Annotated in this window: 41 protein-coding genes (1 of these 41 running past the window's edge); 14 read left to right on the top strand and 27 right to left on the bottom strand. The window is 63.7% G+C overall.

The features are described 5' to 3' along the window. Positions 1 to 96: 96 nt before the first annotated feature. The 4 genes from M9978_RS06380 to M9978_RS06365 all read right to left on the bottom strand — a co-directional run bounded on the left by M9978_RS06380 (position 97) and on the right by M9978_RS06365 (position 5,028). Positions 97 to 594, bottom strand: coding sequence for a DUF3489 domain-containing protein (locus M9978_RS06380; protein ID WP_254292160.1), 498 nt, complete (start codon positions 592 to 594; stop codon positions 97 to 99). Positions 595 to 760: 166 nt separating this feature from the next. Further along, entirely contained in the window at positions 761 to 1,978 is a 1,218-nt protein-coding gene (locus M9978_RS06375; protein ID WP_302053838.1) for an NAD(P)/FAD-dependent oxidoreductase, read from the bottom strand. Between the two features lie 53 nt (positions 1,979 to 2,031). Next, entirely contained in the window at positions 2,032 to 4,176 is a 2,145-nt protein-coding gene (locus M9978_RS06370) for a CoA transferase (RefSeq protein ID WP_254292158.1), read from the bottom strand. Positions 4,177 to 4,203: 27 nt separating this feature from the next. Continuing rightward, positions 4,204 to 5,028, bottom strand: a complete 825-nt coding sequence (locus M9978_RS06365) for an enoyl-CoA hydratase (protein WP_254292157.1) — start codon at positions 5,026 to 5,028, stop codon at positions 4,204 to 4,206. 335 nt (positions 5,029 to 5,363) lie between these two features. Here M9978_RS06365 and M9978_RS23280 point away from each other — a divergent pair, with 335 nt between their 5' ends. From M9978_RS23280 to M9978_RS06345, 4 genes are read left to right on the top strand one after another with little or no spacing between them, the layout of a single operon-like run. Next, on the top strand, positions 5,364 to 6,473 hold the full coding sequence (locus M9978_RS23280) for a thiolase family protein (RefSeq protein ID WP_254292156.1): 1,110 nt from the start codon (positions 5,364 to 5,366) through the stop codon (positions 6,471 to 6,473). Further along, entirely contained in the window at positions 6,470 to 7,663 is a 1,194-nt protein-coding gene (locus M9978_RS06355) for a thiolase family protein (protein WP_367305048.1), read from the top strand. The genes M9978_RS23280 and M9978_RS06355 overlap by 4 nt, the downstream gene beginning before the upstream one ends. Positions 7,664 to 7,671: 8 nt before the next feature. Next, positions 7,672 to 8,145 carry a Zn-ribbon domain-containing OB-fold protein gene (locus tag M9978_RS06350; RefSeq protein ID WP_254292155.1) on the top strand — a complete coding sequence of 158 codons (474 nt, stop codon included), beginning with the start codon at positions 7,672 to 7,674 and terminating at the stop codon, positions 8,143 to 8,145. Between the two features lies 1 nt (position 8,146). After that, on the top strand, positions 8,147 to 8,935 hold the full coding sequence (locus tag M9978_RS06345; RefSeq protein WP_254292154.1) for an enoyl-CoA hydratase/isomerase family protein: 789 nt from the start codon (positions 8,147 to 8,149) through the stop codon (positions 8,933 to 8,935). 57 nt (positions 8,936 to 8,992) lie between these two features. Here M9978_RS06345 and M9978_RS06340 read toward each other — a convergent pair whose 3' ends face one another. The 3 genes from M9978_RS06340 to M9978_RS06330 all read right to left on the bottom strand — a co-directional run bounded on the left by M9978_RS06340 (position 8,993) and on the right by M9978_RS06330 (position 11,004). Next, positions 8,993 to 9,847 carry an IclR family transcriptional regulator gene (locus M9978_RS06340; RefSeq protein ID WP_302053814.1) on the bottom strand — a complete coding sequence of 285 codons (855 nt, stop codon included), beginning with the start codon at positions 9,845 to 9,847 and terminating at the stop codon, positions 8,993 to 8,995. Positions 9,848 to 9,936: 89 nt separating this feature from the next. Further along, complete coding sequence (locus M9978_RS06335; protein ID WP_254292152.1) at positions 9,937 to 10,257, bottom strand: 2Fe-2S iron-sulfur cluster-binding protein; 321 nt, start codon at positions 10,255 to 10,257, stop codon at positions 9,937 to 9,939. 21 nt (positions 10,258 to 10,278) lie between these two features. Then, on the bottom strand, positions 10,279 to 11,004 hold the full coding sequence (locus M9978_RS06330) for a cytochrome P450 (RefSeq protein WP_254292151.1): 726 nt from the start codon (positions 11,002 to 11,004) through the stop codon (positions 10,279 to 10,281). 171 nt (positions 11,005 to 11,175) lie between these two features. On the opposite strand from M9978_RS06330, the gene M9978_RS06325 reads away from it, so the two are divergent. Next, positions 11,176 to 11,478: a hypothetical protein gene (locus tag M9978_RS06325; RefSeq protein WP_254292150.1), complete on the top strand. Its 303-nt coding sequence runs from the start codon at positions 11,176 to 11,178 to the stop codon at positions 11,476 to 11,478. A gap of 47 nt (positions 11,479 to 11,525) precedes the next feature. Here the strand turns inward: M9978_RS06325 and M9978_RS06320 are convergent, their stop codons facing one another. The 11 genes from M9978_RS06320 to M9978_RS06270 all read right to left on the bottom strand — a co-directional run bounded on the left by M9978_RS06320 (position 11,526) and on the right by M9978_RS06270 (position 24,101). Continuing rightward, positions 11,526 to 12,179 carry an RraA family protein gene (locus tag M9978_RS06320; protein WP_254292149.1) on the bottom strand — a complete coding sequence of 218 codons (654 nt, stop codon included), beginning with the start codon at positions 12,177 to 12,179 and terminating at the stop codon, positions 11,526 to 11,528. Continuing rightward, a complete protein-coding gene (locus tag M9978_RS06315; RefSeq protein WP_254292148.1) occupies positions 12,179 to 12,829 on the bottom strand; it encodes an RraA family protein in 651 nt (216 codons plus the stop codon). The genes M9978_RS06320 and M9978_RS06315 overlap by 1 nt, the downstream gene beginning before the upstream one ends. An 8-nt stretch (positions 12,830 to 12,837) precedes the next feature. Then, positions 12,838 to 13,242, bottom strand: coding sequence for a RidA family protein (locus tag M9978_RS06310; protein ID WP_254292147.1), 405 nt, complete (start codon positions 13,240 to 13,242; stop codon positions 12,838 to 12,840). A 1-nt stretch (position 13,243) separates the two neighbouring features. Next, positions 13,244 to 13,882 carry an RraA family protein gene (locus M9978_RS06305; protein ID WP_254292146.1) on the bottom strand — a complete coding sequence of 213 codons (639 nt, stop codon included), beginning with the start codon at positions 13,880 to 13,882 and terminating at the stop codon, positions 13,244 to 13,246. After that, positions 13,879 to 14,958 (bottom strand): amidohydrolase family protein, encoded by a 1,080-nt coding sequence (locus M9978_RS06300; RefSeq protein ID WP_254292145.1) that lies wholly within the window; start codon positions 14,956 to 14,958, stop codon positions 13,879 to 13,881. Before M9978_RS06300 ends, M9978_RS06305 begins: the two co-directional genes overlap by 4 nt. Further along, on the bottom strand, positions 14,955 to 15,983 hold the full coding sequence (locus M9978_RS06295) for a DODA-type extradiol aromatic ring-opening family dioxygenase (RefSeq protein ID WP_254292144.1): 1,029 nt from the start codon (positions 15,981 to 15,983) through the stop codon (positions 14,955 to 14,957). The genes M9978_RS06300 and M9978_RS06295 overlap by 4 nt, the downstream gene beginning before the upstream one ends. Next, the gene (locus M9978_RS06290) at positions 15,980 to 17,170 is read right to left on the bottom strand and encodes a Gfo/Idh/MocA family protein (RefSeq protein ID WP_254292143.1); all 1,191 of its coding nucleotides are present in this window, start codon (positions 17,168 to 17,170) and stop codon (positions 15,980 to 15,982) included. Before M9978_RS06290 ends, M9978_RS06295 begins: the two co-directional genes overlap by 4 nt. Positions 17,171 to 17,198: 28 nt before the next feature. Then, complete coding sequence (locus M9978_RS06285; protein WP_254292142.1) at positions 17,199 to 18,548, bottom strand: Rieske 2Fe-2S domain-containing protein; 1,350 nt, start codon at positions 18,546 to 18,548, stop codon at positions 17,199 to 17,201. Positions 18,549 to 18,585: 37 nt separating this feature from the next. Beyond that, positions 18,586 to 20,739 carry an acetate--CoA ligase family protein gene (locus M9978_RS06280; protein ID WP_254292141.1) on the bottom strand — a complete coding sequence of 718 codons (2,154 nt, stop codon included), beginning with the start codon at positions 20,737 to 20,739 and terminating at the stop codon, positions 18,586 to 18,588. 196 nt (positions 20,740 to 20,935) lie between these two features. Continuing rightward, positions 20,936 to 21,769 carry an enoyl-CoA hydratase/isomerase family protein gene (locus M9978_RS06275; protein WP_254292140.1) on the bottom strand — a complete coding sequence of 278 codons (834 nt, stop codon included), beginning with the start codon at positions 21,767 to 21,769 and terminating at the stop codon, positions 20,936 to 20,938. Between the two features lie 109 nt (positions 21,770 to 21,878). Beyond that, complete coding sequence (locus tag M9978_RS06270) at positions 21,879 to 24,101, bottom strand: TonB-dependent receptor (protein WP_254292139.1); 2,223 nt, start codon at positions 24,099 to 24,101, stop codon at positions 21,879 to 21,881. Positions 24,102 to 24,290: 189 nt separating this feature from the next. Here M9978_RS06270 and M9978_RS06265 point away from each other — a divergent pair, with 189 nt between their 5' ends. From M9978_RS06265 to M9978_RS06250, 4 genes are read left to right on the top strand one after another with little or no spacing between them, the layout of a single operon-like run. After that, positions 24,291 to 26,018: a GMC family oxidoreductase gene (locus tag M9978_RS06265; RefSeq protein ID WP_254292138.1), complete on the top strand. Its 1,728-nt coding sequence runs from the start codon at positions 24,291 to 24,293 to the stop codon at positions 26,016 to 26,018. Then, on the top strand, positions 26,018 to 27,499 hold the full coding sequence (locus M9978_RS06260) for an aldehyde dehydrogenase (protein WP_254292137.1): 1,482 nt from the start codon (positions 26,018 to 26,020) through the stop codon (positions 27,497 to 27,499). Before M9978_RS06265 ends, M9978_RS06260 begins: the two co-directional genes overlap by 1 nt. Positions 27,500 to 27,558: 59 nt before the next feature. Next, the gene (locus M9978_RS06255) at positions 27,559 to 28,689 is read left to right on the top strand and encodes an acyl-CoA dehydrogenase family protein (protein WP_302053836.1); all 1,131 of its coding nucleotides are present in this window, start codon (positions 27,559 to 27,561) and stop codon (positions 28,687 to 28,689) included. A gap of 35 nt (positions 28,690 to 28,724) precedes the next feature. Then, positions 28,725 to 29,909 (top strand): acetyl-CoA C-acetyltransferase, encoded by a 1,185-nt coding sequence (locus tag M9978_RS06250; RefSeq protein WP_254292176.1) that lies wholly within the window; start codon positions 28,725 to 28,727, stop codon positions 29,907 to 29,909. Between the two features lie 21 nt (positions 29,910 to 29,930). Here the strand turns inward: M9978_RS06250 and M9978_RS06245 are convergent, their stop codons facing one another. Together M9978_RS06245 and M9978_RS06240 are read right to left on the bottom strand one after the other, a co-directional pair. Next, positions 29,931 to 31,199: an MFS transporter gene (locus M9978_RS06245; RefSeq protein ID WP_254292135.1), complete on the bottom strand. Its 1,269-nt coding sequence runs from the start codon at positions 31,197 to 31,199 to the stop codon at positions 29,931 to 29,933. A gap of 101 nt (positions 31,200 to 31,300) precedes the next feature. Beyond that, positions 31,301 to 32,536, bottom strand: coding sequence for a Rieske 2Fe-2S domain-containing protein (locus tag M9978_RS06240; RefSeq protein WP_254292134.1), 1,236 nt, complete (start codon positions 32,534 to 32,536; stop codon positions 31,301 to 31,303). Positions 32,537 to 32,732: 196 nt separating this feature from the next. Here M9978_RS06240 and M9978_RS06235 point away from each other — a divergent pair, with 196 nt between their 5' ends. Continuing rightward, entirely contained in the window at positions 32,733 to 33,455 is a 723-nt protein-coding gene (locus tag M9978_RS06235; protein WP_302053812.1) for an IS6 family transposase, read from the top strand. Here the strand turns inward: M9978_RS06235 and M9978_RS06230 are convergent. Together M9978_RS06230 and M9978_RS06225 are read right to left on the bottom strand one after the other, a co-directional pair. After that, positions 33,384 to 34,037, bottom strand: a complete 654-nt coding sequence (locus M9978_RS06230; protein WP_254292133.1) for a PAS domain-containing protein — start codon at positions 34,035 to 34,037, stop codon at positions 33,384 to 33,386. The two genes, M9978_RS06235 and M9978_RS06230, sit on opposite strands and share 72 nt — an antisense overlap. Next, on the bottom strand, positions 34,027 to 35,409 hold the full coding sequence (locus tag M9978_RS06225; RefSeq protein ID WP_254292132.1) for a sigma-54-dependent transcriptional regulator: 1,383 nt from the start codon (positions 35,407 to 35,409) through the stop codon (positions 34,027 to 34,029). Before M9978_RS06225 ends, M9978_RS06230 begins: the two co-directional genes overlap by 11 nt. Before the next feature lie 131 nt (positions 35,410 to 35,540). Between M9978_RS06225 and M9978_RS06220 the strand changes: the two genes are divergently transcribed. From M9978_RS06220 to M9978_RS06205, 4 genes are read left to right on the top strand one after another with little or no spacing between them, the layout of a single operon-like run. Then, positions 35,541 to 35,792, top strand: coding sequence for a hypothetical protein (locus M9978_RS06220; protein WP_254292131.1), 252 nt, complete (start codon positions 35,541 to 35,543; stop codon positions 35,790 to 35,792). Further along, on the top strand, positions 35,792 to 37,114 hold the full coding sequence (locus tag M9978_RS06215; RefSeq protein WP_254292130.1) for an efflux RND transporter periplasmic adaptor subunit: 1,323 nt from the start codon (positions 35,792 to 35,794) through the stop codon (positions 37,112 to 37,114). The genes M9978_RS06220 and M9978_RS06215 overlap by 1 nt, the downstream gene beginning before the upstream one ends. 2 nt (positions 37,115 to 37,116) lie before the next feature. Next, positions 37,117 to 37,797, top strand: coding sequence for an ABC transporter ATP-binding protein (locus tag M9978_RS06210; protein WP_254292174.1), 681 nt, complete (start codon positions 37,117 to 37,119; stop codon positions 37,795 to 37,797). 24 nt (positions 37,798 to 37,821) lie between these two features. Continuing rightward, entirely contained in the window at positions 37,822 to 40,338 is a 2,517-nt protein-coding gene (locus M9978_RS06205; protein ID WP_254292129.1) for an ABC transporter permease, read from the top strand. A 122-nt stretch (positions 40,339 to 40,460) separates the two neighbouring features. Here M9978_RS06205 and M9978_RS06200 read toward each other — a convergent pair whose 3' ends face one another. The 5 genes in view from M9978_RS06200 to M9978_RS06180 are tightly spaced (at most 55 nt apart) and all read right to left on the bottom strand, a layout consistent with a single transcriptional unit that may run on beyond the window. Beyond that, positions 40,461 to 41,549: an aromatic ring-hydroxylating dioxygenase subunit alpha gene (locus M9978_RS06200; RefSeq protein WP_254292128.1), complete on the bottom strand. Its 1,089-nt coding sequence runs from the start codon at positions 41,547 to 41,549 to the stop codon at positions 40,461 to 40,463. Between the two features lie 44 nt (positions 41,550 to 41,593). Beyond that, positions 41,594 to 42,082: a VOC family protein gene (locus M9978_RS06195; protein WP_254292127.1), complete on the bottom strand. Its 489-nt coding sequence runs from the start codon at positions 42,080 to 42,082 to the stop codon at positions 41,594 to 41,596. After that, positions 42,079 to 43,149: a 2Fe-2S iron-sulfur cluster-binding protein gene (locus tag M9978_RS06190; protein ID WP_254292126.1), complete on the bottom strand. Its 1,071-nt coding sequence runs from the start codon at positions 43,147 to 43,149 to the stop codon at positions 42,079 to 42,081. Before M9978_RS06190 ends, M9978_RS06195 begins: the two co-directional genes overlap by 4 nt. A 55-nt stretch (positions 43,150 to 43,204) precedes the next feature. Further along, positions 43,205 to 43,561: a fumarylacetoacetate hydrolase family protein gene (locus M9978_RS06185; protein ID WP_436977167.1), complete on the bottom strand. Its 357-nt coding sequence runs from the start codon at positions 43,559 to 43,561 to the stop codon at positions 43,205 to 43,207. Next, positions 43,542 to 43,594, bottom strand: the 3' end of a protein-coding gene (locus M9978_RS06180; RefSeq protein WP_254292125.1) for an MFS transporter. Its footprint extends 1,135 nt past the window's final position; 53 of the gene's 1,188 nt are visible here — the last part of the coding sequence; the start codon falls outside the window, past its right edge; it ends in the stop codon at positions 43,542 to 43,544. The genes M9978_RS06185 and M9978_RS06180 overlap by 20 nt, the downstream gene beginning before the upstream one ends.

Genomic DNA, 43,594 nt, shown 5'->3' with positions numbered 1-43,594 from the left:
TGGGCACTGGCGTGCCGGTCAGGGCACGCCAGCGGGACTTGAGCTCGTCCGATGCCATCTCGTCCAGCTGGCCAAGCTGGCGCTCCAGCTCCGCGCTCACGCGGCAATCGTGTAGCAGGTGTCTGACCCGCGCCTGGTGCGCTCGATCGCGTGGCCCTTCTTGCGCAGCCCGGTGAGCGCGGCACGCGTGGTGTGCGGCAGCCAGCCGGTCGCCTCGATCAGCTCGGGCAGCGTTGCACCATCCTCGCGGCGGAGCAGGTCGATTACCATGCTCGACTTGCTGACGCGCGGGGTGGGCGCGGTCGCTGGCTGCGAGGCATCGCCCGGGTCATCGGCATCGCCGCTATCGATCGCGGCGCGGCCGGCTTCGGTCAGGAACATGCCGAAACCCACGCCGTCATCGCTGCGACAGATGCTGGGTTTGTCGCTGGTCTCGCGTTCCTCGGCGAGGCCGCGCTTGCGCAGCGCGTCGATCACCTTGGCGGTGCGCTTGTCGTCGCCGGTGATCGTGTCGGGCAGTGGATAGAAGCTGCCGCTCTCCCGCTGCGCGGCGGTCGAGAGCAGGATCAGCTGGGTGTCGTTGAGCTTGGGCATGGTGGTCTCCTCATCGGATGAGCGGCACCGCGCCGCTCCCACCAGCTACAGCCCCGCGCGCGCCACCGGCGGGGTCGGCGGCCTTGCTTCACGCAGGCCGCTGCGACTCAGTCTGTGATCTGCTGTTCGCTCTGTTGGGACGGGAAGTCGAGCGAGTTCTGTCAGGTCAAATTAGCTCCTTGAGCAGCATTTCGGCGTCGGCGAGTTTCGCGGGGTCGGGCGATAGCCGGTCGACCACCAGCTTGCGGCCCTGAACATAGTCCCTTGTCGCGTTGACGCAGTCGAGCGCGATCACGCGGCCTTCCTTGAGATAGATGACCGAGAAGCTGCGGTTCGCCGGATCGCCGCGCAGCACCGTCGCGTCATGACCGGTCGACAGCCCCACGGTCTGGAGCTTGAGGTCGTACTGGTTCGACCAGAACCACGGAACCGCGTCGTAGGCCAGTTCCTGACCCATGATCGTCTTGGCCACCAGCGTCGCCTGATCATTGGCGTTCTGCACCGATTCGAGCCGGATCGGCATGTCGTCGGCAAAGCCGTTCGAATGAAGCGCGCAATCGCCGATCGCGAAGATATTGGGCAGCGAGGTGCGGCACTGGTGATCGACCGCGACACCGTTGCCACCCTCCGCGCCCGCCGCAATCAGCGGCTCCACGGCGGGGATGATGCCGATGCCGACGATCACCATTTGCGCCGGAATGACCTCGCCGTCCTTCATGCGGACGCCACTGACCTTGCCGTCGCCTTCGATCGAGTCGATCGCGGCGCCAAGCCGGACCTCGACGCCGTGCGCGCGATGCTCCGCCTCATAGAAGCGCGACAGATCCTCACCCGCGACGCGCGCCAGCACGCGGTCGAGCGCCTCGAGCAGCACCACTTTCTTGCCGAACTTGGCGAGCACCGCGGCCGCTTCGAGCCCGATATAGCCGCCGCCGATCACCACCGCCTGGGTCAGGCCGTCGAGCTCGGCGGTCATGCGGTCGGCATCGGCGCGGGTGCGGACCGTGTGGACACCGGTAAGGTCGTTGCCGGCACAGGGAATCTTGCGCGGGCTGCCGCCGGTCGCCCAGATCAACTGGCCATAGCCGATGGTCGCGCCATCGGCGGTGGTGACGCTGTGCGCTTCGGGATCGACCGAGACAACGCGGCGGTTGAGCAGCATCTCGACATTGCGCTCGGCCCAGAAGGCGGCGGGGCGGATCATGATCCGCTCGAACGTCTTCTCGCCCTGGAAATATTCCTTCGACAGCGGCGGACGTTCGTAAGGCAACTCCGGCTCGTCGCCGATCACCGCGATGCTGCCCTCGAACTTGTTCTGCCGCAGCGCGACCGCCGCCTGCGCGCCGCCATGCCCCGCGCCCACGATCACGATGTCGAATTGCAAATCCACCCCACTGACCTTTGCACCGTTTTGAAGGAATCACCCTCGCCCGTGCGTCAGGCAAGCTCCATTCGAATTTGAGTGCCATGTTCGTTCAGCGCGGGGCTCGCTCCGCGCGAATATTCGAGTTCCGACCGCGACATATGAAAAAGCGGGCCAAACCAGCCGGTCACCACGCATTCGCCAGGCACTGCAATCTCGCGCAGCATCGGCTGACCTTGCTGCGCCGCGGCCTCCGCCAGATCCCGCCAGCCGTCTTCCGCGCACGCGACCGACCAGATGTCCGCCGCGTGCAGTCGATCGAGCAACTCGTGCGTCCTCAAGCTGGCGAAACAGGCGGCAACCGCAGCGCTGCTCAACGGGGCTGTCAACGCCCCATCAATTTCGCGAAGAAAATTCAGCAGGCGTGTCTGCATGGCCGCTCCTCGCGCGGCGATGGCGATCCAGCCGTCTGAGGTTTCATAGATGCGTTCATGGGGATCGAAACCAGCCTGCTCGTGATCGAGCGGTGGCGCCCCCTTGAAACGCCCGTCAGTCTGGATCAGTTCGGCTACAAGAAACAATCCTGCCTCAAGCAAGCTGGTGCCGAAATCCCCTCCACGGCCACGGCTACGCTGTTCAAATAGACCACGGACCATCGCAATGGCGCCAGCGCCAGCCGCGACGTAATCGACGAAGAATGAACGGCCACAAAGCGGCGGATTCCCTTCGCCACCCGAGCGATGTTCATGCCCGCAATAGGCTTGGATCACCATATCCAGACCAGGAAACGTCGCCTTGGGTCCCACTTCTCCATAAGCGGAAGAGTGAAGTGTCACCAGCTTCGGGTTGCCATCACGCAACGACTGGCGATCAAGCTTCAGTCGCTCGGCAACGCCGACGCGGAAGTTGTGATGCACGATATTCGCCGAGCGACATAGCGACTGGATCGTTCGAGCGTCGCTTTCATCTTTAGCATCGAGCGCGATGCTCCGTTTTCCGTGATTGGCGATGATGGTCGTGCGCAGACGCTCTCGCGTGAAATCGCCTGCGAGCGGCTCGACTTTGATGACATCGGCACCAAGATCGGCGAGCAGCGCCGAAGCATAGGGGCCGGCCACGACCGCGCCGAAATCGACAATGCGCACGCCGCTCAACGGTCCGACGCCGGCGCATTGCGCGCCGGGGTCGTTATCTCCTTCGCCCTCGGAGTCTGGTCTGATCGTCATGCGGATTAGCGGCCCCACGTACCGCGTGCCTTCGGCATCGGACTGGAGATATAACCCCGACTGAGCCTGCGGCTCGTCCCAGCACTCTCCCGGCTTCAGGACGGCGTCCGCTGCAAAGCCCTGCGCCCACAGACGGCGAAGCAGATCATCGCGCTGGAATCGCGCAATGTGCTTTTCGAGCAGTGCAGTGTCGCCAAAGTAGTTGGCCAGGCCGCCGCGCACATCGGGGGTGCCGCGCGCCGCAGGATCGACGGCGACGGGGATTTCGAGGACGGCGTACAGCTTCGCAAGCGATCCGGCTGCGCCTGGCGCGAGTTGGACATAACCGCCATCGGCGCATTGGAAGGTAAGGTGGCGTGCTCCGCGCGGCTGGAACTTCATGATCTCAGGCGTGGGCGTGTGGGGTATCATCCAATAGGGTCCCCAGAACATCGCACCGCCCTGAAACATCGAAGATTGAACGAGCTGCCCAAGACCGCTATCGAGCCGCTCTACCAACGCGGTCCAGATGCCGAGCACGGTGAGTAAAACTGAACCGTAGGTAGGCAACAGACATCCGAGCGCGATCGGTCGATCAGGCCGATGCTCCCATACCATGCCCGAGCGCGCCTGCACTAGCAGATCGACAGCGGGCAGATCGGGAGCGGCCGCCCCGAAGCCAGTCATCCGTGCGATGACCAACTGCGGATAGCGTGCCGGCAGATCCGCACCGTCATGGAGCAGGCTCACCGCGTCGGGATGGTCCTCTCCGCCGATAATGCAGACATCGGCGATGGCGAGCGCCGTTTCCAGCTCACCAGGAGCGATCCACTCCATGCCCGAATGCCAGGCGGCGAAGGCAGGATATATGGTGAAGAAGGGATCGTTCGCCGCAGAGACAGCGACTACCCGCGCACCCGATTCCTTCATCAGCTTGGTCGCCAGCGCTGCCGGCATCCCGCGTCCAGCGTTCACGACAATGATTTCGTCGGTGTTGTTTCGGCGAAGGGCCATAATCCAGAACTCGCAAAAAGTGGGGTATCAGCGACCGACGAATTGCGGCGTGCGTTTGTCGAGAAAGGCCTGCACAGCCTCCTTGGCGTCCTGCGTTTCGAAGCAGCGATACGTATTGCGCGCTTCGAGTTCGAGATACGCCTGCAGATTGGCGGCATCGGCGGCGATCAGATTTTTCTTGATGTATCGGTATGCAACCGTCGGCCCCTGCGCGAGCCGATCGATAAATGCCGTCGATTCGGCATCCAGTTGCGCATCCTCTACGACTTTGGTGACGAGCCCCATTTGCAGTGCGGCGTCTGCCTGAATCCGATCGGAAAACATCATGATTTCTCGCGCCCTTGCCGGGCCGATGAGCCGATGAAGATAATAGCTGCAGCCAAGATCGCCCGACACTCCGATTGTCGCGAATGCCGTTTTGAAAAATGCCGTGTCCGAAACGATGCGAAAATCGCACGCGGCGGCCAGCGCCACCCCCATTCCGGCCGCTGCGCCACGCACGACAGCTATGGTGGGTTTTCCCATCGTATGTAGCAACGTGGTGATCTGGCCACTGGTGACGATGCGATGCACGCGCTGCTCAAGCTGCGCCATGATCGGATCGCTATCCAATCGCGCGGCGACCGGATCGCGCGGATCAGCCGAGCCGAGCGCACGAAGGTCTCCACCTGCGCAGAAGCTGCCGCCGGCGCCCGTAATGACCACCGCGCGCACTTCGGGGTCGGCGGCGGCCTGATTGAGCGAATCGAGCAGGTCGAATGCCATCTCGGCCGAGCAGGCATTGCGGACATCTGGCCGATTGAGCGTCAACGTGAGTGCGCCGTTACGCAAATTCTTCAGCAGCACGCTCATCGACCTCTCCCACCGAACGCGCCCAGCCTGATGTCAATCGAGCTCGATCGCAATGCACATGCATTGCGTTGCAGTAGACCGCCGCCCCCCCTACAGTCAACGATATATCGCGCTAAATTGCGATATGACGCATATATCAGGGCGCTTAAACGTTCGGCAACCCACAGATAGCGCTAAGCAATCCCCAATAGATTTTTCCACGAAATTACGTTGTGTTTTACGATATTGCGTTGACATGGGGTTTTGCGTGGCTATTCGGGGCCTGGTCGCCATGGACAAACAGACAGGCGCGATGGCGGAAAACGTCGCCTTCGCGGTCAATGAGGGGACGGACAGTGTCACAGCAGGTCTATGCCATCGGAGTCGGGCTTCATCCCGCGACGCGGAAGGAGACGCGCTTCAGACTGGAAGAGCTGGTGTTCCGGACTGCGCGACAGGCGCTGGAGTCCGCCCAGATCAGCCGGCGTCAGCTCGACAATCTTGTGATCGGTGCATGCGACGAACTCGATGGCCGCCCGATCTCGAGCATGCTCATGGCAGCGCCGGCTGGCGGTTATCTGCGAGACGAGATCAAGGTCACTGATTCGGGGGCCACTGCACTTTGTCTGGCCTATGCACGCATCCGGTCCGGCGAGTTCCAGGCCGCCATGGTCTCAAGCTGGTGCAAATCGTCCAAGACCGATGCTGACGCGGTGTTTCGTTTGCGCGGGGACCCGTTCTTCATGCGCCCGCTCGGCATGGACAACGTCACCGCCGACGCACTGTTCGCGCAAGCCGTCGCGGCCGAGCTGGGCATCACCGATGCGGAAGTGGCGACCAGAATAGAACGACGCTCGCGGCAAGCGACGGCCAACCCGCGCGGTTTGCAGGCACCTGTGCGAACGGCTGGCGAAATCGCGAAATCGCCATATCGTGCCACGCCATTGCGCGAAGGGCACGTACCCGAACTTTCGGACGGGGCCGTGTCGATCGTGCTGTGTTCGCAAGCGTTCCTGGATGCCAATCCCCAGGTCAAACCACTCGCCCGCATTACCGGCGTCGGCTGGTCGTCCGATTCCTATCGCCTGGATGCAACGCGGCTGAGGTCGATGAAGTCGGCACGGGCCGCCTGGGCGATGGCCATGAACCAGGCCGGGATTACCGAGGCAAGCGCACTCGATGTGATCGAGCTCGAGGCACCAACCGGCTGGCACGAGGCCGCCTATGTTCGCGCGTTCGGCATCGAAGACGACGCCGCAGTATCGCCGTCAGGCGGCCAATATGCACAAAACCCGCTTTTTTGCAGCGGCATGGTGAACGCTGCCGAGGCCATTCTTCAGGTCGCGGGTCAAGCCGGCGCCGTACAGGTTCCTGCGGCTCGGCGCAGTGCGGCGCACAGCTGCAACGGCTACGCCCAACAAGGCAACGTCGTCGCCATTTTCGAAGCTGTGGAGGCAGGAATATGAGCCAGGCCGTCGCCGTCCTTGGGACGTATCAGAGCGAGTTCCGTACGCAGGACCCCCACCACACGTTTGTCGAGCAGGCCCAGATTGCGGCGGCGGGCGCGTATCGCGATGCCGGAATGACGCCGGAAGACGTCGATGCCGTTGTCATCTCGCTCGCACCGACATTCTTCATGGGTGTCGCCGATGCCGATCGATGGGCGCTCGACCACATATTTGGTGCCGGAAAGCCGGTGTTCCGCGTGCATACCGGCGGCGCGACCGGCGGCTCGGCGGTTCATGCCGCCAACACGCTCGTGCGCTCAGGCCTGGCGCGATCCGTGCTGATCGTCGGCGCCGAGCGCATCGCCGAAACGCCAGATGCGCAAAAGGTGTTGAACATCATTTTCGACGCATTCTATGAACGCGACCTGCCGCTTTCGACCAACACGATGGTCGCACTTCGCGCGACCACCTACATGCAGCGCTTCGGCTATGATCAGGAGGATCTTGCGCGCGTGGTCGTCCGCGCACGCCGCAATGCGATGAACAACCCGTACGCCCATTTGAAGGGCGAGGTGACGATCGCGGATGTTCTGTCTTCGCGCATGATCGCATGGCCGCTCAAGTTGTTCGACATCTGCCCGCGCTCGTCCGGCAGCGCCGCGATGATCGTCGGCAACATGGAGATGGCCAAGCGCTTTGCCACTCGGCCGGCCTTCGTCAACGGCGCCGGCGCACGAACGGACACCTATTGGCTGGGCGACCGCATGGGGCCATTCGCCGAGAGCGACATCATCGAATATCAACTGATCGCGGAAGCCGCGCGAGCCTGTTTCGCGCAAGGCGGCATCACCGATCCGCTCAAGCAGATCCAGGTCGCCGAAATTTACGATCCCTACAGCATCAATTCGGCGTTCACGCTTGAACAGGCCGGCTTCTGCAGCCGCGGCATGGCGCTGCGGCTCGAACGTGAAGGCTATTGGGATTGCGACGGCGGCGCGGTCGCGGTCAACCCGTCTGGCGGGACGCTTTGTACAAATCCAATCGCGATCTCCGGCCTGGTACGATGCATCGACGCGGCCAACCAGATCATGGGCAAGGCCGGGGCGATGCAGATTGCCGGTGTCCGCAATGCCCTGGCGACTGCCAGTGGTGGTTCAGCGCAGTTCTACACCTGCACTCTATTCGGTGCAGACCCCTATCACGCCTAGGAGGGAATATGATCGACATGCCAGACACGGCGACCGGAGAGGTCGTCTCCGACGAGATCACGCTGCGCTACGATTATTCGCTCGGCGAAGTCGCAGGCAAGTTCATGCAGGGCCTTCGCGAGAAGAAGATCCTAGCCACACGCTGTTCGAAATCAGGCCTGACCTATTTGCCGCCACGGGCCTATTGCGAGCGCAGCTTCGAGCCTTGCGATGGCTGGGTCGAGGCCGGCACAGGCGGCGTGATCGAATGCTCGTCAATCGTCGTCCGCGGCTATGAAGGCAAACGCAAGGCACCGATGGCGATCGCCTTCGTCCGCCTCGACGGAATAGACACGGCGATTGCCAATTATGTCGATGGCGTCGATCTTGCCGATTTCGACGAGGCGATGCGGCGGATCGCGCCGGGCAACCGGGTCCGGGTTGAATTCATCGCATCGCCCGAAGGCCGGATTACCGACTTCTCGTTCGTGTTGGAAAGCTGAGATGGCATTCAACAGCCTTGGCTATGACATTCGGGGTTCGGCAGCCTGGATCACATTCAACCGTCCGGAGGCGATGAACGCCATCACGCCGGACGTGATCGCGGACCTGGCCCATGCGGTCGAACTCGTGCGCCAGGATGCAGACGTTCGGTCCGTCGTGATCACCGGGACCGGGCGGGCGTTTTGCGCAGGCGCCGATCTCAAGGCCAGCCTGGCGCTGAAAGAGCGCGACGGGCGCATGGCAACGGTCACTCATTTTCTAATCCCGTTGCAACAGGTATTGCGCGATCTGCGCGCGCTGCCCAAGCCGGTGATCGCTGCCGTCAACGGTTTTTGTATGGCCGGCGGCCTAGAAACGGTTTTGGTCTGTGACATCATCCTCGCGGCGCGAAGCGCCGTCTTTTCCGACGCACATGCACGGTTCGGTCTGTTGCCAGCAATCGGGGGTGCGTGGGGACTCGCCCAGGCGCTCGGACCGTATAAGGCGAAAGAAGTCATGTTCACGGCCGATCAGTATAGTGCTGAAACGATGTGCGCGGCAGGCCTCGTCAATCGCGTTGTTGCTGATGATGAACTCGCGGTCGCAGCACAGGCCCTTGCCGACCAATTCGCCGCACGCAGCGCGGAAGGGCTGGCGAAGATGAAACAGATGATCAACGACGAGATCGACATGCCGTGGGATCTCGCAGCCCGTTACGAACTCGCCGTGCATGCCAACAACACCGCGATGAGCGGCGATCTGATGGAAGGTCTGCGCGCCTTTAACGAGAAGCGCTCGGCCCGCTTCTGAAGACTTAGGTCGGCACGCGACGAACGTGCGGACCATCCGCCCCCGACGCGATCGCAGCTATTCCGAAACGCGCGCGCCGCGCCGCCGCACTGGCTCGTCAGGCGAGCCCGCATGCCGCTCGAATAGCGTGGCATTCACCTCCTCGAGCGCGGCGACGAACTGTTCATGTTTCGCAGCCATCCGCTCCTTCGGGCCGACCATCGACAATCCCACGGGAACGCCGGCGATTAACCCCCCGATGGCCAGCGACCAGACCTCCGCAATGCCTTCGCCCTGCGATTGATACCAGCCGCGTCGTGCGCCGTCGTCGATATCGCGCTCAATCTCCGCAGCTTCCACCTTGGTAAACTCGGTGAGCTTGCGCAGCGCGTTCAAGCGCAACAGACGCGAGCGTTCGTCGGCGCCGATCGTCCCCAGCAACGCCTTTCCGATCGCCGTACTGTGGATCGAGACCCGGTCGCCTACATTGACCACGTAGCGCAGCCGGTGGCTTCCCTCGTAGGTCGACATGATCTTGACCCTGTCGCCTTCCAGCACCCCAAAAGTACAGGTTTCGTTGACGCGGCTGCCCAGCAAGGAAGTCGCCTCCGCGCCGAAGAGGCTCAGCGGGTCGTGTTCGGCGATAGCCTTGGCTGCCACGAGCAACCGGCCGGTCGGATAGTAGCGTTTGGTGCCGTTGGAGCGCGCCACGTACCCAAGTTCGAATACGGTGTTGAGCAGATCGGAACAGCTGCTCTCGGGCAGATCGAGCAGACGGGCCAGCTCTGATTTGGTTAGCTCGCGCTTCTCGCGCGCGAAGACCTCGAACAGCGCCAATGTCCGAGCGGCGGCCGGAACCGTGGTCTCCGCCACCGATCGAGCGCCACGTTCACTCCGGCCACTGGCCCCACCTGCAGAAGTCTTCGAGGCCATTTTGTCGCTCCTAACGCTCTCGGCGCTGTCTAGATCGGTTTGCGACCCTGGCGCAACATGAAGGCGGGGCGCATTGAACCGCGATCGCCTCAGAACTGCCGCGCCGGCACGGCGACTTCCAACCCATCCAGCGCCGGAACGATCTCAATCTGGCAAGAAAGACGACTATTGGGCTGGGGATCGAAGGTGAATTCCAGCATCGCCAATTCATCCTCGCTCGCCGGAACCAGGCGATCGAACCAGTCTGGCGCGACATAGACATGGCAGGTTGCACAGGAAAGCGCGCCGCCACAGTCGGCAGCGATACCGCTGACCCCTTGCTGAAGCGCGACTTCCATGACGGTCAGTCCCGCCGCCGCATCCACACGCCGTACCGTACCATCGTCCTGAGTGTAGGTTATTATCGGCATTACTTCCTCAAAGGTGCGGACTCACGCCCAAGTGAGATCGAGACGGGCCAGCGAGAACACGCCGATCCCGGTGCTGACGGGACGCACCTGCGCCGGCTTCGTGAACGGCGGCATCGTGCTCGTCCAACAGCGCAGCGCAGCGCCAAGTTCGCGTCGCGCAAGGTGTGACCCGAGACAACGGTGTATGCCGTAACCAAAGGCACTGTGCCGGTTGTCGACGCGCATGAAATCAGCTTCGTCCGGCGATTCAACCTCGGCAGGATCGCGCGAGATAAGCGATGTCGGTAGCGCGACATTGTCGCCCTTGCGGATCTCCACCCCGTCGATCACGGTATCGCGCGTGGCGCGCCGCGCCGTCATCACCACATTGAACATGCGCAGCAATTCCTCAACCGCGCCGCCGATGAGCTCCGGCTTATCGCGCAGCAGCGACTGCGCGGATTGCGCCTGTGCGAGATACAGGAACATATAGCCCAGCGTGCTGGTCACCGTGTCGAGTCCGGCCAGGAACAGCGTCACCGCCAACCCTGTCAGCTCATCATCGTCAAACGCACGCCCATCGATCCGTGCGGTAAGCAGCTCGCTCAACAGATCCTCGCTCGGCTGCTTGCGCCGGCGCAAAATCTCCTCGCGCAACAGGTCGCGCAGCCCGCGGATCGCCGCAACCTGTGCCTCGCCCTCCCCTTTCAGGATCGCCTCGTTGAAGCCGATGAAGTCGCGCAGTCGCTCGAGCGGCAGGCCGAACAACTCTAGAAAGATCGAGACTGGAAAGGGCTGTGCGAAATCAGCGATGAATTCGCAGTCACCCCTTGCGATGAGCGGCCCGGCAATCTCTGCGGCGCGACGCGCAATCGCCGGTTCGAGCTGGGCCATGCGCGCCGGCGAAAACATCGGATTTAGCACGCGCCGATATCTGGCGTGATCAGGCGGATCGATGTCGATCGGTATCAATGGCCAGCTGTCGCCGATCAGCTGGCCGAATGGCCGCACGCCACCACTGGCGAAGGTCTCTGGGTCCTGAAAAATCGCGCGGATCGCGGCGCTGCTCGTAAAGATCCAGGTCCCGGGGCCGGTCAGTGCACGCGAATGCGGCGTGAACAATGCGGGCCCTGCGCGGCGCAGTTCCTCCAATCGCGCATGCGGATCGGCGTGCAGCCCGGCATCGTGGCGGAAATCGAACCACACAACACGGTCGAGCGATACGTGGGGCGGAATGCGTAATTCGCTTTGGGGCGATGAGCCGGCAGTCATCGTCAGCCTCCTCCCCGCTATGCGCGGCGCGTCTGAAGCAGATGATAGTTGTTGGCGGCCCGTGCCTCGCGCAGGCTACCACCCCGCTCGACCAGGTGTCTGATCCGGTCCTCGGCCTGCGCGATTTCCTCGGCGGTCGCGACGATCTCCTCCACCTGCGTCTGCGGCAATGCGACAAGGCCATCGCCGTCGCCGCGCAGCCAGTCGCCCGGCGCGACGCGCACCCGGCCGACGGTGACGGGTTCGTTGACCGCCTCGACGTGGACGCGATCCTTGCCAGTCCGCATCCAGTTGCCACGCGCGAAGATGGGATAGTTCAGCGTTAGCGCTCGATCGATATCGCGACAGACGCCATCGATCACCGTTCCGGCCACGTTGCGCCGGCTCGCGGTGAGGGTAAGCAGATCCCCCCAGACGGTTGCGTCCATACGACCCTGATTATCGAGGACGATAACCTCGTCGGACGAAACGTCGTCAATATAATCGCCCACGGAGCCACCCTGCGGACCAACACTGCCATAGCGCAGCGTCCAGGCGCGACCGACAAGCGAAAAGGATTTGTCCAGCGGCATGATGCCGCTCACCTGACCCGCAACGCCGAGACGATCCATCGCGTCGCTGAGATCGGTCGTGCCCAGTTTCGCCAGACGGACCTTGAGATCGTCATTCATCAGTCTTCCTCTCCCTCCAGCATCCGTTCGTAATTGGTGCCCATCACGGCGCTTACAGCGGTGCCGGCGTGCACGTCGGCGACCATCAACCGCTCTTTGGCGACGATCGCTTCAGCATCCGCGATCACCGCCTCGGCAGCGCTGGCCGGGATGAACACCACGCCGCTGCCATCAGCGATTACCAAATCGCCAGGCGCAACCGTGACGCCGGAGATTTCCACCGGGACGTCCCAATCATATTCGATGATCCGACCGCGGGCGGTGATTGCCACCGCACAACGGCCATAGACCGGCAGCTCCAACTCCCGGCTCTCGTCGATGTCGCGGCAGGCTCCATCGATGATGACACCACCCAGCATGCGCTGCGCAGCCGCTGCAGAGAGCACCCCACCCCAGCCAGCAACCTCGACGCGCCCGCCATGATCGATGACCACGATATCGCCCGGCATCGCCGCTTCGACGGCCGCCGTGCACAGATGCCGCGTCGTGGTGCGTCCATCAGCCGGGCCAAGCTTGACCGTGACGACGCGACCGGCGATGCGCCGGTCGGTCGACAGCCGTGAAATGCCGAGCGCGACCCCGTGATGCTGCCGACGATCCAGTGCGTCGGAGACAGCGCAACTGTCCAGTTTTGCCAGACGCGCGACCAAGGAACTGCTCATCCTCCAATCTCCTGCACGGCCAGCGCCAACGCTTCGCATTGCACCAGCATCCGTCCGGCGAGCGCCGGGGTTTCGATGACATGACGTGCCGGGCGGCTATGCGCGTCGGGAAAATGATGCAGCCACGCTGCGTTGATCGAAGACCGCGCTGCGACATCACGGATATGTACGGTCACCTTCACGATCGATCCGGCATCGCCGCCAGCCAGTTCGACCGCCGCAATCAGATTGTGGAACATAAGTTCGACTTGTCGCGAAAGGTCGTCTGGCAATACCCCCGACGCGCGATCCACGCCGCGGATACCGCCAGTCGCGATTATTTCCCCAACCCGCGTGACCGTTGGGATCGGGAGTTCGCCATGACCATGGCCAGCGAGCTCGAAGCTCTCACGCAAGACCATGTCACGCCACCTCGCGCGGCAAATCATAGATCTCGATGGTGCTGTCGCCCCGTCTCAGCCGACGGAGGATGTCGCCTTCTTCACGGTCGCGCAGCTCGGCGTTTGCCACCGCTGCTTCGGCATCGCTCGACGCAATGGCAAAGGCGCCATCCGCGTCGGCGAACACCAGATCGCCGTGCTCGATCCGGACTTCACCGATGCGGATCGGCGCACCGATCTGGCCGACGCCGGCTGGGTCCTTGCCGGTTCCCCGGATCGCGATCACGCTCGATACGACGGAAAAACCGATCTCCGCCATCCGCACGCTGTCCCGAACCCCGCCGTTGATCAGCAGCCCGGCAATGCCGCGCGCCTGCGCAGCGACCGCCATTACTTCGCCCCAATAGCCATATTCCGGCGCATCGCCGACATCGACCACCAGTACGTCGCCGGGTTGTGCCGCCGCGATCGCTCGATGCAGCCAGAGATTGTCGCCGGGCGGTGACTTGATAGGGAGTGCTCGGCCGCAGAGACGCAGGTTCGGCGCGATCGGCTTTAGCTGCGCGGGCAGCGCGCCGCGCCGACCGCTCGCCTCATGCAAGCTGGCGGCAGACAACGCCGCCGCGCGGTGCAACAGCGCATCGGACAACCGCACGCTCACGCTTTGAACCGCGGGAATACCGCGCGCGCATTTTCCTCGTAGATCTTGCGGCGATCGGCATCGCTGAGAAATTCGATGCGATCGATGAGGTATTTGAAGTCTTCCATCGATTTGCCGGTGGCGGGATCGAGCGCACCGCCACTACCGGGCCGCTCGGTGCCGAACAGACAGCGCTCGACACCAACTGTCTTGAGCAACAGTTCGAGCGAGTCGCGATTATGGACGTCGGTATCGAAATAGAATTTGCGCAGCTTCTCGTCGAACGTCGTGAGGCTGGAGGGTGGCGTCGGCAACGCCGCACCGCTCTCCGCCGCTTGGCCCAGCGCCTTGAAATAGCTGGCGACGTCCGGCTTGTTCGCTGCCTCCTCAAAGAAGTGATGCGAACGCCAGCGTCCGATCTGATAGGGAACCGAGCCGCCGCCGTGGGCGATGATGAGCTTGAGATCCGGGAAACGCTCAAACACGTTCGACCGCGCGATTGAAGTGATCGCCAGGCTCTCCTCCGTGGCGAAATGCTCGTCATAGGTTTCGCGACCGCAGCAACCGGCGCTATGAATCAGTGCGGGCACTTCGAGCTCGCACAGCTTTTCCCACAGGGGATACCAATAGGGATCCGAAAGGCGCGGGGAGGTGCCACGTCCTTCCGCCGGATCGGGGTTGACCAGCACACCGATGAACCCGAGCTCGCCGACGCATCGTTCCAATTCCGGGAACACACATTCGATCGGCTCGCCGGCCATCTGCGGCAGCCCGGCGACACCGCGAAAGCGATCAGGATAGAGCGCGATGGTGCGATGGATCAGGTCGTTCTGTAACCCGATCCAGATATCGATGTCGCGAAAGGAATGATGCGAGTGCATCAAGGTGAACGGCCGAGGCGACAGGAACTGGATATCGGTGCCGACGGCGTCCATCAGCGCGACGCAGCGCGCGGCGTTGCTCGCGATCTCACCTTCGTCGAGCCACCGCTTGATGTACCATTCCTTCGAATGATTTCCATTCGAACTCTGGATGATCGTACGGACGCCGAAGACCGATGCCGGTGTGACGAGATGCGCGTGCGCGTCGAGTATCATGACTGCTCTCCTTGATCGGGATCGTGGGCCGGCTTCCAGATCAGGAATCCCAAGCCAACGCCGGTGCCCGCCGCGGTGCGGCGCACGGGAATATACCGCTCGAACGCGACGCGCAGTTCTTCCAGCGCACCAGCCGCCATGACCCAGTTGAGTATCTCGGAATTGCCGGAACGGAGCGCGCGCACGGGCAAGGTTCGTAATGTATCCCGATCGCCCTCCCGCAACGCTTTGAGCACATGCCGGTCGAATGCTTCGTCGGTATGGAAATGCGTGAGTCCGCCTGAAGCGATCACCGCTATGCGAAGATCGCCAGGCGCGGACCGCAACGCCGCCCCGATCTTGTGCCCCACCTCATAGCACCGTGCCGGCGTCGGCACATTGGGCGGGAAATAGGTGTTCAGCATCACCGGCAGCATCGCCAGTCGCCGGCCAGCGGCGAGCCGCTCGTAGATAAACCCGAACGCATGTCCAAAGCCTGCCCGCGCGGCGTCTTCGACCTCGGTCGCTACCGACACGTCCACGCCCCCGGCGATCAACTGCTCGACCAGATGCTGGGCAAGCTCGGGCGCGCCGTCATGGACGTGCGTGCGATCCATGCTGTAACCGATATTCGCCTTGCGATACCAAGCGGGGAGCTCGGGAGAGACGAGGTTCTTCGGGTGCATCGCGACGCTTGCGCCGGTAAAGATCGCAAAGGCCGGACGGTGCGAAGACCCGAACAGCTCGTCCTGATCGTCACCGATCACGACGACAATGTCCGGCGCGGCCAGCGCCAACTCGTCAGCGATACGGTCGAGCGAGGCCTGAGCCAGCGCCGCCTGCTCGGTGAAGGTGGCGAGCGTTGCTTGATCGGCGTGAACTTCGCGCACCTCCGCCGCGAGCGCGTCATAAGTCAGCGTGCGGCCATCGACCATGCAATAGGCTTGGCGACGCATATCGTCACGGCCACGCTCGGCCCATTCGTGCGGGTCGATCGCGAGCAGCGGGCTGTGCGAGGTACCGATGCCGAGGACAATTTCGCTCATGCCGCAGCAAGCTCCGTAATGGTGATCTCGCGTCGCGCGGCCGCCGATTGTGCGATCGCGATCGCGGCTTCCACCGTGCCGCGTCCGAAGGTGCCATCGTGCAGTGGCGGCACGCCATCGACGACAGCGCGCCGCAGTTCCTCAAGCACATCGCCGCGCCCCGGCCGCCAGCTGGACCTGATGATGGGCTGCTCGTCCGCGCCAGCATCATCGTAAATATACAAACCGTCAGCCGACTGGCGGATGTCGGCGCGCTCGCAGCTGACAAGCATCAAGCCGAAATGCGGCTGGTGAGGCGGATTGCCATGCGCGCCGGCGGCACCGTATCCGAACTGGACGCGACGCTGGGCCGCTTCGCCCTCGGGTCCCGCTATTTTGCTCAGCATACGGCGCGCGTGACCGTGGCGCGCCGTCTTGAGTTGACCACCCTCGGCGATCCAGCCGTGCAGTTCGTCGCTGTCGAACCGGTCATAGCCGCTATAGACAACGGTCGCACACGCGCCGTTTTCAAAATCAACGAACGCGGAACATCCCCCCTCGGTCGGGCGGGTCGGATCGAGTCGCGTGGTGGCGGCACGTACGCTGCGGATCGGACTATTGACGATCAGCCGCGCCACATCGAGCTGGTGCGGGAGCTGATTGTAGAGGATTCCGCCGCCGCGCGCGCTGTCCAGCTCTTCGGGACGTCGCGGTCGATAAAGGAAGTCGGTAAAATTCCACATCGCCAGACTGACCGGCGCACCGGTTCGCCCGCTGTCGATCAACGCACGAATAGCAGCGATCGCCGGATCGAAGCTATGCGTATGGCCGATGACGAGTTGCACGCCATTGGCGTTCGCCGCATCGATCATCGCGTCGCAATCGGCCAAACTGAGCGCCATCGGTTTCTCGACGATGATATGCTTGCCATGCTCTGCCGCCAGCACGGCGTGAGCGCGATGACATTGATGTGGCGTCGCGACGTAGACGAAATCGACGGTGGGATTTGCCAACAATTCACATACTTCGGCATAGGCGGGAAGCCCCGTATCGGCCGTGAACGTGGCACGCGTACTGGCGTCGGTCTCGGCTGCGCCGGCCAGAGTCAAGCCGGGATGCTCGGCGATGATCGGTGCCATGATCCCGCCGGCAAGGCCCAGGCCGATGATGCCGCCGCCGAGCGGCCGGGCGTTCGCATGATGGGTCATGACTGGCATGAATTCCTCACGTGGCTGCTCAGATCGTCTCGGCGGGCGCGGTGCCCGGACCCGGCAGGCGCGCCTCCTCACCAAATTGCGCCATCAGCTTCGTGAATTCGCCGTGCTCGCTAATCTTGCTGATCGCGCGCACCCCGAACAGTTCGGGCTGGAACGGCGTGACGGGCTCGATCCCCGCCGCAAGCTCCTCCGCCATTTTGAGCAGGCGTCGACGTGCGGTAACCAGCGCCCGATCGGAACTGACCAGATGCTCGCCCATCCGGTCGATGATGCCAGGATCCCTGCTGTCAGCCGGCTTGGAGGACTCGGCAAGTGCGCGGTCCTGGTCGTGGATACCCCATATACCGCTGTAGTTACGTACCCGCTGCGCCTCGCGATCGATCTGAAAGTCATTTTCCTTCGACGCTCCCGGGAGATACGTGTCGATCACATAGCCGTCCGGAAGCGCGTAAGGTCCCTTGGTCATGCGTGGCGGAAACAGCGCGCCGCTTTCGAAGGTATCGAGTTCATCCTTTGTGAACGGCCGATCGATCCGATAACTGAAAGTGAATACCGTCACATGGTTGTCGTCGATCGGCACCCACGCCCGCCCACCGCATTTCACGAACGGACCCGGCTCGTGCGGGATGAGGCTGAACATCGGGAGCATCCACTGAGTGACGCGCCAGAACCACTGATCCTCCCGCACGCGACGCGCGCCATAGGTAAAACCGTAATCGGTTTCCTGAAGCTGGATCTGCGGCGAATTGTCATCGCCGGTGAGCGTCTTGAGCGTCTGCTGCACCGCGCCGCTGCGATCAATGTCGCGGTGCAGCCAGTTGATGTGTGAGGTGTCGATCTCGCCTTCCATGCCTTGGGACCAGTTCGATCGCTGGAGCCATCGCGCTGCATAGGATTGCGCCGCTGGCACCGCAGCATATTCGAAATGCGGGAAGGGCGGCTGGCGTTCGGTCGGGCCCATGTAAATCCAGATCACGCCGGACTGCTCGTGAACCGGGTAGGATTTGATGCCGACGTTGCGCCGGACATCGGGCGAACCCGGCGCGACGTTCGGCGTCTCGAGACACTTGCCCGCCGTGCTGAACTTCCAGCCATGATAGGGACAGCGCAGCCCGCCTTCCTCATTTCGCCCAAAGAACAGCGGCGCCAGACGGTGCGAGCAATAGGCGCTGACGATCCCGACCTTGCCTTCCGTGTCGCGAAAGGCGACCAGGTCTTCGCTCAAGATACGGAGCCTGACGGGCGCACCGTCAGGCTCGGCGACGTCCCGGCTCAGCAAGGCAGGAAGCCAGAAGCGGCGAAACAGCTCCCCCATTTGCGTGCCGGGACCGGTCCTGGAGAGCCGGTCATTCACTTCGCGGTTCAACATCGGGCTACCTCATTCTCGCGCCAGAGCGCGCTTGTTTTCAGTTTTCGCCGTCGCGGCTGCGCTTCACGAGCACCGCGTCGAGCGCGACCAGCCCAGCGCCTGCCCGGCCCACCAGCACGGGATTGAGTTCGAGTTCCTCGACCTCGTCGCCTCGAGCGCAGACGAAGTCGGATACGGCCAGCAGCAATCGCTCGAGCGCCTCGAGATCGGCTGCGGGCGCGCCGCGCGCGCCTTGCAGGATCGCGGCGCAGCGGGGCTCGGCAAGCAGCGCGCGCGCCGACGCTGGCGTCAGCGGCAGCATGCGTCGGGCGACATCCTTGAAGAGCTCGATGAAAACGCCGCCCAAACCAAAGGTCATCACCGGCCCAAAAATGGCGTCGCGATGTACGCCGACAAACACTTCCGTGCCGTGTTCGACGACTTTCATCTGCTCGATCAGGACGCCGTCGACCGGCACGTGCGGTGCGTGCCGCATCGCTGCGGCCGTGATGCGCGCGAACGCGGCTGCCACGCCGTGCGGGTCGGTCAGGTTGACCGCGACGCCGCCGATATCCGACTTGTGCGTGATCGCGCGGCTCGCGACCTTGGCCACCACCGGGTAACCCAGAGCATCGGCAATGGCGACCGCCTCTTGCGCGCTTGTGGCGACGCGTCCTTCGGGCACGGCGATGCCCGCCGCGCGCAGCAGCGCCTTGGCTTCTGCCTCGCTCAGCGCCTCGCGCGGAACCGGATCGCGACGTGCCGGCCCAGTTGGCAGTGGCTGCCAGTCTTTCGGCACTGCCCAACGACCGCGCTCGACCCAGCGCTTGGTCGCCTGCGACGCCTGGCGGATGGTCCGCATGGGGGTCATCCCGCCGTCAACCAGGGTTGTCCATCCCTCGCCTAGCCTGTCCGAAAGCCAGATCGGCAGCACCGGCACATCGGTCTCGCGCTGGGCGGCGACGGTTGCTTCGGCAATCTGGCCCGATATGCCGCCCCAATCACATGGAAAGGGATAGAGCACGGCGCCGACATCGGGGTCGGCGGCGACGGTTTTGAGCGAGTCATAGCTAAGCTGTGGATCGGCCATCACGTCGGATGTGAGATCGACTGGGTTGTCGATCGCGGCATAGCTGGGCAGTTGCTCACTCAACTGCCTGCGCGTAGCGTCGCCAAAGCGTGCAAGCTCGAGGCCGGCATCGGCGAGCGCGTCGGCGGCCATCACGCACACGCTGCCCGAAACGCTGTAGACCGCGATCTTCTCGCGTCCGGTCGGTCGTTTGCGAGCGAACAACGCAGCCGTATCGATAAGCTCGTCGAGCGTATCGACTTCGACCACACCGACCTCCCGGAACGCGGCGCTGTTCACTTCCGCCGCACCGGATATCGACCCGGTATGCGACGATGCCGCTCTTGCGCCCGCTTCCGATCGGCCCACCTTCAGCGCCACCACGGGCTTGCCGCACTCGGCCGCGTAGAGCGCCGCAGCAGCGAGCTCGCCGCCGTCCTTGATGCCTTCGAGCGAGGCGGCGATTACCGAGATGTCGTCGGCGTCCGCCATATGCCGGATAAAGTCGGCAGCGGTGATATCGACCTCGTTTCCGGTCGATGCATAAAGTCCGACCCCGACCCCGCGATCGGACGCCTGCATAAACGCGCGACCAACACCCCCGCCATGCGTAACGATTCCAATCGGACCGGTTCGCTGATCTGTCTGCCAAGCTGGCGAGAACAGCATGCCGATGCGCCGATTCTGATTGCAAAGACCCGGAGAATTCGGACCGTAGATCCGCATCCCGCTGTCACGTGCGATGCGCGCCATCTCAGCTTCGATGTGGCGCCCGTCATCGCTCACTTCACCAAAGCCGGACGTAAACACCATCGCATAGCGCACGCCGCGCGCGGCGCAGTCGCGTAGCGTCGTCAGGGTCGCCGTCGCAGGCACCACAAGCATCGCCACGTCCGGTGCCGACGGCACATCCAGGATCGAGGGATAGGCGGCTCGACCGGCGATCTGAGCGCCCGATCGGCTGATCAGAAAACAGTCGCCGCCAAAATCGGAATGATCGAGCAGATTCTCGACGGTGCGCCGACCCAGGCTGCCTGGGCGATCCGAGGCCCCAATGATGGCGATGCTGCCCGGATCGACCAACCGCGCAAGGCCGCGCGGTGCGGGATCGACCTCCGACCTACTCTCGATCTGCACCCCCACGTCGCACCTCATAACGTTATTTCGTATATGTCTACGCTATTTCGTAGAATGTCAATTTGCCTTTTGCGATATTGGTCGCCTTAACGTTTCGACATTTCGTGCATCGACACGACACGTCACGCATCGTTTACGCACCCTAGATGCGCACTCCGCTGAAAATTGATGGTGCCGTGAAGCGTTAGACCGGGGCAGCGCCTCAGCGCGCCTTGAATTCCGGCGCGCGTTTTTCGGCGAAGGCGCGTCCCGCTTCCCTATAGTCTTCACTCAGATCGAGGCGGGTGAGTTGCATCTGGGCGTCGAGATCGGTCGCGCCGTTCACCCACAACTTGCGCGACACACGCACCCCGTCACGGACGGCAAGTGGCGGCGCCTTCAAAATCTGTAGGGCCAGCGCTTCGGCTTCCTCGACATGCTTGCCGTTTTCCGCGAGCCGGTTGGCCAAGCCATAGCGGAACAGCTCTTCACCCGTTGCCTGCCGTCCGGTGATCAGCAGTTCGGTGCCGACCTTACTCGGCATGAAGGTGCGCATCTTGTACCAAGTGCGCGAACCGGACATGCCGCGCGTGGTTTCGGTGATGGCATAGCGCGTGTCGTCCGACACCACCAGGAGATCGCATTCGGCTGCGAGATGTGCCGCGCCACCGAGGCAGAAGCCATGCACCGCGCCGATCACCGGCTTGTAGTTGACCGTGCGGCCAAGATAGCCTTCGCCGCCTGTGCCGCGCAGATGCATCGATCCAAATGTGTCGCCCTTGCGCAGCGCCTCGAGCTCGAGCGCCTTGCGGTCGCTCTCCGGCTTATCCACGTTGAACGCGGTATAGGATTTGAGATCGGCACCAGCGCAGAACGCCTTGCCCGCGCCGTGCAGGATCGCAACCCACGCTTCGTCGTCGAGATCGAACCGCAGCAATGCGTCGCGGATCTCAGCGTCCATCTGGTTGTTGAAGGCGTTGAGCACTTCAGGCCGGCGAAGCTCGATATATGCGATCCGGTTGCGGACCTCATATCCCAGGAAGTTGTACTCGCTCATCTTATCCCCTTTTGCCGCATCGCACAGTTAGCACGCCAGCGGGCCGCGGCGGCGTCATGCAGGACGCCATCATTGCCGCGACAGACCGCCCGAAGCCAATTTGCCCCGCCTAGAACTTGACGCCCAGCGTGACGCCATATGTGCGTGGCGCGCCTGCCGCGCCGAAGTCCGGATTCCCCGAACTCGATACGATCATCGAATGATATTGCTCGTCGAGCAGATTGTTCGCCCAAAATTGCAAGGAGAAGCGATCGTCTGCATCGGCGAAGGTTATGGAGCTGTTCACGAGCGAATAGGCGCCCTGCCGCAGCCGGTTGTCGGGTTCAAAGAAGATGCCCGAGTTGTGATAGAATGAGCCGGAAAACAATACTGAACCAAAGCCCGTGCGCAGCTTGTAGTCCACCCCGACATTGGCGGTCACCTCCGGTGCGCGCGGCAGCGTGTTGCCGCTGGCGTTGACCGTCGTGCCCTGCGCGAGATTGGTGGCGAGCAGGATCGTGCCCGGCGCGTTGGGGAATCTGGTGTATCTGGCATGGAGGTAGGACAATCCCGCCTGAAGCGACAGATCGGACGTTACTGCGGCATTGAGTTCGATCTCGCCGCCGTAGATTTCGGCGGCGGCCGCATTGGTCTGAAGCGTCGTGGTGGGCGTGTCACGCACCAGTACGACCAGATCCTTGTAGTCATAATAGAAGGCGGCGGTGTTCAGACGAACACGGCGATCAAGCAATTCGGTCTTCAATCCGATTTCGTAGGCGGTGATGTTCTCGGGATTTACCGGCGGATCCTTGGGCGAACCCCCGTTGTAATTGCCGCTCTTAAAGCCCGTGCTCAAGCTGGCATAGGCCATCACGTCGCGCGAAAAATGGTGGTCCAGCACGAGCTTGTAGGTTGCCCGCTCGTAGGTCTTTTCGTGATCATAGGGATTTGGTGCGGCATTCGGGAACACGACCGGCGCACCTGCGGCATTCACCTGCGATCCCGCCAGCCGCCGCCGATCCACGGTGTAGCGCGCGCCTAGGGTGATGTTCGTAGCTGCGGAGACGGGGATTGTAACTTGCCCAAAGGGCGCGAACGACCGCGTGGTCAGCGAAGAAACGCGTCGGAAGGATGTGGCTGCGCCGTTTGCGCCGCACGTGCCGACCCCTGGCGTGGCGCAAGGCACCTCGACGACGAATGGATCTTCGGTCGCGTCGGCATCGAAATAGTAGAGGCCTGCCACCCACTTCAGACCGCTCGAGCTATTGCCCTGCAATTGAAGCTCATTCGAAAAGGACTTGGTCGAATCGTGCCAGATTGTGCGCGAGCGGAATGCGGGCGTCTGGTCATTATCGAGGAATGTGTCGGTCTCGATGTGCTGATATGCAGCCACATTGATAAGCTGCGCGAAGCCCAGATCCTGCTCGATCCGCGCCGACGCCATATAGTTGCGCGTCTTGTCGTAGCTGCGGAAGTCCTGTTGCGAATCGTAAATGCTGCCGGTGAATTTGGCGCCGCCAAAGCCGGCTGGCGTTGAAGTGATATAGGGCATCACGTTGCGCGCACTCCCTTCATCAAGCCGCGACTGAAAATACCCGCCCGTCAGCGTAATCTTCGTGCCCGACCCCGGCGTGAAAACCAGTTTCGACCGGAGGTTGAAGTTCTTGTTGGTATGCAGCTTGCCGCCAATCGTGACATTCCTGCCCCAGCCGTTGCGCCGGTCGTAAACCTGCAGCGCAAGGTCTGCGCTGACATTCTGGGCCAGCGGCGCAGCGAGATAGGCCGACCCGCTGATCGCGTCGTAATTGCCATAGCCCAACGAGCCTTCCACAACGGCCTCATCGCCGGGCTCGCGCGTTACGATCTGCACCACGCCACCCGTGGTATTCCGGCCGAACAGCGTACCCTGCGGCCCGCGAAGCACCTCGATCCGCTCAAGATTGTTGAAGCCAAAGACATTGGCGTTCATCGAAGGAACATATACGCCATCGATATACAGGCCAACATTCGCCTCCTGGCCGCTCTGCACCGATGTCGCGCCGATCCCGCGCAGGAACACGACGGGCGAACGCGGATTGGCCGTGATCGCCAATCCCGGCACCTTCTGATTCAAGTCGATTGATCGGCCGATGCCTTGCGTGGCGAGGCTCGCCGCCGTCAGCGCCGTGACCGCGACCGGCACGTCCTGCAACCGCTCTGCACGGCGCTGCGCGGTGACCACGATCTCCTCAAGGCCCGACCCCTCGCTTGTCGGTGACGGCTGGACGGGCGCGGTCTGCGCCAACGCGCCCCCGCACGGCAATATCAGCGCCCCCAGTGCCAGGCCATTCGCCCACATCAGCTTGTTCTGCATCGAACCCTCCCCTCGCCAGATCGTCATTTTCCTTCAGGCGGAGCAACCCCTATGACGCAATTTGGAGTTCGTCAACGGTATATCGGGCATAACAACGCTATATCGTTTTTTTAAATTTCCATATTTAGCCCAGCATCGCGTTAATTCGCCGCTTTTCATCGATATTTCGTTATTATATCCGTTTTTTCGTTGACCGCTATCAAGCCCGTCGTCATGACGCGCCGCTGTCGGATCAGCGGCAGCAGCAATTCGAACGAGCGGAGGGGAGCCTTGTCCGAACCTGAATTCGACCACATCGTGCTCGGCGCTGGTTCAGCGGGTTGTGTGCTGGCCAACCGCCTGTCCGCTGATCCGCATCGCCGGGTGCTGCTGGTCGAAGCAGGCGGCTGGCCGCGCGGGTGGGTGCGCAACATGCCGGCCGCCGTCAAACAGGTCATGTTGCGTCCAGATCTGCGCTGGCCACTCAGGTCGGAGCCGGAGCCGGCGCTCGGTGGGCGCTCGCTTGAACTGCGACGTGGCAAGACCATTGGCGGATGCTCACAGATCAATGGCATGGTCTATGCCCGTGGTCACCCGGCCGACTATGATGACTGGGCGAGGCTGGGCTGCACCGGTTGGGCGTTTTGCGATGTGCTGCCCCATTTCCGGCGGCTCGAAAATCACTGGTCGGGTGCGAGCGAGGTGCATGGCGTCGGCGGACCGATCGGCGTTACGCGACCACGGGACACGGCGCTGCTGATAGATATCTTTCGCATGGCGACCCGTCTTGCCGGTCATGACGAAAATGAAGATTACCACGCCACCTACCGCGACGGCTTCGCGCCGCTTGATCTGACCATCGCCAATGGTCGGCGTGCCGGTACTGGCGACGCGTACCTTCGCCCCGCGCTCGCACGACGCAATCTGCAAGTCGTGACACGCGCGCACGTCTTGCGCATCGCCATCGCGGCCGGGCGCGCGACCGGGGTCGACATCCTGGTCGATGGCGCGGTTAAGCGCATCGCGTGCAGCGGCGAGATCGTGCTCGCGGCGGGCGCTTATGGGTCACCGCACCTGCTGATGCTGTCAGGCGTGGGGCCGGCCGACATGCTTGGCCGGCACGGCGTGCCGATCGTGCACGATGCGCCCGATGTGGGCGAGAACCTGATCGAGCATCCGATGGTCTATATGCACTTCTCGGCCAAACCGCAGACCTTCCTGTCTGAACTGCGGATCGATCGAGCAGTCAAATCGGCGGCACGGTGGGCGCTGTGCGGCAGCGGACCGTTCGCATCCAACGCTTGCGCAGGCCACGCATATTTGCGCAGCACACCGCAGGCCGACCGGCCCGACATTCAGACGATCTTCGCCGCGCTCAACCTGGGTGCCTGGCTGTGGAATCCGCTCACACGCGCGGCCCCCCCGCACGGCCTCTCTGCGGGGATCAGCGCGTTGACTCAGGAAAGCCGCGGCCGTGTTTTCCTCAAATCGAACGATCCACGGACACCGCCCGGCATCTTGCTCAATCTGCTGAGCAATCCGCAGGACGTCGCGCGCATGATCGCCGGCATCAGACTTACCCGCGAAATCTATCGCACCGGCCCGCTCGGCGCGCTGGTCACGCAAGAGCTGTCGCCCGGCGCCAACGCCAATGCTGCGGAAACCGAGGCAATGTTGCGTCGCGATTGTTTCACGGCGGAGCATCCCGTGGGAACCTGTCGGATGGGCGTCGATACGCGAGCGGTCGTCGACCCGCAGTTGCGCGTGAATGGCGTGGCCGGTCTGCGGATCGTCGATGCCTCGATCATGCCGCGTCATGTCGGCGGCAATACGAATGTGCCCGTCATCATGATCGCGGAGAAGGCCGCCGACATGATGCTTGGCCGCACGCCGCCGCCGTCTGCAAAGTCTTTCCTGCCGCTACAGGGTACCGCGTGATGCGGATCGACGCGCCGCTCGCAGCGCCAGACCGCTTCTTTATCGGTGGCCAATGGGTAAGACCACTCGGTGAGCGCATGATCGATGTCATCGCGCCGGCGACGGAGCAATGCTTCGTGCGAGTCGCAGCGGCGGAGATCGCCGATATCGACCGGGCCGTGGCCGCCGCGCGTGAGGCGTTCGATGCTGGCCCCTGGCCTCGTATGCATCACGTCGAGCGCGCGGGATATCTCGAAGCCTTTGCGGACGCGCTCGAACAGCGGCTTGCCGACCTCGCATTTGTCTGGCCGTATGAAGCCGGCATCGTTCACACGCTCGCCCAAGCGTTCCTCGCCGATAGCAGTCGGATGTATCGCGATTATGCGCGCATGGCCGAGATATTCGTCTTCGAAGAGCGGCACCTGCGCAAGGGCGGCGGCGGTATCGGGCTGCTCGTGCATGAACCCGTCGGGGTGGTTGGCGCCATCATCCCGTGGAATGGGCCGGTAAACCTGATCGCCACAAAGATCGCGCCCGCCCTGCTCGCCGGCTGCACAATCGTCATAAAGGCCTCACCCGAAGCACCATGCGCACCGCTGATCATCGCCGAAGTCGCTGCGCAAATCGGCCTGCCGCCCGGCGTGCTCAACGTCGTCACGGCTGACCGCGCCGCATCTGGCGCACTCGTCCGCAACCCTGATGTCGACAAGATCGCGTTCACCGGCTCGTCGGAAGCCGGCAAATCGATCGCCGCGCAGATGGGCGCTCGCATGGGTCGCTACACGATGGAACTGGGCGGCAAGTCCGCTGCGCTGGTGCTGGACGACTATGATCTGGAAAAGGCGGCATCGCAGCTCACGCATAGCGTAACTCGGCTGTCGGGGCAGATCTGCACAACGCTCAGCCGGATCATTGTGCCGCGCCATCGGCATGACATGCTGGTCGATGCGCTGGTCGACCAATTCGAACGGGTTCGCGTCGGCGACCCGTTCGATCCTGATGTCACGATGGGACCATTGGCCACCGCGCGACACCATGCACGCGTATCGGGATACATCGAGCGGGCGATGGCAGCAGGCCAGTGCATCGCGACGGGCGGCGGGCGGCCCGCCGGCCTCGACCGTGGGTTCTACCTGCAGCCCACGCTGTTCGCCGACGTCGATAACGCGTCGGAGATCGCGCAGGACGAGATTTTCGGGCCGGTGATCTGCGTCATCGCCGCGCAAGACGAGGATGACGCGATCGACATGGCAAACCGCTCACGCTTCGGTTTGTCCGGCGCGATCTTCTCCAACGATGCTGACCGGGTCTACGCTCTAGCGCGGCGTGTTCGCACCGGCACGGTCGGACAAAATTCTGGCAGCGGCGACTTCTCGATCGCATTCGGCGGCGTGAAGGAATCGGGCATCGGGCGCGAAGGCGGCGTCGAGGGCCTGCGCGCGTATCTCGAGCCCAAGACGATCCTGCTCGAAGGCGCGCCATGCCGAAATAGGCCCTCGTGACCCGCGCAAACCATCCATCGATTCGAGGAGTTTAAGTTGTGGACCAAGACATATTCGAGATGCTGCTCAACACGATCCGGCGGTTCGTCGACGAGCAGCTGATCCCGGCCGAGGATCTCGTTGAGGAGAATGATGCCGTGCCGGACGGCATTGTCGACCAGATGCGCGAGATGGGCCTGTTCGGCATTTCGATACCGACGGCGTTCGGCGGTCTGGGCTGTACCATGACCGAAGAGGCGGCCATCGTCCGCGAACTGTGTCGAGCGTCGATCGTCTTCCGGTCCGTAATCGGCACGACAGTAGGAATCGGTAGCCAGGGGATCGCGATCGACGGGACGCCCGCACAGAAGCAGGCGTGGCTTCCCAGATTCGCCGCGGGCGATGCAATTGCCAGCTTTGCCCTGACTGAACCCGACACCGGCTCCGATGCCGCATCGTTGCGCACGATCGCCGTTCGCGAGGGGGACAGTTATCGGATCAACGGCACCAAGCGCTTCATCACCAATGCCCCGCGTGCGAGCGTGTTCACGCTGATGGCGCGCAGCGAACCGGATATCCCAGGGGCCGGCGGCATTTCAGCGTTCATCATCCCGGCCGACACACCGGGCCTTTCGCTGGGTCGCCCAGATAGGAAGATGGGTCAGAAGGGCTCGGTGACCACCGACGTAGTCCTTGAGGACGTCGTGGTTCCCGCCAGCGCTATCATCGGTGAAGTGCCTGGCCGAGGCTTCAAGACTGCGATGAAGGTGCTCGATCGCGGACGGATCCACATTGCCGCCGTCGCGCTCGGCATGTGCGATCGCCTGCTCGACATGGCCGTCGGCTATTCGATCGATCGCAAGCAGTTCGGCCAGCGGATCGCCGACTTTCAGCTGGTGCAGGCCATGCTGGCCGACATAAAGGTCGATTTGCTGACGAGTGAGGCATTGCTGCAATCGGTCGCCGCCAAATTCGACGCTGGCATGCCCGTCAGCCTCGAATGCGCGGCGCTCAAATATCACGCTTCCGAAGCTGTCGGTCGGATCGCCGATCGCGCCGTCCAGATCTTCGGCGGCGCGGGCTACATGGCGGAATATAAGGTCGAGCGCTTCTACCGCGATGTCCGGCTGCTGCGGATTTATGAAGGCACATCGCAAATTCAGCAGACGATCATCGCCAAGCAACTGATCCGTCGGGCCGAGGCCCTTTGACCGTCACAGGGAGCCGTCATGCGTAGAGAGCAGCCATCGTCACTCCGATCCGTACCGCTGTCGGCAAATTCGGCGGCTCGCTTGCGCCGCTCCAGGCCGGCGCCCTAGGCGCGATCGTAATCAAGGCCCTGGTCGCGCGCTCCGGCATCGATCCTGCGCGGATCGACGACGTCGTGATGGGCCAGGGCTATGCCAGCGGAGAAGCGCCCTGCGTCGCGCGGTTTTCGACGCTGGCTGCCGGACTACCGGAGACAATCTCCGGTGTGCAGATCGACCGCCGTTGCGGCTCCGGGCTACAGGCGGTGATCGACGCCGCGATGCGGGTCCAGACTGGCGCAGCTGATGTGGTGATCGCAGGCGGCGTGGAAAGCATGAGCAACGTCGAGTTTTATTCGACCGATCATCGCGGTGGCGCTCGCTTCGGCTCGACCACCTTCCACGATCGCCTGACGCGGGCACGGCTGATGTCGCAGCCGATCGAGCGGTTCGGCGTGATCAGCGGCATGATCGAAACCGCCGAAAACCTCGCCCGCGACTACAGTATCAGTCGCGAGGCGTGCGACGCCTATGCCGCGCAAAGTCACCGCCGGGCGCAAGCGGCTTGGGCGGCGGGCAAGTTCGATGATGAGATCGTTCCCGTCACAGTTCCGCAACGCAAGGGCGAGCCGGTCATTTTCGCCAGGGATGAGGGCATTCGCGGGGATGCCACAGCCGAGTCGCTCGGCCGGCTATCGCCGATCGAAACGGGCGGCGTGGTCACCGGTGGCAATGCAAGTCAACAGAATGACGCCGCCGCCGCCTGCCTGGTCGTCGCGGAGGACAGACTTGCCGAACTCGGCCTCGCGGCTGCTGCCTGGCTACGTGGCTGGGCGGTAGCGGGTTGCGACCCATCCCGGATGGGAATTGGGCCAGTGCCGGCTGTGGCACAGCTGTTCGCACGAACCGGACTGGGCTGGCACGACATCGATCTGGTGGAGCTCAACGAGGCCTTCGCGGCGCGGGTGCTGGCTTGCCTTAAAGGCTGGAACTGGGATGATCGCGACAAGCTCAATGTCAACGGCTCGAGAATTTCGTTGGGTCACCCGATCGGGGCGACTGGCGCTCGGATCCTCGCGGGGCTGGTACGCGAACTCGGCCGCCGTTGCGCGCGCTATGGACTGGAGACAATGTGCATCGGGGGCGGCCAGGGTCTGGCGGCAATATTCGAGCGAGCGACCTGATCCTCACTCTGCATATCGGTTTCAGCTGCTGTTGACTCGCCCCATCAGCCCGGCAACCGTGCCGATCAGACAACCAAGCGCGCAGATGGTCATCAGCGCGACGCCGAGTGACAGGGCCGGGTCATAGGTATGGATTCGGTCGTTAAGGATACCGACCAGCAGCGGCCCCGTCATCAGCGCGACCAGACTGGTCATCGCATAGGTTCCCGCAGTCAATGTGCCGCGATATCGTTCGGGCACCATCAGCTGGATACCTGCGGGGCCGGCCGGCGCACCCAGCGTCAGGACCAGCACGAACAAGAGATAGCCAATCGCCGCGGTATGGACGCTGGCGCTGAGCAGCATGAGCAAGCCGGCCGGGATGGCGAGGAACAGGCTGGTCGCCAGCGCCATGCCGACAGCACGTTCGGGTACGTGGCGACGCAATCGATCAAGATAGACGCCGCCGAGCAAAGCGCCCCCCGCGCCCCCGACGAACCCGAGGCTACCGACCATCAGTCCCGCAGCGCCGATGGGCATGCCATGTTCGCGCACAAAGAAGCTGGGGATCCAGGAGACGTATGTTGCCTGAACGAACAGGCTCGCCGTCCATGCCACGCAATGGACGGCAAGCGGGCTGTGGATCGTTCGAGCAAACGCAAGCGCACTGCGCAGCGAACCCCTGCCCGTTTTTTCATTGCGCGCCGGTTCCTCGAACGTCAGCATCAGCAGTGCGACCGGAAGTCCCAGCACGCTCGCGACAAGAAACAGAATTTGCCAGTCAGCCAATCCCATCAGCTCGCCATGTGTAGCAAGATAGCCGACCAGGGCGCTACCACCGATCAGAGCGATCGCCTTGCCCATCGGTACGCCGGTCTGGAACACCCCGATCGCCTTGCCGAGCGACTCTTGCTTGAAAATCGCGGGCAGGATCGACATGACCGCTGGAATCAACGTGGCCTCGCCCAATCCGACTGCGGTTCGCGCGAGAAACAAAGTGGGGAAATCGTCGGCGAGCGCGCACAATAGTGTGGCCAGCGACCAGGCGAGGATACCTGCGGTTATCATGTTCCGCCGGTTCGCCCGGTCGGCCAGCACGCCAAAGAACAGGCCGCTCACGCAATAGAGGATGGCGAAACTCGGCCCCGTCAGCAGACCGACTTGCGTATCGGTGAGCGCAAGGTCCCGCTTGATCGGGATCACCGCGATCGACATCAAGAACCGGTCGATCGCGCAAACGGTGTAGGCACCGGCCAACACAAAGCAGATGAACCACGGACTGCGCTGACGCCGGGCCGCAAGGTCGCTCACCGATCCGCTCCGCGCCGGCACCCATGTCGCCCGATTGCGGACGTCGTGGGTCTGATGCGGTGTTGGGCTGCGTGCAACCGGACCGCCGGCTCGAACACGGCTCAGGATTCCGCGGCAGCTAGCGCGGCGTTCTCGTCCAGCGCAGCCTGCAGCCGATCATCGAGGAAATTGCCGGCGACGATGCGGACAGGCCGATTGCTGAGCACGTCCATGTTGAAGGGCGACTTGCCCGCCGCGACGTCGGTGATCGCCTGCTTCAGCATGCGACGATACAAGGCGACGCCCTTGTCGCTGCTTACCAGATTTTCCTCGGTGTGAAGCGTGATCGGCCCCTGGCTCTTCTGAGCTTCATAGTCTCCGGGATCGCGCTGATGCTCTTCCTCGGTCATATCGTGCCAACTGCGGGGAAACAGCTGCCGCTCGAATTCGCCACTCTCCACCAAACCGGCGACACGATCCGAAGCACGGAAGATAATTATGTTGCGCGTGTTGTGATCGTCGACCGGCACCTTCCAGACGAACAGAACCGACTTGTCGAAATCATGCGCGAGCGGATTACCCGAGACGGTGAGCAACGGGAAGATCAGTTCGCCAACACGGTGAACCACATGATCCTGATCGCGCCGCAGCGTCGATGTGCGCACGCCGTGCGGGATCGGCTCCCATCGCACTTCCGGACGAATGCCAAATGACGGGTGAAACTGGTCGCGATTGAGGTTGTGCAGTACGTAGACGTGAAATGGATCCACGCCATTCTCGGTCATCTGTAGCCAGTTGTAATCCGGCTGCGGATCACCGAACACTTTGTGGTGCGCATCGACGATCAAACGGTATTGCCCGTCCTCAAGATTCTCGAGCGGTTCGTAGCGTGGCAGCGGCGGTTTTTCCTCCAGCGGCCCGAGATAAGCGAAGATGACGCCATAGCGCTCCTCGACCGGATACCAAGGCTGGCGATAATGCTTTACCGTCCGAGCGCCACAATCGGGCTCGCACACTTGTTCGAGGCATTGCCCCGTCGGCGCGAACAGCCAGCCATGATAACAGCATCGGATGCCGCGTTCCTCGACGCGGCCATAATAGAGCGAAGCGCCGCGATGGATGCAGCGCGGGTAAACCAAGCCCACCTCACCCACTCTGGTGCGGAACAGGATCAAATCCTCGCCCAGTAGGCGGACAGCCACAGGAAGGTCGCCTACTTCGGCAGAAGCAGCGATCGGATGCCAGTAGCGACGAAGCATCTCACCGGCAGGCGTTCCGCGGCCCACTTGCGTCATCGCAAGGTCTGACTGCCCCGGAGCGAAGTGATAGGCTGAACCTTCCGACGACGACGGCTTCATGCACCAACTCCTATTCGATATTTCGTCAGTGTCATCGAAATATCGCCGTGTCAACCGGTCGGGCCGTTGCTTGTGCAGACAATCCGAAACGTCACGTCGAGGGATGCGGCAGTAGCAACCCCCACTGTCCTCAGCGTTGATGGGTGCTGTCAATGCAACGTGGCAGCGCAGGCCGGGCGCTGCTAAGCGGCGCTGAATGAGCCGCAAATCTCGAGCCAAACCGTCTTCTCCATTTCGCTACTTCAACTCGTCGCCCGAGGTGATCCGCCTTGTGGTGATGATGTATGTACGGTTCCCGCTGTCGCTGCGGAACGTGGAGGACCTGCTGTTCGAGCGCGGCATCGACATTTGCCACGAAACGGTGCGGATGTGGTGGAATCGCTTCGGCCCGATGTTCGCCGGCGACATCCGCCGGCAGCGGGTCAGCCGGATGCGTGGCTTTCGCCACTGGCGCTGGCATCTTGATGAGATGTACGTGAAGCTCAACGGGGAGATGGTCTATCTCTGGCGCGCCGTCGACCACGAAGGCGAAATACTCGAGAGCTTCATCACCAAAACACGCGACAAGAAGGCCGCCCTGACCTTTATGAAGAAGGCGCTCAAACGCCATGGCTCACCTGAAGCCATTACAACCGACGGCCTCCGGTCGTACGGCGCAGCCATGAATGAACTCGGCAACCGCGAAAAGCAGGAGGTCGGGCGATGGGCAAACAACAGGGCCGAGAACGCGCATTTGTCTTTTCGACGGCGAGAGCGAGCGATGCTCAGATTCAGGCGAATGAAGACGCTACAGAAGTTCGCCTCCGTGCATGCCAACGTCCATAACCATTTCAGCCTGGAGCGCCATCTAGTCGACCGACAGACATTCAAGGAACGCCGCTCGGCCGCGCTGGCCGAGTGGCAATCCCTCGCGAGCTAGGCTGCCAGCTTCAATGACCGAGCTCCATCCTGTGGAGAGCGGTTCGCAGAGGACTGACAGCACCCCGCCCGACCCCAGCAGCCGTTGCGCGAACGCCTCGCCATAGACCGCATGATCCTCGGGCCGCGCGCCGACATCGCGGTCGAACAACCGCCGCGCCGCCTTGTTGCGCAGCCGCACGCCATGCGCCGGATCGACCGTGAGCAGCGCCACCGGCATGTCGTCGAGCAACGCTTCGAGGAAGCGCTGCTCCTCGATCCCGCGCGCCCGTTCCGCGCGCAGATCGCGCACCGCATCGGTCAGCGCGCCGCCGAGCCGATCAAACGCCGCATCGCCGCGCCGATCGAAGCTCGCCGACAGATCGCCATGCCGCAGCGCCTCGACGAAGCGCGCCAGCATCAGATTGGTCCGCCGCACATGCCCGACCAACCCGACGACCCCCGCCGCCGTCACGCCCAGCGCGACGAGCCGCACCACCGCCAGCCCCGGCTGCGCAAACGCCCACACCGTCGCGCCGAGCGCCGCCAGCAGCAGCGCGACCCAGCCGAGCAGCACCAGCGTGAAGCGATGCTCAGAGCCCATGCTTCTCCATCCGCCGGTACAGGGCGGCGCGAGACAGTCCCAGTTCCGCCGCCGCCGCGGAGATGTTGTAGCCGTGCTTCTTGAGCGATTCCTCGACCAGCCGCCGCTCGGCACGGTCGAGGTTGAGATCGGCGTCGCGCGCCGGCGTCACCACCGCCTCGGGCGCGATGCGCGGCGCCGGCGCGGCCAGCGACAGATCGCCCGGCTCGATCGGCGTGTCCCCCGCCAGAATCACCGCGCGCTCGATCGCATGGCGCAGCGCGCGGACGTTGCCGGGCCAGTCATGCCCCGCCAGTGCGGCCTGCGCCGCCAGACTCAGCGCCGGACGCGGGCGGCCATAGCGCGCGGCATAGAGGTCGAGATAATGGTCGATCAGCGCCGGCACGTCCTCGCGCCGCTCGCGCAACGGCGGTAGCTCGATCTCGACCGTGTTGAGCCGGAACAGCAGATCCTGGCGGAATTGCCGGGAATCGCGCAGCGCGGCAGCGGACAGGTTGGTCGCGGCGATCACGCGAATATCGACCGGCACCGGCCGGTTGGCGCCGACCGGGGTGACATGCCGCTGTTCGAGCGCGGTCAGCAATTTGGGCTGGAGATGCAGCGGCAGATTGCCGATCTCGTCGAGGAACAGCGTGCCCCCGTCCGCCGCCTGAATTCTGCCCACGCGGTCGCCCTTCGCCCCGGTGAACGCGCCGCGGACGTGGCCGAACAGCTCCGAATCGATCAGTTCGGTCGCCACCGCACCCAGATCGAGCGTCACCATCGCCCGGTCCGCGCGGCGCGACTGGCGGTGCAAGGCGCGCGCGACCAGCTCCTTGCCGGTGCCGTTCTCGCCCAGCACCAGCACATTGGCGTCGGTCGGTGCGGCGCGCGCGATCAGCGAATGCACGCGCATCATCGCCGCCGATCCGCCGATCAGATCGCTGCCACTGCCCAGCGCCGGCCGCACCCCCGCCGCCCCCGCGCGCCGCCGCGAGCGGTTGAGCGCCGCGGCGGTGCGCACCGTGGCGAGCAATCGCTCGTTCGCCCAGGGCTTGGAAATGAAGTCCGCCGCCCCCCGCTTCATCGCCTCGACCGCGACATTCACCCCGGCATGCGCGGTGATCATCACAACGATCAGGTCGCCATCGACCGCCAGCAGCTGGTCGAGCAGTTGCAGCCCCTCCTTCGCATCGGTCGCGCCGCGCGCGAAATTGGCGTCGAGCAGCACCACATCGGGCTTGCGCCCGATTGCCACCGACAGCGCCTCGGCGGGCGCGACACAGGTCACCACCTCGTCGAACAGCCCGCGCAGCAGCAGGCGGACGGCCATCAGCACGTCCTCGTCGTCATCGACGACGAGACAAAGTCCGAACCGATCCCCCGTCGTCATTGACCGCTCCCGTACAACCGCTGTGCGGAACCGAACAATCAATAACCGTGCCACCCCATTGCCGACAGCCGATTTTTCCGGGGATTCCGCCCATTTCGGCACTTGGCACGACTGATGCTGTGGAAGATCGCATGGACCAGCCGGACCGCCCCACCAGCGCTCGCCGCCGCTTTCACGCCGTTCGCTTCGTGCACGTCGCGGCGCTCTGCGCGATCCTGTGCTGGCTGATCTCGAACGCGATCACGCGCACCACCGCGCTGCTGGCGCCATTGGCACTGTTCGTTTCCGGACAGGATTGTCCGAAGCCGGACAGTGTCCGCCCGCCGGCAAGCGCCGCCGCGCTGGTGGCGCCATTGGCATGCGCCTTGCTCAAGGTCCGGTGATGCGCCTGATCAAGCTTCCCGATTCGACACCCTCGACCGGCGATCCGGTCTCCGGCAGCGGCATGGACCGCGTCGTCGAGACGCGCCGCCTGCCGCGCTGGGCGCCCTGGGCGCTCGGCGGCGCACTGCTTATCGCCGCCGCGCTGGTTTTCTGGTTCTACGCCCCGCGCGGCGACGCGCAGACCGTCGCGGCCGACCGCCTGACGATCTCGACCGTCACCAACGGCACGTTCGAGGACTTCATCCCGCTGCGCGCCCGCGTCACGCCGCTGCTCACCGTCTATCTCGACGCGATCGAGGGCGGGCGGGTCGAGAAAGTGCTGGTCGAGGACGGCACGCAGCTCGCAAAGGGCCAGCCGATCGTCGAGCTGTCCAACGCTGAACTTCAGCTCTCGACGCTCGCCCGCCAGACCGAGGTCGAGCAGCAGATCAACAATATGCGCAGCCAGGAACTGGCGCTCGCCCAGACGCGCCTCGCCAACGAGCGCGCGGTGCTCGAGGCCGAGCTCGCCGCCGACAAGACGCGGCTTCAATATGAGCGCGAGGCGAAGCTCGCCGAGCGCGGCTTCGTCAGCGGCAAGGCGTTCGCCGACACCACGGCGCAAAATCGCTACGAGCGCCGCCGGCTCGACGCGATGCGCCGCAGCCGCGCGACCGACGAACGGCTGCAATCGAGCCAGCTTGCGCAGCAGCGCGCGTCGATGGCGTCGATGCGCGCCGGGCTCGACATTGCGCGCGCCAATCTCGATGCCCTCAAACTGCGCGCGCCGGTGGCAGGGCAACTCTCGGGGTTCAACGTCCAGGTCGGCCAGTCGCTCTCGCGCGGCGAGCGCATCGGCCAGATCGACAGCCCCGGCCGCAACAAACTGATGGCCGGCGTCGACGAATTCTATCTCGGCCGCGTGCAGCTCAACCAGAAGGCGAATATCGAGCTTGCCGGCAAGAGCTTCCCGGCCAAGGTCACGAAAATCTACCCGCAAGTGCAGAACGGCCAGTTTCAGGTCGATCTGCAATTCGTCGGCCCCGAACCCGCCGATCTCCAGCGAGGCCAGACACTTCAGGCAAGGCTGACACTCGGCGATCCCGCCCCGGCGCGGCTGATCCCCAACGGCGCCTTCTACAGCGAGACCGGCGGCGCTTACGTGTTCGTCGTTGCCCAAGACGGGCGCAGCGCGGTCAAGCGCCCGGTTCGCCTCGGCCGCCGCAACGCCAGCGCGATCGAGGTGCTCGAAGGACTCGATTCCGGCGAGCGCGTGATCACCTCTCCTTACACCGGTTTCGCCGACAAGGACCGGCTCGACCTCTCCGCCCGAAAGGAATGACCATGCTTCAAATGCGGCAGCTCTCTCGCGTCTATCGCACCGACATGGTCGAGACGACCGCACTGGACGCGATCGACCTCGACGTCGCCGAGGGCGAATTCGTCGCGATCATGGGGCCGTCGGGCTGCGGCAAATCGACCCTGCTCAACCTGCTCGGCATGCTCGACAGCCCGAGCAGCGGTTCCTACGTCTTCGCCGGGCAGGAGGTCGCCGGCCTTTCCGAGAGCAAGCTTGCCGAGGTGCGCAAGGCGAGCATCGGCTTCATCTTCCAGAGCTTCAACCTCGTCGACGAGCTGACGGTGCGCGAGAATGTCGAGCTCGCCTTGCTCTACCACGACGTCCCCGCCGCCGAGCGCAAGCGCCGCACCGACGAGGTGATGGATCGCGTGGGCATCGCCCACCGCGCGCGCCACCGCCCCAGCCAGCTGTCGGGCGGCCAGCAGCAGCGCGTCGCCGTCGCCCGCGCGCTGGTGGCACAGCCCAGGCTGATCCTCGCCGACGAACCCACCGGCAATCTCGACACCAACCAAGGCGAGGAAGTGATGCGCATGCTCCAGTCGCTCAACCAGCAGGGCTCGACCATCATCATGGTCACGCACTCGCCCTCGCACGCCGATTATGCCGGCCGCATCGTCCACATGCTCGACGGCCGCATCCTACAGGAACGCCGCCGCGCCGCCTGATCCTTCCTTTCCGGAGCACAGCCCATGTGGCGCAACTACCTCACCGTCGCGGTCCGCGCGCTCGCCAAGAGCCGGGTCTATGCCGGCATCAACATCGTCGGCCTCGCGCTCGGCCTCGCCGCCTGCGTGCTGATCCTGCTCTATGTCCGCTACGAGACCAGCTATGACAGCTGGATGAAGGGCGCCGACCGCGCCTTCCAGATCCAGACCGATTACAAGGCGACGCCACAGGGCGGCGAGGAAATGCACCTGCAGATGAGCGGGATCGTCGTCGGCAAGACGCTGCAAAAGGACTATCCCGATCAGGTCGAGAAGCTGGTGTGGGTGCGCGGCTTCTCGCCCATCGTGATCCAGGACGGCCAGGCCGGCGAGATCGAGGATCTGCGCATGGTCGACGGCAATCTGTTCGAAATTCTCGACGTGCCGTTCGTGCGCGGCAGCGGCGCCACCGCCCTGCCCGACACGAATTCGATCGCGCTCAGCGAGAGCGAGGCGACGCGCCGCTTCGGCACGCTCGACGCGGTCGGCAAGACACTGACGATCGTCGATAATCAGGGCAATGTCGATTATCGCGTGACCGGCGTGTTCAAGGACTGGCCGAAGAATTCGAGCTTCTCCGCCAACGCCGTCGCGCGCTTCGATCTGGGCGTGCAATTCGCCGACCGCATGGGTCAGGTGACCGGCTGGGACAATCAGCAGGGCTGGAACTTCGTGCGGCTGCGCTCGCCCGAAGACGCGAAGCTCATCCACGATCGCATGCCCGCGTTCGAAAAGCGCAACATTCCGGACGAGGTCACGGGCGACCAGCGCCGCAACCCCGGCGAGTATCAGGACTATCGCCTCACCAACATCCGCAATGTCCATCTCGGCGATGCACAGGACGCCGCGGTCAGGCCGGGTAACGACCGCTTCACGGTGATCACCTTCGCGATCGTCGCGCTGCTGATCCTCGGCATGGCGTGCGTCAACTTCACCAACCTCGCCACCGCCCGCGCCTCGCAGCGCGCCCGCGAAGTGGCGCTGCGCAAGGTGCTCGGTGCCTCGCGACGCCAGCTGATCATCCAGTTTCTCGGCGAATCCGTGCTGGTCACCGCGATCGCCATGCTGCTGGCGCTCGGCCTGGTCGAACTGTCGCTGCCGGCGTTCAGCGCGTTCCTCGATGCGCAGCTCGAACTGCATTATTTCGGCGCGGGTGGCGTGGCGCTGCCGGCGATCGGGCTGGTGCTGCTGGTCGGCATCGCCGCCGGGCTCTATCCGGCCTTCTTCCTCGCGCGGTTCGAGCCGGCCAAGATCCTCAAGGCCAACAAGTCGGCGGCCGACGCGCACGGCTCGGGCATCTTGCGCAACGCGCTGGTGATCGGACAGTTCGCGGTGTCGATCGCGCTGATCATCTGCACCGCGGTGATCTATGCCCAGACCGTCTATGCGCAGACCGCAGACGCCGGCTATCGCCGCGACGGGCTGCTTCAGGTCGGCAATCTCGGCTATCGCGGTGTCGACGACCGCGACGGACAGGTCGCCGAGCAGCTGCGCCGCATCCCCGGCGTCGAGGCGGTCGCACGCTCGCAAATCGGCGTCGACCCCGGCAACAATTCGATGAGCCGCGTCTTTCTGCCCGGCAGCACGACGCAGACCGTCGATCTCGGCGACTATGCGGTCGAACAGGATTTCTTCAAGGCGATGGGCATGAAGCTGCTCGCCGGACGCCTCTTCTCCGAAGCGCAGGGCAAGGACGACGCGACTACCCCGCCGCCGAGCAATCCCGGCTATCAGGCGGCAGTACAGGCGCTCATCCAGCGCGGTCTCAACGTCGTGATTACGCAGGAGGCGTCGCGCCGGCTCGGCTTCAAGTCACCGCAGGACGCGATCGGCCAGCGCGTGCGCACCGAGGCCGGCAACGACAATGGGCTGATCGAGCTAACCGTAATCGGCGTGGTCGCCGACGCGCGCTTCCGCTCGGTTCGCGATCCGCTTCAGCCGATCATCTACACGATGCGCCGCAATGGCTTCGGTGACATCCTCGTCCGCTTCTCGGGCGATCCGGCCAAGGTGCGCGATCAGGTCGAAACGGTGTGGAAGCGTACCATCCCGCAAGTGCCGTTCGGCGCGCGCTTCGCCGAGGACATCGTCCGTCAGCAATATGATCAGGAGACGGCGCGCGGCCAGCTGTTCGCGGCCTTCGCCTTGCTGGCCGTGGTGATCGGCTGTCTCGGCCTGTTCGGCCTCGCCGCCTTCACCGCCGAACGCCGCACGAAAGAGATCGGCATCCGCAAGGTGCTCGGCGCGAAGACGCGCGACATCGTCCGCCTTCTGGTGTGGCAATTCAGCCGCCCGGTCCTCATCGCGAACCTCATCGCCTGGCCCGTCGCCTGGTGGTTGATGCGCGACTGGCTCAACGGCTTCGATCAAAGAATTGCGTTGACGCCGTTGCCTTTCCTGACCGCAGGCGCGCTCGCTCTGCTGATCGCAATCGCGACAGTCGGCTGGCACGCCTTCCGTGTCGCGCAGACAAGCCCGGTGCGCGCACTTCGTTATGAATGAAAGGCAGCCTGCCGAGCTGTCTGACCAGCGCGTCGTGGCCTTGCTCCGGCGCGATGCCGGCACGGCCGGTCTCGGTCAGGAATATGCCGCACCCAACACCCTCACGGCTGTCCGACTGCACCTTAGTCGAGCATCGGCTCCAGCGCTTCAGGGTCCGGTATGAGCGTTTGGCTGCGCACCAACAGTCCGGGAGCGCCCGCTTGCTGTTGACGCACCAGTAACGACAGGATGCGGCGCGCCCTGAGTGGTGCATCGTCCACGCGCAGCGCCATCTGAGGAACCGAAAGTCCCGAATCGTCGAGCTCGCGCTGCTGCAGTTCCACCATTTCCTTATCCTCGTCGAAGGTCCGACGATGCGCCTCCACGATCCCTGCGGTGAGTTCGGCGTCGTCCTGGCGGAAGTTGCGGTTGTGGGACCAGAAATAATGCGTCGAGGTTTCGGTCTCGGGCGTCAGCAGGTGAAGCACCCGCGACACGAGCGTTTCCTCGACGGCACCGCCGGCGGGCCGCGCGCCGACATCGGTCATGTTGATCGACGGCGCAGTCCAGATCGCCGTCTGCCAGCGGTCGATATGGTTGTCGTTCCCCTGCAAGACGCGGAAGAAGGGCGGGGGCACGATGTTCGGCATCTCGCGATGCGCCAGCACTTTCAGGCCGTCGACGCTTACCTTTACCGGGAAGTCGGCGATGGTTTCCTCTTCCTGATTGCCGATCGTCCCCTGGTGGATGTAGTTTTCATGGCTGAGGTCGAGCAGATTGTCCGTCAACAGCCGGTAGTCCGCCGCGACATGCGTGTAGCCGTTCGACGCGGTCCAGTGCGGCAGCGCCGGCCATGGCACGTCGGGGACCAGTTCCGCATCGGCGAGCTTCGCGTCGCCCATCCAGATCCACACCATTCCGTGCCGTTCGGTCATCGGAAAGACCGTGGCAGCCGCGTTCGGCGGGATTTTTGCCTGGCCGGGAATGTGCACGCACCGCCCATCGCTGGCGAAGGTCATCCCGTGATAGCCGCAGCGTATCGTATCCCCGATCCGCTGTCCGGCCGACAGCGGCACCAGCCGGTGCGGGCAGCGATCGAGAAACGCCGCCGGCTCGCCCGATTCCGTGCGCAAGAGGAGTACTGGCTGGTCCAGGATGCGCCGCACCAGCCATCCTCCGCCGTCCATCTCGGTGGGCCAGGCAGCGACGTACCAACAATTCTTCAGGAACATGTCCACACTCCATTCCGCGCCTTCATCCCGGAAAGCGCGACACGTCAGCTCAGCTCGTAGCGGTCGCCGAAATCGAACAGATCATCATGGATGAACCCAGGATAGTACTGGATTTCCCACCAGTTGCTGTCGAGGTCGCGCAGATAGAAGCTGTACACCCCATGCCGGGCGATCGGCTCCTTGATCTCGGCGATGCCCCATTCGTCCTTGAGCTCGACCGCCTTGCGATAGGCTTCGTCGACCTCTTCCTTGCTCGCCATGTCCAGCCCCCAGTGATTGAGGAGCTGGGCCGGATGCAGCGCGTCGCCGACTTCCACCGCGACAATGAAGAATTTGAGGCCGAGCCGGATGACGAACGAGCTCGGCGAATGGACGACGACCTCGAGCCCCAGGAACTCCTCGAAGAATTTGCGGCTCTTCTTGAGGTTCCGGACCTCCAGCGTGCCATGCGACATCACATAGGGTTTCAAGACCGATGGCCGCTCGGGCGTCTCGACGATCGCGTCGTCGACCAGTTCGCGTAGGATGCTCATGCCCTGTCCTCCTCAAATGCTTCCTGCGTGCGCGCCGCGCGTTCGGCGGCAGTGAGGAATTCGTCCGCGTAGAAATGTGCCGGCCCCTGTCCGCCCATCGCCTCGAAGCGCCGCGCGGTGTCCTCGATCATCGCGGGCGAGCCGCAAGCATAGACGTCCGCGCCCGACAGATCGGGATGGTCGGCAATCAGCTGATCCTGGACATGGCCGGTGCGGCCTTGCCACTCGCCGTCGGGCGCACGCGACAGGACGGGATGGAAGGTGAAGCCGGGATATTGCCCAGCCCATTCCCGCGCGAGACCGGCCATGTACAGATCTTCCTCCCGCCGCCCGCCCCAATAAAGGGTGAAGCTGCGCTGGCCGATCTCGCCGGTGGCAATGGCATGCTCGACCATCGCCTTGATCGGCGCGAAGCCGGTGCCGGTCGCCAGCAGCATCACCGGCCGGTCGCTGTCGGAACGCAGGAAGAAGGTGCCAAGCGGCATCTCGAGCCGCAGAAGTGCCTTGAGCGCCATTTCGTTGAACAGCCGGTCGGTGAACACCCCGCCCGGCGTGTGGCGGATATGGAGTTCGAGCTCCGTCACCCCTTCGGGCTTGCAGACATTGGCGATCGAATATTCGCGCTTGACCCCTTCGCCAAGGTCGAAGGCGAGATGCTGACCCGGGAAATACCGCACATTCTCGTTCTGAGGCAGCCTCAGCTTGAGGATCATCACGTCGTCGGCGGCGCGGTCCATCGCGACGATCCGGCACGGCGTCTGGTGCGGGCGGATATTCTCCGCGCCGATGATCTCGTCGGTCTCGATCAGCAGGTCGCTGCGCGGATTGGCCTGGCACAGCAGCGCATAGCCGGCCTCATGCTCCGCCACCGTCAGATAGTGAGTCATCGGCTGGTCGGCATAGCTGATCGCGCCCTCGACGACCTTCGACTTGCACGTCCGGCAGAAACCGGAGCGGCAATTATAGGGCAGCATGAACCCGGCTTCGAGTCCGGCCGCGAGGATGTTCTGTTTCTCGCCGCACTCGAAGCGATGGCCGGAGCCGCTCAAGGTAACCTGATATTTCAACGACGCGAACTCCTCTCCGATGACCGCGGCTGCCGCCGTGCGAACCGTCGCGGCATCACGCTGCCACGGCCTCGTCCGCGATGCTGTTCCGCAGGATGCCGATGCCGTCGATCTCGATCTCGACCGTGTCGCCCGGCTTCATGAAGACCTGCGGATCGCGCTTGTTGCCGACCCCGCCCGGGGTGCCGGTGACGATGACATCGCCAGGCGAGAGCGGCGTGAAGGTCGAGCAATATTCGATCAGCCGCGCGATCGGGAAGATCATGTCAGCGAGCACCGCATCCTGCATCACCTCGCCGTTCAGTCGAGTCTGTAGCCGCTGCGTTTCGGGCGCGCCGAATTCGTCCGGCGTCACCAGCCACGGCCCGAACGCGTTTAGGGATGCGTGCGCGCTACCTAGCCGTCGGAGAATAGCGGGCGCCGAGCAGCAGACCGAGGGCTGCCA

This window comes from Sphingomonas tagetis (assembly GCF_024211275.1).
Classification (GTDB): Bacteria; Pseudomonadota; Alphaproteobacteria; order Sphingomonadales; family Sphingomonadaceae; genus Sphingomonas; species Sphingomonas tagetis.
Note: the sequence above shows the minus strand (reverse complement) of the source record. Positions and strands in the feature narration are given on the sequence as shown.

Coding starts and splice junctions, on each gene's coding strand:
- M9978_RS06300 (WP_254292145.1), bottom strand. CDS start 14,958: ATGATACTCGACGCGCACGCGCATCTCGTCACACCGGCATCGGTCTTC.
- M9978_RS06240 (WP_254292134.1), bottom strand. CDS start 32,536: ATGAAGCCGTCGTCGTCGGAAGGTTCAGCCTATCACTTCGCTCCGGGG.
- M9978_RS06220 (WP_254292131.1), top strand. CDS start 35,541: ATGGACCAGCCGGACCGCCCCACCAGCGCTCGCCGCCGCTTTCACGCC.
- M9978_RS06230 (WP_254292133.1), bottom strand. CDS start 34,037: ATGGGCTCTGAGCATCGCTTCACGCTGGTGCTGCTCGGCTGGGTCGCG.
- M9978_RS06295 (WP_254292144.1), bottom strand. CDS start 15,983: ATGAGCGAAATTGTCCTCGGCATCGGTACCTCGCACAGCCCGCTGCTC.
- M9978_RS06370 (WP_254292158.1), bottom strand. CDS start 4,176: ATGGCCCTTCGCCGAAACAACACCGACGAAATCATTGTCGTGAACGCT.
- M9978_RS06285 (WP_254292142.1), bottom strand. CDS start 18,548: ATGTTGAACCGCGAAGTGAATGACCGGCTCTCCAGGACCGGTCCCGGC.
- M9978_RS06320 (WP_254292149.1), bottom strand. CDS start 12,179: ATGAATGACGATCTCAAGGTCCGTCTGGCGAAACTGGGCACGACCGAT.
- M9978_RS06235 (WP_302053812.1), top strand. CDS start 32,733: ATGAGCCGCAAATCTCGAGCCAAACCGTCTTCTCCATTTCGCTACTTC.
- M9978_RS06200 (WP_254292128.1), bottom strand. CDS start 41,549: ATGTTCCTGAAGAATTGTTGGTACGTCGCTGCCTGGCCCACCGAGATG.
- M9978_RS06225 (WP_254292132.1), bottom strand. CDS start 35,409: ATGACGACGGGGGATCGGTTCGGACTTTGTCTCGTCGTCGATGACGAC.
- M9978_RS06335 (WP_254292152.1), bottom strand. CDS start 10,257: ATGCCGATAATAACCTACACTCAGGACGATGGTACGGTACGGCGTGTG.
- M9978_RS06215 (WP_254292130.1), top strand. CDS start 35,792: ATGCGCCTGATCAAGCTTCCCGATTCGACACCCTCGACCGGCGATCCG.
- M9978_RS06350 (WP_254292155.1), top strand. CDS start 7,672: ATGATCGACATGCCAGACACGGCGACCGGAGAGGTCGTCTCCGACGAG.
- M9978_RS06195 (WP_254292127.1), bottom strand. CDS start 42,082: ATGAGCATCCTACGCGAACTGGTCGACGACGCGATCGTCGAGACGCCC.
- M9978_RS06365 (WP_254292157.1), bottom strand. CDS start 5,028: ATGAGCGTGCTGCTGAAGAATTTGCGTAACGGCGCACTCACGTTGACG.
- M9978_RS06340 (WP_302053814.1), bottom strand. CDS start 9,847: ATGGCCTCGAAGACTTCTGCAGGTGGGGCCAGTGGCCGGAGTGAACGT.
- M9978_RS06255 (WP_302053836.1), top strand. CDS start 27,559: ATGCTGCTCAACACGATCCGGCGGTTCGTCGACGAGCAGCTGATCCCG.
- M9978_RS06345 (WP_254292154.1), top strand. CDS start 8,147: ATGGCATTCAACAGCCTTGGCTATGACATTCGGGGTTCGGCAGCCTGG.
- M9978_RS06355 (WP_367305048.1), top strand. CDS start 6,470: ATGAGCCAGGCCGTCGCCGTCCTTGGGACGTATCAGAGCGAGTTCCGT.
- M9978_RS06260 (WP_254292137.1), top strand. CDS start 26,018: ATGCGGATCGACGCGCCGCTCGCAGCGCCAGACCGCTTCTTTATCGGT.
- M9978_RS06210 (WP_254292174.1), top strand. CDS start 37,117: ATGCTTCAAATGCGGCAGCTCTCTCGCGTCTATCGCACCGACATGGTC.
- M9978_RS06275 (WP_254292140.1), bottom strand. CDS start 21,769: ATGAGCGAGTACAACTTCCTGGGATATGAGGTCCGCAACCGGATCGCA.
- M9978_RS06205 (WP_254292129.1), top strand. CDS start 37,822: ATGTGGCGCAACTACCTCACCGTCGCGGTCCGCGCGCTCGCCAAGAGC.
- M9978_RS06290 (WP_254292143.1), bottom strand. CDS start 17,170: ATGACCCATCATGCGAACGCCCGGCCGCTCGGCGGCGGCATCATCGGC.
- M9978_RS06380 (WP_254292160.1), bottom strand. CDS start 594: ATGCCCAAGCTCAACGACACCCAGCTGATCCTGCTCTCGACCGCCGCG.
- M9978_RS06310 (WP_254292147.1), bottom strand. CDS start 13,242: ATGGTCTTGCGTGAGAGCTTCGAGCTCGCTGGCCATGGTCATGGCGAA.
- M9978_RS06270 (WP_254292139.1), bottom strand. CDS start 24,101: ATGCAGAACAAGCTGATGTGGGCGAATGGCCTGGCACTGGGGGCGCTG.